This is a genomic window from Herbiconiux liangxiaofengii (assembly GCF_041927335.1).
Lineage (GTDB): Bacteria > Actinomycetota > Actinomycetes > Actinomycetales > Microbacteriaceae > Herbiconiux > Herbiconiux liangxiaofengii.
In genome coordinates, this window is sequence record NZ_JBHFHD010000006.1 from 1 (window position 1) to 56156 (window position 56156).

The 56156-nt window shown below is 70.0% G+C and carries 52 protein-coding genes and 3 tRNA genes (1 of these 55 running past the window's edge); 29 read left to right on the forward strand and 26 right to left on the reverse strand.

The window, feature by feature from the left end:
• Positions 1–68: 68 nt before the first annotated feature.
• Together ACEXOR_RS03740 and ACEXOR_RS03745 are read right to left on the reverse strand one after the other, a co-directional pair.
• Positions 69–1361, reverse strand: coding sequence for a DUF4032 domain-containing protein (locus ACEXOR_RS03740; RefSeq protein WP_374848051.1), 1293 nt, complete (start codon positions 1359–1361; stop codon positions 69–71).
• Positions 1362–1365: 4 nt separating this feature from the next.
• Positions 1366–2466 carry an ABC transporter ATP-binding protein gene (locus ACEXOR_RS03745; protein WP_374848052.1) on the reverse strand — a complete coding sequence of 367 codons (1101 nt, stop codon included), beginning with the start codon at positions 2464–2466 and terminating at the stop codon, positions 1366–1368.
• Between the two features lie 242 nt (positions 2467–2708).
• On the opposite strand from ACEXOR_RS03745, the gene ACEXOR_RS03750 reads away from it, so the two are divergent.
• The 3 genes from ACEXOR_RS03750 to ACEXOR_RS03760 all read left to right on the forward strand — a co-directional run bounded on the left by ACEXOR_RS03750 (position 2709) and on the right by ACEXOR_RS03760 (position 3998).
• Positions 2709–3617, forward strand: coding sequence for a DsbA family protein (locus ACEXOR_RS03750; RefSeq protein ID WP_374848053.1), 909 nt, complete (start codon positions 2709–2711; stop codon positions 3615–3617).
• Positions 3618–3687: 70 nt separating this feature from the next.
• Positions 3688–3763 (forward strand) — tRNA-Thr (locus ACEXOR_RS03755).
• 58 nt (positions 3764–3821) lie between these two features.
• Positions 3822–3998, forward strand: a complete 177-nt coding sequence (locus ACEXOR_RS03760; protein ID WP_374848054.1) for a multidrug transporter — start codon at positions 3822–3824, stop codon at positions 3996–3998.
• Between the two features lie 20 nt (positions 3999–4018).
• Here the strand turns inward: ACEXOR_RS03760 and ACEXOR_RS03765 are convergent, their stop codons facing one another.
• The 3 genes from ACEXOR_RS03765 to msrB all read right to left on the reverse strand — a co-directional run bounded on the left by ACEXOR_RS03765 (position 4019) and on the right by msrB (position 6305).
• A complete protein-coding gene (locus ACEXOR_RS03765; protein ID WP_374848429.1) occupies positions 4019–5221 on the reverse strand; it encodes an MFS transporter in 1203 nt (400 codons plus the stop codon).
• A 128-nt stretch (positions 5222–5349) separates the two neighbouring features.
• Positions 5350–5901 (reverse strand): nitroreductase family protein, encoded by a 552-nt coding sequence (locus ACEXOR_RS03770; protein WP_374848055.1) that lies wholly within the window; start codon positions 5899–5901, stop codon positions 5350–5352.
• A 2-nt stretch (positions 5902–5903) separates the two neighbouring features.
• The gene (gene msrB, locus ACEXOR_RS03775) at positions 5904–6305 is read right to left on the reverse strand and encodes a peptide-methionine (R)-S-oxide reductase MsrB (protein WP_374848056.1); all 402 of its coding nucleotides are present in this window, start codon (positions 6303–6305) and stop codon (positions 5904–5906) included.
• A 170-nt stretch (positions 6306–6475) separates the two neighbouring features.
• Here msrB and ACEXOR_RS03780 point away from each other — a divergent pair, with 170 nt between their 5' ends.
• The 5 genes from ACEXOR_RS03780 (at position 6476) to groL (ending at position 10592) form a co-directional block, all read left to right on the forward strand.
• Entirely contained in the window at positions 6476–6727 is a 252-nt protein-coding gene (locus tag ACEXOR_RS03780) for a DUF3263 domain-containing protein (protein ID WP_374848057.1), read from the forward strand.
• 17 nt (positions 6728–6744) lie between these two features.
• Positions 6745–7350 carry a LytR C-terminal domain-containing protein gene (locus tag ACEXOR_RS03785; protein ID WP_374848058.1) on the forward strand — a complete coding sequence of 202 codons (606 nt, stop codon included), beginning with the start codon at positions 6745–6747 and terminating at the stop codon, positions 7348–7350.
• A gap of 193 nt (positions 7351–7543) precedes the next feature.
• Positions 7544–7747, forward strand: a complete 204-nt coding sequence (locus ACEXOR_RS03790; RefSeq protein WP_374848059.1) for a cold-shock protein — start codon at positions 7544–7546, stop codon at positions 7745–7747.
• A 31-nt stretch (positions 7748–7778) separates the two neighbouring features.
• Positions 7779–8831 carry a DUF3048 domain-containing protein gene (locus ACEXOR_RS03795; RefSeq protein WP_374848060.1) on the forward strand — a complete coding sequence of 351 codons (1053 nt, stop codon included), beginning with the start codon at positions 7779–7781 and terminating at the stop codon, positions 8829–8831.
• Positions 8832–8972: 141 nt separating this feature from the next.
• Positions 8973–10592, forward strand: coding sequence for a chaperonin GroEL (groL, locus tag ACEXOR_RS03800; protein ID WP_374848061.1), 1620 nt, complete (start codon positions 8973–8975; stop codon positions 10590–10592).
• Positions 10593–10772: 180 nt separating this feature from the next.
• On the opposite strand, the gene ACEXOR_RS03805 is transcribed toward groL, so the two are convergent.
• The 5 genes from ACEXOR_RS03805 to ACEXOR_RS03825 form a co-directional block, all read right to left on the reverse strand.
• Positions 10773–12524 (reverse strand): HAMP domain-containing sensor histidine kinase, encoded by a 1752-nt coding sequence (locus tag ACEXOR_RS03805; RefSeq protein WP_374848062.1) that lies wholly within the window; start codon positions 12522–12524, stop codon positions 10773–10775.
• Positions 12525–12537: 13 nt separating this feature from the next.
• On the reverse strand, positions 12538–13227 hold the full coding sequence (locus ACEXOR_RS03810) for a response regulator transcription factor (protein ID WP_066040896.1): 690 nt from the start codon (positions 13225–13227) through the stop codon (positions 12538–12540).
• A gap of 90 nt (positions 13228–13317) precedes the next feature.
• Positions 13318–14952: a DNA repair helicase XPB gene (locus ACEXOR_RS03815; RefSeq protein ID WP_374848063.1), complete on the reverse strand. Its 1635-nt coding sequence runs from the start codon at positions 14950–14952 to the stop codon at positions 13318–13320.
• 48 nt (positions 14953–15000) lie between these two features.
• Positions 15001–16872 (reverse strand): helicase-associated domain-containing protein, encoded by a 1872-nt coding sequence (locus ACEXOR_RS03820; RefSeq protein ID WP_374848064.1) that lies wholly within the window; start codon positions 16870–16872, stop codon positions 15001–15003.
• Positions 16869–17132 (reverse strand): hypothetical protein, encoded by a 264-nt coding sequence (locus ACEXOR_RS03825; RefSeq protein WP_374848065.1) that lies wholly within the window; start codon positions 17130–17132, stop codon positions 16869–16871. Before ACEXOR_RS03825 ends, ACEXOR_RS03820 begins: the two co-directional genes overlap by 4 nt.
• 76 nt (positions 17133–17208) lie before the next feature.
• Here ACEXOR_RS03825 and ACEXOR_RS03830 point away from each other — a divergent pair, with 76 nt between their 5' ends.
• Together ACEXOR_RS03830 and ACEXOR_RS03835 are read left to right on the forward strand one after the other, a co-directional pair.
• Positions 17209–17589, forward strand: a complete 381-nt coding sequence (locus ACEXOR_RS03830; RefSeq protein WP_374848066.1) for a cold-shock protein — start codon at positions 17209–17211, stop codon at positions 17587–17589.
• The gene (locus tag ACEXOR_RS03835) at positions 17589–18479 is read left to right on the forward strand and encodes a DUF3027 domain-containing protein (protein ID WP_374848067.1); all 891 of its coding nucleotides are present in this window, start codon (positions 17589–17591) and stop codon (positions 18477–18479) included. Before ACEXOR_RS03830 ends, ACEXOR_RS03835 begins: the two co-directional genes overlap by 1 nt.
• A gap of 116 nt (positions 18480–18595) precedes the next feature.
• On the opposite strand, the gene serC is transcribed toward ACEXOR_RS03835, so the two are convergent.
• Positions 18596–19714, reverse strand: a complete 1119-nt coding sequence (gene serC, locus ACEXOR_RS03840; RefSeq protein WP_374848068.1) for a phosphoserine transaminase — start codon at positions 19712–19714, stop codon at positions 18596–18598.
• 97 nt (positions 19715–19811) lie between these two features.
• Between serC and ACEXOR_RS03845 the strand changes: the two genes are divergently transcribed.
• The 3 genes from ACEXOR_RS03845 (at position 19812) to ACEXOR_RS03855 (ending at position 22586) form a co-directional block, all read left to right on the forward strand.
• A complete protein-coding gene (locus tag ACEXOR_RS03845; protein WP_374848069.1) occupies positions 19812–20504 on the forward strand; it encodes an iron-dependent transcriptional repressor DtxR in 693 nt (230 codons plus the stop codon).
• Positions 20505–20731: 227 nt separating this feature from the next.
• The gene (locus ACEXOR_RS03850) at positions 20732–21742 is read left to right on the forward strand and encodes a C40 family peptidase (RefSeq protein ID WP_374848070.1); all 1011 of its coding nucleotides are present in this window, start codon (positions 20732–20734) and stop codon (positions 21740–21742) included.
• Between the two features lie 349 nt (positions 21743–22091).
• Complete coding sequence (locus ACEXOR_RS03855; RefSeq protein ID WP_374848071.1) at positions 22092–22586, forward strand: HNH endonuclease; 495 nt, start codon at positions 22092–22094, stop codon at positions 22584–22586.
• 48 nt (positions 22587–22634) lie between these two features.
• Here the strand turns inward: ACEXOR_RS03855 and ACEXOR_RS03860 are convergent, their stop codons facing one another.
• The gene (locus ACEXOR_RS03860; protein ID WP_374848072.1) at positions 22635–23612 is read right to left on the reverse strand and encodes a zinc-binding dehydrogenase; all 978 of its coding nucleotides are present in this window, start codon (positions 23610–23612) and stop codon (positions 22635–22637) included.
• An 89-nt stretch (positions 23613–23701) separates the two neighbouring features.
• Positions 23702–24286, reverse strand: coding sequence for a TetR/AcrR family transcriptional regulator (locus ACEXOR_RS03865; RefSeq protein ID WP_374848073.1), 585 nt, complete (start codon positions 24284–24286; stop codon positions 23702–23704).
• Positions 24287–24370: 84 nt separating this feature from the next.
• Between ACEXOR_RS03865 and ACEXOR_RS03870 the strand changes: the two genes are divergently transcribed.
• Positions 24371–24445: transfer RNA gene (locus tag ACEXOR_RS03870), tRNA-Arg, on the forward strand.
• Positions 24446–24576: 131 nt separating this feature from the next.
• Here the strand turns inward: ACEXOR_RS03870 and ACEXOR_RS03875 are convergent.
• Together ACEXOR_RS03875 and ACEXOR_RS03880 are read right to left on the reverse strand one after the other, a co-directional pair.
• Positions 24577–25902: an HNH endonuclease signature motif containing protein gene (locus ACEXOR_RS03875; RefSeq protein WP_374848074.1), complete on the reverse strand. Its 1326-nt coding sequence runs from the start codon at positions 25900–25902 to the stop codon at positions 24577–24579.
• Positions 25903–26515: 613 nt separating this feature from the next.
• Positions 26516–27328, reverse strand: coding sequence for a dienelactone hydrolase family protein (locus ACEXOR_RS03880; protein WP_374848075.1), 813 nt, complete (start codon positions 27326–27328; stop codon positions 26516–26518).
• 85 nt (positions 27329–27413) lie between these two features.
• On the opposite strand from ACEXOR_RS03880, the gene ACEXOR_RS03885 reads away from it, so the two are divergent.
• From ACEXOR_RS03885 to ACEXOR_RS03895, 3 genes are all read left to right on the forward strand, one after another.
• Complete coding sequence (locus tag ACEXOR_RS03885; protein ID WP_374848076.1) at positions 27414–28694, forward strand: hypothetical protein; 1281 nt, start codon at positions 27414–27416, stop codon at positions 28692–28694.
• 21 nt (positions 28695–28715) lie between these two features.
• A complete protein-coding gene (locus ACEXOR_RS03890; protein ID WP_374848077.1) occupies positions 28716–29000 on the forward strand; it encodes a GNAT family N-acetyltransferase in 285 nt (94 codons plus the stop codon).
• A 182-nt stretch (positions 29001–29182) separates the two neighbouring features.
• Positions 29183–30475: a GNAT family N-acetyltransferase gene (locus ACEXOR_RS03895; protein ID WP_374848078.1), complete on the forward strand. Its 1293-nt coding sequence runs from the start codon at positions 29183–29185 to the stop codon at positions 30473–30475.
• A gap of 48 nt (positions 30476–30523) precedes the next feature.
• Here the strand turns inward: ACEXOR_RS03895 and ACEXOR_RS03900 are convergent, their stop codons facing one another.
• Positions 30524–31141: a TetR/AcrR family transcriptional regulator gene (locus ACEXOR_RS03900; RefSeq protein WP_374848079.1), complete on the reverse strand. Its 618-nt coding sequence runs from the start codon at positions 31139–31141 to the stop codon at positions 30524–30526.
• A 55-nt stretch (positions 31142–31196) separates the two neighbouring features.
• Between ACEXOR_RS03900 and ACEXOR_RS03905 the strand changes: the two genes are divergently transcribed.
• Positions 31197–31940 carry a VIT1/CCC1 transporter family protein gene (locus ACEXOR_RS03905; RefSeq protein ID WP_374848080.1) on the forward strand — a complete coding sequence of 248 codons (744 nt, stop codon included), beginning with the start codon at positions 31197–31199 and terminating at the stop codon, positions 31938–31940.
• A gap of 27 nt (positions 31941–31967) precedes the next feature.
• On the opposite strand, the gene ACEXOR_RS03910 is transcribed toward ACEXOR_RS03905, so the two are convergent.
• A complete protein-coding gene (locus ACEXOR_RS03910; protein ID WP_374848081.1) occupies positions 31968–33071 on the reverse strand; it encodes an LLM class flavin-dependent oxidoreductase in 1104 nt (367 codons plus the stop codon).
• Between the two features lie 124 nt (positions 33072–33195).
• Between ACEXOR_RS03910 and ACEXOR_RS03915 the strand changes: the two genes are divergently transcribed.
• From ACEXOR_RS03915 to ACEXOR_RS03925, 3 genes are all read left to right on the forward strand, one after another.
• Positions 33196–36981 carry an AAA family ATPase gene (locus tag ACEXOR_RS03915; protein ID WP_374848082.1) on the forward strand — a complete coding sequence of 1262 codons (3786 nt, stop codon included), beginning with the start codon at positions 33196–33198 and terminating at the stop codon, positions 36979–36981.
• Between the two features lie 2 nt (positions 36982–36983).
• Positions 36984–37241, forward strand: a complete 258-nt coding sequence (locus ACEXOR_RS03920) for a hypothetical protein (protein ID WP_374848083.1) — start codon at positions 36984–36986, stop codon at positions 37239–37241.
• Between the two features lie 73 nt (positions 37242–37314).
• A complete protein-coding gene (locus ACEXOR_RS03925; protein WP_374848084.1) occupies positions 37315–38172 on the forward strand; it encodes a hypothetical protein in 858 nt (285 codons plus the stop codon).
• Between the two features lie 18 nt (positions 38173–38190).
• Here the strand turns inward: ACEXOR_RS03925 and mscL are convergent, their stop codons facing one another.
• Genes mscL through ACEXOR_RS03945 form a run of 4 tightly spaced genes read right to left on the reverse strand, consistent with a single transcriptional unit; the run spans position 38191 to position 41208 of the window.
• The gene (gene mscL / locus ACEXOR_RS03930; RefSeq protein WP_374848085.1) at positions 38191–38649 is read right to left on the reverse strand and encodes a large conductance mechanosensitive channel protein MscL; all 459 of its coding nucleotides are present in this window, start codon (positions 38647–38649) and stop codon (positions 38191–38193) included.
• 10 nt (positions 38650–38659) lie between these two features.
• Positions 38660–39001 (reverse strand): FmdB family zinc ribbon protein, encoded by a 342-nt coding sequence (locus tag ACEXOR_RS03935; protein ID WP_374848086.1) that lies wholly within the window; start codon positions 38999–39001, stop codon positions 38660–38662.
• Between the two features lie 59 nt (positions 39002–39060).
• Positions 39061–39645: a 5-formyltetrahydrofolate cyclo-ligase gene (locus ACEXOR_RS03940; RefSeq protein WP_374848087.1), complete on the reverse strand. Its 585-nt coding sequence runs from the start codon at positions 39643–39645 to the stop codon at positions 39061–39063.
• 9 nt (positions 39646–39654) lie between these two features.
• A complete protein-coding gene (locus ACEXOR_RS03945; protein WP_374848088.1) occupies positions 39655–41208 on the reverse strand; it encodes an MFS transporter in 1554 nt (517 codons plus the stop codon).
• A gap of 84 nt (positions 41209–41292) precedes the next feature.
• Between ACEXOR_RS03945 and ACEXOR_RS03950 the strand changes: the two genes are divergently transcribed.
• From ACEXOR_RS03950 to ACEXOR_RS03980, 7 genes are all read left to right on the forward strand, one after another.
• A complete protein-coding gene (locus ACEXOR_RS03950) occupies positions 41293–41841 on the forward strand; it encodes a TetR/AcrR family transcriptional regulator (protein ID WP_374848089.1) in 549 nt (182 codons plus the stop codon).
• Between the two features lie 58 nt (positions 41842–41899).
• Positions 41900–42790 carry a UTP--glucose-1-phosphate uridylyltransferase GalU gene (galU, locus tag ACEXOR_RS03955; RefSeq protein WP_374848090.1) on the forward strand — a complete coding sequence of 297 codons (891 nt, stop codon included), beginning with the start codon at positions 41900–41902 and terminating at the stop codon, positions 42788–42790.
• Between the two features lie 30 nt (positions 42791–42820).
• Positions 42821–43474, forward strand: coding sequence for a GNAT family N-acetyltransferase (locus ACEXOR_RS03960; RefSeq protein ID WP_374848091.1), 654 nt, complete (start codon positions 42821–42823; stop codon positions 43472–43474).
• A 63-nt stretch (positions 43475–43537) separates the two neighbouring features.
• The gene (locus ACEXOR_RS03965) at positions 43538–44551 is read left to right on the forward strand and encodes a hypothetical protein (protein ID WP_374848092.1); all 1014 of its coding nucleotides are present in this window, start codon (positions 43538–43540) and stop codon (positions 44549–44551) included.
• An 82-nt stretch (positions 44552–44633) separates the two neighbouring features.
• On the forward strand, positions 44634–45956 hold the full coding sequence (locus tag ACEXOR_RS03970) for an acyltransferase family protein (RefSeq protein ID WP_374848093.1): 1323 nt from the start codon (positions 44634–44636) through the stop codon (positions 45954–45956).
• Positions 45957–45985: 29 nt separating this feature from the next.
• Positions 45986–46061, forward strand: a tRNA-Ala gene (locus ACEXOR_RS03975).
• Between the two features lie 135 nt (positions 46062–46196).
• A complete protein-coding gene (locus ACEXOR_RS03980; protein ID WP_374848094.1) occupies positions 46197–49169 on the forward strand; it encodes a lamin tail domain-containing protein in 2973 nt (990 codons plus the stop codon).
• Between the two features lie 76 nt (positions 49170–49245).
• Here ACEXOR_RS03980 and ACEXOR_RS03985 read toward each other — a convergent pair whose 3' ends face one another.
• The gene (locus ACEXOR_RS03985) at positions 49246–50730 is read right to left on the reverse strand and encodes an MFS transporter (protein WP_374848095.1); all 1485 of its coding nucleotides are present in this window, start codon (positions 50728–50730) and stop codon (positions 49246–49248) included.
• 193 nt (positions 50731–50923) lie between these two features.
• Here ACEXOR_RS03985 and ACEXOR_RS03990 point away from each other — a divergent pair, with 193 nt between their 5' ends.
• Entirely contained in the window at positions 50924–53302 is a 2379-nt protein-coding gene (locus ACEXOR_RS03990; RefSeq protein WP_374848096.1) for a cell wall-binding repeat-containing protein, read from the forward strand.
• 10 nt (positions 53303–53312) lie between these two features.
• Here ACEXOR_RS03990 and ACEXOR_RS03995 read toward each other — a convergent pair whose 3' ends face one another.
• The 4 genes in view from ACEXOR_RS03995 to ACEXOR_RS04010 are tightly spaced (at most 60 nt apart) and all read right to left on the reverse strand, a layout consistent with a single transcriptional unit that may run on beyond the window.
• Positions 53313–54191, reverse strand: coding sequence for an Fpg/Nei family DNA glycosylase (locus tag ACEXOR_RS03995; RefSeq protein ID WP_374848097.1), 879 nt, complete (start codon positions 54189–54191; stop codon positions 53313–53315).
• A gap of 60 nt (positions 54192–54251) precedes the next feature.
• On the reverse strand, positions 54252–54731 hold the full coding sequence (locus ACEXOR_RS04000; protein ID WP_374848098.1) for a MarR family winged helix-turn-helix transcriptional regulator: 480 nt from the start codon (positions 54729–54731) through the stop codon (positions 54252–54254).
• A 4-nt stretch (positions 54732–54735) separates the two neighbouring features.
• Entirely contained in the window at positions 54736–55689 is a 954-nt protein-coding gene (locus ACEXOR_RS04005) for a ferredoxin family protein (RefSeq protein ID WP_374848099.1), read from the reverse strand.
• Positions 55686–56156, reverse strand: the 3' portion of a protein-coding gene (locus tag ACEXOR_RS04010; RefSeq protein WP_374848100.1) for a cupin domain-containing protein. 822 nt of this gene lie beyond the right edge of the window; 471 of the gene's 1293 nt are visible here — the last part of the coding sequence; the start codon falls outside the window, past its right edge; it ends in the stop codon at positions 55686–55688. The genes ACEXOR_RS04005 and ACEXOR_RS04010 overlap by 4 nt, the downstream gene beginning before the upstream one ends.

Here is a 56156-nt window from a genome sequence, read left to right on the forward strand (position 1 = left end):
CCCCCCCCCCCCCCCCCCCCCCCCCCCCCCCCCCCCCCCCCCCCCCCCCCCCCAACTCGGGGGAGCTGTCAGACCTTGAGGCGCCAGTCCTCGTCGTCGGCCGGGGCATCCTGAACCGGGATGGCGAGCGTGATGGTGCCCGTGGGGGGCTCGATCACGGTCGCTTCGTCGCGGCGGTGGCGCAGGATGTCGTCGATGTACGACGACAGCGCCTCGGCCAGCGGCACGTCGCGGTTCTGCGCCTGGCTCATGTACCAGCGGTGCTCGAGCAACTGGTGGAAGATCTCCGCCGGCTCGAGCTTGCCCTTGAGATCGCGCGGGATGGCACGGATGACGGGTTCGAACACCTTCGCGAGCCACTCGTGCGAGAGCATCTCCTCGTCGTAGGTCTTGCGGCCGTACTTGGCGGTGTACGAGTCGAGGTCGTTGAGCAGACGGCGGGCCTGGTTCTCCTGGGCGTCGAGCCCGGTGAGCCGGAGCAGGCGGCGCTGGTGGTGCCCCGCATCCACCACCTTGGGCTGGATGCGCACCGTGGTGCCGCCCTCGGTGGTCTTGATGGCGAGTTCCTCGATGTCGAAGCCGAGGTCGTTCAGCCGGTCGACCCGCTCGTTGATGCGCCAGCGCTCGGAGGAGCTGAACGACTCGGAGCCGGTGAGCTCCTTCCAGAGCGAGCGGTAGGCCGCCACGATGCCGTTCGACACCCGGATGGGGTCGAGCTCCTCGTCGATGCGGCCGCCGGCCTCCAGGTCCATCAGCTCGCCCGCGATGTTCACGCGGGCGATCTCCAGGTCGTTCTCGCGCTGCCCGTTCGACAGGCCGCCCTCATAGAGCTGACCGGTCTCCGCATCCACCAGGTAGGCGGCGAACGCGCCCGCATCGCGGCGGAACAGCGTGTTCGAGAGCGACACGTCGCCCCAGAAGAAGCCGATCACGTGCAGGCGCACGAGCAGCACGGCCAGGGCGTCGACCAGACGCGTGGCCGTGTCGGGCCGCAGCTGCTGCGAGAACAGCGCCCGGTAGGGCAGCGAGAACTTCAGGTGCCGGGTGACGAGCGCCGAGTTGAGCACGTCGCCGTCGTCGGTGTGGCGGTTGGTGATGACCGCCAGCGGGTCGACGCAGGGCACGTCGAGACGCTGCAGAGTGCGCAGCATGTCGTACTCGCGCTTGGCCATCTCATCCGTCGTCTCCTTGATGGCGATGACGTGACCGGAGAGGTGGGCGAAGCGCACGAGGTGACGCGAGATGCCCTTGGGGAGGGCCGCGATGTACTCGTCGGCCCATTCGTCGAGAGGCTGCTGCCACGGTAGATCCAGGAGACCCGGATCTACCGTGGCAGAGGTGATGGAGAGGGAGCCGGCCAAGAGGTTAGCTGACCACGGCCTTGTTGCCGAGGCGCTCGCCCGACTCGAGGTCGAACAGGTGCACGTGGCCGGGAGCGGCCGTGAGGTACACCTTGTCGCCGGCGTAGGGGTGCGAGCGGCCGTCGACGCGGGTGACGATGTCGGTGCGCTTGCCGTCGATCTCGGAGTGGCCGTAGAGGTAGCCGTCGGCGCCGAGCTCCTCGATCAGGTCGACCGTGACCTCGAGGCCCTCGCCCGGGGTGGAGGAGAGCACGATGTCTTCGGGGCGCACGCCGATGGTGGCGCTGGTGCCCGACGAGCTCGCGAGGGTCTCACGGTCGACCGGCACGATGGAGGTGCCGAACTTGATGCCCGAGTCGGTGAGGTCGGCGTGGAAGAGGTTCATGGCCGGCGAGCCGATGAAGCCCGCGACGAACACGTTGTTGGGCTTCTCGTACAGGTCGCGCGGGGTGCCGACCTGCTGCAGCAGGCCGTCTTTCAGCACGGCGATGCGGTCGCCCATCGTGAGCGCCTCGGTCTGGTCGTGCGTGACGTAGACCGTGGTGACGCCGAGGCGGCGCTGGAGCGAGGCGATCTGGGTGCGGGTCTGCACGCGCAGCTTGGCGTCGAGGTTCGACAGCGGCTCGTCCATCAGGAACACCTGGGGCTGACGGACGATCGCGCGGCCCATCGCGACGCGCTGACGCTGACCACCGGAGAGCGCCTTGGGCTTGCGGCTCAGGTAGGGCTCGAGGTCGAGCAGCTTGGCGGCCTCGAGCACGCGGGCGGCCCGCTCGTCTTTGCCCACGCCGGCGATCTTGAGCGCGAAGCCCATGTTCTCGGCCACGGTCATGTGCGGGTAGAGCGCGTAGTTCTGGAAGACCATCGCGATGTCGCGGTCTTTCGGCGGGATGTCGGTGACGTCGCGGTCGCCGATCAGGATGCGGCCCTCGTTGACCTCTTCGAGACCGGCGAGCATGCGCAGCGAGGTGGACTTTCCGCAGCCGGAGGGGCCGACGAGCACCAGGAACTCGCCGTCGGCGACCTCGAGGTCGAGCTTGTCGACCGAGGCGCGCGTGGAGCCCGGGTAGATGCGGGTGGCTTTGTCGAACGTGACGGATGCCATGGTCGTCTTCTCCTTCACCGGCAGGTACGTGCCGGACGATCCGTTGTGATGGATGGAACTCGAACCCTCGTCGATGGGGGTCCACCCATCATTATCGCACGGCGCCCGCATACAGCCGCCGCCTGGCGATCTTTCAGACTGGGTTCCTACTATCCTTGTGAAGTCGTCGCCCTGAGGGGCTCGACGGCGCCCGTACACCGGCAGACCTCTGTACGTCACCCAGCACACGGAGCACACCACCCATGACCCTCGGCGAATCCGGCGATTCTCGCCAGTCGAAGAACCAGCGTCGCGAAGCGGCCCGCGAGAAGGCGAAGCTGCTGCGCGAAGAGCAGCGCAAGAAAGAGGTGCGCAACCGCGTCGTCCTCATCTCCTCGCTCAGCGTCGTCGTGATCGCGATCATCGTGGGTGTGGCCCTGGTGATCGTGTCGACCATCAAGCCCGCCGGCCCCGGCCCGGCCAACATGGCCAGCGACGGCATCCAGATCTCCACCGGCTTCGTGGCCGAGACCACTCCGGCGCTCGCCGCCGGCGAAGACCCGGTGCCGAGCACCACCGACCCGGCCTCCGGCGTCGTCGACATCCGCGTGTACCTCGACTACATGTGCCCGTACTGCGGCCAGTTCGAGGCCACGAACAACACCCAGCTGGGGGAGTGGGTGCAGTCGGGAGCCGCCACCGTCGAGATCCACCCGCTCTCCATCCTCGACCGCTCGTCGCTCGGCACCAAGTACTCCACCCGTGCGGCCAACGCGGCGGCCTGCGTGGCGAACTACTCGCCCGACCAGTACTGGCAGTACAACTCGCTGCTGTTCCAGAACCAGCCCACCGAGAACACCGAGGGCCTCGACGACGCGACGCTGAAAGACCTGGCGAGCCAGGCCGGCGTCACGGCGCAGTCCGACATCGAGTCGTGCATCGACGACACCCAGTTCCGCGGATGGGTGGCGGATGCGACCTCCCGTGCTCTCGCAGGCCCCCTCCCCGACACCGACGAGGCGAAGGTCACCGGCACCCCGACCGTGCTGGTGAACGGCGAGAAGTACACCGGTTCGCTCACCGACCCGGATGCGTTCAGCGCGTTCGTGGTGCAGGTCTCGGGCGAGGCGTACTCCACCGCCACCCCGACCCCCACGCCCGCTGCCGGCTGAGCCGGAGTCACGCCTCGAGGCCGCCCCGATCCGGGGCGGCCTTCTGGCTACAATGGGGTGGTTCCACCCAGCCGGCCTGGCGCAATTGGTAGCGCACCGCTCTTGTAAAGCGGGGGTTACGGGTTCGAGTCCCGTGGCCGGCCCCACTTCGACGTGTGGTTCTTCAGGCGTGCGGGCATCCGGTGGGCGGGGTTGACTGAGGGCATGCAGGAACGTTCAGATGCCGAGAAGCGGCACGACCAGCTCACCAGCGCCCCCGGTTCGACGGAGGCCGACGCGGCGCCGCGCATCGAGGTGTCCACCACCGACGAGGGCCACAAGCGCATCGACGTGCGCGACGACGCCGAGTTCCGGCCGGGAGCCGACCCCGACCTGCTCTGAGGCCGGCCCGTCTCGCCCCGTCAGCGCTGTGCGCGTGAGCGGTCGACCGCGAACGACACCAGCAGCACCACGAGGCCGAGGGCCGCGAGGCCCACGCCCACGAACGCCGGTGCGGTGTACCCGAGCCCCGCGGCGATCACGACGCCGCCGAGGAACGCCCCCAGCGTGTTGCCGATGTTGAGCGACGAGTGGTTCAGCGCGGCCGCGATCGACTGGGCGTTGTGCGAGACATCCATCAGCCGGGTCTGAATGGCCGGAGAGCACGACCCGGCGAACGCGCCGACGAAGAAGATCGACACGATGATGCCCACCGGGCTGCCGGAGAACAGCGCGAAGGCGAGCACCGACACGCCCGTGCCCACGAGGCCGATCACGAGCGAGCGTTTCACCGAGCGGTCGGTGAGCCACCCGGCCATGGCGTTGCCGATGGTCATGCCGATGCCGAACGACACGAGCACCCAGGGCACGAAGCCCTCCTCGCGGTGCGTGACGTCGGTCACCACCGGCGCGACGTAGGTGTACACGGCGAAGACGCCGCCGAACCCCACCGAGCCCACCAGCAGCGTCAACCAGACCTGCAGACGCGTGAAGGCGCTGAGCTCGTTGCGCATGGTGGCCGAAGGGTCGCCCGGCCGGAACGGCACCGTGAGCGCGATGGCCACCAACGTGACGGCGAAGATCACGCCCACCAGCAGATAGGCGCTGCGCCATCCGAAGTTCTGGCCGAGGAACGTGCCGAACGGCACGCCCACCACGTTCGCGATGGTGAGCCCCGACAGCACGAACGCCACGCCGCGGGCGCGCTTCTCGGGGCCCACCAGCGATGCCGCCACGAGCGAGGCGATGCCGAAGTAGGCGCCGTGCGGAAGGGCGCTCACGAAGCGGGCGGCGAGCACGAGCCCGAACGACGGCAGCACGGCCGAAAGCAGGTTGCCCACCACGAACACGGCCACGAGAACGAGCAGCAGGCGTTTGCGGGGCCAGCGCGCGGCCGCCGCGGCGATGGTGGGAGCGCCCACCACCACACCCAGGGCGTAGGCCGACACGAGCAGCCCGGCGTTCGCGTTCGCCCCCGCCGAGTCGACCGCGTACTGCTGAGGCAGCAGGTCGGCCGCGATGTTGGGCAGCAACCCCATGGTGACGAATTCGGTCACCCCGATGCCGAAGCCGCCGAGGGCGAGGGCGATGATGGCCAGCCACCGACGAACCGCGGGCACCTCGATGAGCTCCGGCCCGGCGCCGGAGTCACGTACGGAGGTGTGGGAGTCGTCGTCGACTGGAGTGCGGTCCAGTTCAGTCACAGTGCCTCAAGCGTAGGCCGACTCGGGCCGGCCGGCGCGGCCCCCGGCGGTCAGAGCGCCGAGAGGTGCTCCGCGACCCGGATGCGGCTCTTCGCGCGCGCCTTGCGACCGCGCTCCGGCAGGCCTCCCACATAGAGCCAGCCGAGCAGCTCCTCGTGCTTGCCGAGATCGTGGGCCTTGCGCACCGCCTTCGTGCGCGTGAGCTCACCGGTGCGCCAGAATACGCCCCAACCCTCGTCGTCGAGCACGAGCGAGAGCCCGTGGGCCACGCCGGAGGCCACGGCCTCTTGCTCCCACTCGGGAACCTTGTGCTTCTTGCGGAACGACACCACCACCGCGAGCACCAGCGGGGCGCGGTGCGCTCTCGCCACGTACTTGCCCGCGTGCTCGCCCTTCACCCCGTCGGCCTTGGCGAGGCCACGCCCCAGCCGGTCGCGCGCGTCGCCGCGGATCTCGATCACGCGCCACGGCCGCAGTCCGCTGTGATCGGCGAGCTGGCCGGCCGCCTCGACGGCCGCAGCCACCTGGGCGGGCGTGGGCGCCGCATCCGTCACCTTCGACGACGAGCGCCGAGCCAGCATCGCCTCCCGTACCCCGGCCACGTCTACTCCGCCGCGTCGAAGGTGAGGGAGACGGAGTTCATGCAGTACCGGTCGCCGGTGGGCGTCTGCGGAGCATCGTCGAAGAGGTGGCCGAGGTGTGAGCCGCAGCGGGCGCAGCGCACCTCGGTGCGCAGCATGCCGAGCGAGCGGTCTTCGATGAGCTCCACCGCCGTGGAGTCGGAGGCGTCGTAGAAGCTCGGCCAGCCGCAGTGCGAATCGAACTTCGTGGTGCTGCGGAAGAGCTCGGCCGAGCAGGCCTTGCAGCGGTAGACGCCCTCGCGGTCCTCCTCGAGCAGCTCACCCGTCCACGGGCGCTCGGTGGCGGCCTGTCGCAGCACCGCGAACTCCTCGGGCGAGAGCTCGCTCTGCCACTCGTCGTCGGACTTGTAAACCTCGTAGCTCATGCTGCTCCTGGGATGCGTCGGGTCGTCGTGATCGCGAACGATCATTCCAGGAGAGTCTGACAGCCGCCCCGGGCGCGGCGGTCGGCGTTCGCTCTCGGGGTGTGCCGTTCGGCTATCGCCAAGGCGGCCGGCAATAGGATGACGGCACATTCGACAGGAGAGGACACCGAATGGAGCTCACCGAGCGCGACATCCGCATCCTCGGCTTCGAACGCAGCTGGTGGCGTCACGCCGGCGCGAAGGAACAGGCCATCCGCAAGACCTTCGGCCTCTCCTCGGCCCGCTACTATCAACTTCTCGGTGCGCTGATCGACTCCCCAGCCGCTCTCGCCCACGATCCGATGCTCATCAAGAGGCTTCAGCGGGTGCGCGATGCGCGCCTGGCCGCGCGTTCGGCGCGGTTGCTGTCGCGCGACGACTAGAAACCCACGCCGCTCCCATGCCACGTTTTCCCGAGGACAGCTTCGACCGTCTGCCCGCCGACTCCGGTCGCGTGGGCGCGCACCGCGGCCCCGTGCCGCGAGGCCGTGGCTGGCGGGTGCTCGCCTGGGCCGCGCTGGCCACCGCCCTGCTCGTGGCCGCCGGTGTGATCTACCTCGCGGTGATCGACGACCGCAACCAGTTCACGGATGTCGCGGGCGGCAGTTCCGCCACGGCGGTTCCCACCGACACCGCCACCGAGGCTCCGGCCGTCACTCCGGTCACCGACGGAACCAAGTCGGTCACCATCCTGAACGGCACCGACAACGTCGGTCTCGCCACCCGCGTCGGAGACGCCGCGGCGGCGGCCGGCTGGAACATCGGTTCCCGCGCCAACGCCACCTCCACCGACTTCCCCACCACCACGGTCTACTACGCCGACGCGGCGAACGAGGCCGCGGCCCTGGGGCTCGCGCAGCTGCTCGGCGGGGTGCCCACGGAGCTCAACGCGTCCTACCCCGGCGCCGACCTCACCGCCGTGCTCGGCACCGACTACGCCGGCCCCGGCCTCACCGAGTCGGCCCCCGTGGAGGAGACCCCGGTCGACGAGGCCCCGGTCGAGTAGCCGAGCCCTCCTGCGGGCCGTCCGCCGCGCATCCGGCGCCCATTATTTCGCGCGTGTTTCCGCTGTGTTGAGTTGCGGTCACGATCTGTTGAATTCGCGCCCTAGGCCGGTTTCGACGGTTCGCCGTTCATTAGTATCTGGAATCAGCCGCGGCGAACACGTCGCGACTGAAACACAGCACTTGGGAGTAACAATGGCGAACGGAACCGTGAAGTGGTTCAACGCTGAAAAGGGCTACGGCTTCATCACCGTCGACGACGGCGGGCAAGACGTGTTCGTGCACTACTCGGCGATCGACATGGCGGGTTACAAGGTCCTCGAAGAGGGCCAGGCGGTCGTGTTCGAGGTCGGTACCGGGTCGAAGGGTCCGCAGGCCGAGTCCGTGCGCCTCGCGTAGTCGAACCGGCACCCCTCGCTATCCTGAGCGGGTGCAGAGATCACGACGGCGTGCCGCGCGCGCCGCCTCAGGAACGCTGTTGCTGGCGTGCGCGCTCGCCCTCACCGGGTGCTCGCTGGTCGGCGGTGATCCCGGGCCGGTCGAGACATCGGCCGCTGCCACGGTCGTCCCCGTCGAGGAGCCTGCCACGGCTCCGTTGCGCGGCACCCCCGTCGCGGCCGGCACGACATCCGGCCCGTCGCTGGCCGCGAAGATCGACAACCACGAAGACGCCCGACCGCAGCTCGGTCTCGAGCGTGCCGACATCGTGTTCGAGGAGCTCGTCGAGGGCGGGCTCACGCGCTACGTGGCGGTGTGGCAGTCGGATGTGCCCGACCTGATCGGCCCCGTGCGGTCGATCCGGCCGATGGATCCCGACATCATCTCGCCCCTCGGCGGCATCGTGGCGTACTCCGGGGGCCAGGAGCAGTTCGTCGAGATGATGCGCGACACCCCGGTGTTCAACGCGGTGCACGGCGACGACGGCACCGACGACACCTTCTTCCGTGCCGACGACCGCGAGAGCCCGCACGACGTGATGGCGCGGGCGGCGGAGCTCGTGGCCGAGCATCGCGGGCTCGAGGCGCCGACCCAGCAGTTCGACTACTCCACCGGTGCAGCCGACTCGACAGCCGGCGTCGCCGGCACTCCCACCAGCTCTCTCGACCTGGTCTTCTCGGATGCGCGGTACCCCTCGTGGAGCTGGGACGAGACGGCCGGAGCCTTCCTGCGCTCGCAGGAGGGCTCGCCCGACCTCGACGCCCAGCAGGCACAGCTCGCGGCCACCAACGTCGTGACCCTGCGGGTGGACGAGGTCTACGACTACGACGCGGAGGTTCCCCGGGCCGTGCTCGTCGCCTCGGGCGAGGCCTGGGTGTCGACGGGCGGCCGCACGGTGCACGCCACGTGGTCGAAGGATGCCGCGGCCTCGCCGATCCGGCTGGCCGACGATCAGGGCGCGGCGGTGCTGCTCGCACCAGGAGCCACTTGGGTGGAGCTCGTGCCGCTCTCGGGCGACGTCACCGTGGTCGCGCCCTCCGCCTGAGTCCGGCATCCGTTCGCTCGCAGCCGGTGCCGCCTCACTTGCACTCGGCCACCGCGAGTGCCAATATTGATTTAGCACTCAGCAACATCGAGTGCTAACACCTGAATCTTTGATGACGTCCAGGGAGGACGAGAAACACACATGGCAAAGATCATTGCTTTCGATGAAGAGGCCCGCCGCGGCCTTGAGCGTGGACTGAACACGCTCGCCGACGCCGTCAAGGTGACGCTTGGCCCGCGCGGCCGCAACGTCGTCCTCGAGAAGAAGTGGGGCGCCCCCACGATCACCAACGACGGCGTGTCCATCGCCAAGGAGATCGAGCTCGACGACCCGTACGAGAAGATCGGTGCCGAGCTCGTCAAGGAGGTCGCCAAGAAGACCGACGACGTCGCGGGTGACGGAACCACCACCGCGACCGTTCTCGCTCAGGCGCTCGTCAAGGAGGGCCTCCGCAACGTGGCCGCCGGTGCCGACCCCATCAGCCTCAAGAAGGGCATCGAGAAGGCCGTCGCCGCCGTCTCCGCCGAGCTGATCAAGAACGCCAAAGAGATCGAGACCAAGGAAGAGATCGCTGCGACCGCTTCCATCTCGGCCGCCGACCCCGAGATCGGCGCGATCATCGCCGAGGCCATCGACAAGGTGGGCAAGGAAGGCGTCGTCACCGTCGAGGAGTCGAACACCTTCGGCACCGAGCTCGAGCTCACCGAGGGCATGCGCTTCGACAAGGGCTACCTGTCGGCCTACTTCGTGACCGACCCCGAGCGCCAGGAAGCGGTCTTCGAAGACCCCTACATCCTGATCGTGAACTCGAAGGTCTCGAACATCAAAGACCTGCTGCCGATCGTCGACAAGGTCATCCAGACCGGCAAGCAGCTCCTCATCATCGCGGAGGACGTCGACGGCGAGGCCCTGGCCACGCTCGTCGTGAACAAGATCCGCGGCATCTTCAAGTCGGTCGCCGTCAAGGCTCCCGGCTTCGGAGATCGTCGTAAGGCTCAGCTGCAGGACATCGCGATCCTCACCGGTGGCCAGGTCATCTCCGAGGAGGTCGGTCTCAAGCTCGAGAACGTCACCCTCGACCTGCTCGGTCAGGCCCGCAAGGTCGTCATCACCAAGGATGAGACCACCATCGTCGAGGGTGCCGGCGATGCCGACGCCATCGCCGGTCGCGTGGCGCAGATCCGTGCCGAGATCGAGAACACCGACAGCGACTACGACCGTGAGAAGCTCCAGGAGCGTCTCGCCAAGCTCGCCGGCGGTGTCGCGGTCATCAAGGCCGGTGCCGCCACCGAGGTGGAGCTGAAGGAGCGCAAGCACCGCATCGAAGACGCCGTGCGCAACGCGAAGGCCGCCGTCGAAGAGGGCATCGTCGCCGGTGGTGGCGTCGCCCTCATCCAGGCCGGCAAGACCGCGTTCGCGAACCTCGATCTCGTCGGTGACGAGGCGACGGGTGCGAACATCGTCAAGGTCGCCATCGAGGCGCCCCTGAAGCAGATCGCCTTCAACGCCGGCATGGAGCCGGGTGTCGTCGCCGCCAAGGTGCGCGACCTCGACTACGGCTGGGGCCTGAACGCCGCCACCGGTGAGTACGTCGACCTTCTGGCCGCCGGCATCATCGACCCGGCCAAGGTCACCCGCTCGGCGCTGCAGAACGCCGCGTCGATCGCCGGTCTGTTCCTCACCACCGAGGTCGTCGTGGCCGAGAAGCCCGAGAAGAACCCGGCTCCGGCCGGCGACCCCACGGGTGGCATGGACTTCTAGTCCGCACGCTGTACCAACGCCAAGGGCGGTCCCTCCGGGGGCCGCCCTTCGGCGTTCGCACCCGTTCGTTCGGGGGCCGGCGCCCCGAACGACGGAGTTTCGCGAGAACGACGGAGCAGGCATCCGTCGTTGCCCGGCATCAGGGGAGAAGTCCGTCGCTCCCGGCGGGGGAGGGGCGGGTCAGGCTGAGGTGGGGGTGGGCATGAGGGGGAGGGTGACGCGGAAGGTGGCGCCGCCGCCCGGGGTCTCCAGGGCCTCCACGTGGCCGTGGTGCGCCGCAACGATCGACGACACGATGGCCAGCCCCAGGCCGCTGCCGCCGGTCTCGCGCGTACGCGAGGAGTCGGCGCGGTAGAAGCGCTGGAAGATCTTCTCCCGGATCTGCGGCGGGATTCCTGCTCCGTGGTCGACGATGTCGACGGTCGCGACACCGGCCGCCTCGTCGACCTGCACCACGAGCTCGATCGGGCTGTCGCCGTCGGTGAATCTCAGAGCGTTGCCGATGAGGTTCGCGATGACCTGGCGGATCTTGTTCTCCTCGGCCAGCACGAGCGCACGCGGCGGCGTCAGCAACTCGATCTCGCCGGTGAAGCCGCTCCCGGGAGGTGCCGGGGCGAGGGATGCGCCGACCTCGCCTTCTGCGCCCGTCGGCCCCTTGGGCCGGCGGCGCAGGCGCGCCATCGCCGCGTTCGCGAACGTCACAGGGCGGGTCGACGTGGACACCGAGCGCTTGGGCTTCGCGCCGTCCTGAACGTCGATGGCGCCGGTGGCCGGTACCCCGCCGTCGGGCGCGGCGCCGTCGCCGGGCACCGCCCCTTCGAGCACCGGGGCGAAGGGCACCTCGGAGGCGCCCTGCGGCGTGAGCACCGAGACCTCGCGCCCCGGGCTGGCGGCCCGGGCATCCGACGCCGCATCGAGCGTGAGGGGAACGAGGTCGACGGGCGCCAGCTGCAGCGGGCGCGTCTCGTCGAGCCGGGCGAGCTCGAGCAGGTCTTCGACCAGCGTGCCCATCCGGATGGCCTCTTTCTCGATGCGCTCCATCGCCTGGGCCACGTCGTCGGGGGTCTGCAGCGCACCCATGCGGTACAGCTCGGCATAGCCGCGCACCGACACGAGCGGGGTGCGGAGCTCGTGCGAGGCGTCGCCCACGAAACGGCGCATCTGATCGATGGTGCGCGCGCGGTCGGCGAAGGCACTGTCGATGCGGGAGAGCATGGTGTTGAGCGACCGGTTGAGCCGGCCCACCTCGGTCTCGGGGGTGGCGTCGGACATGCGGCGGCTGAAGTCCCCGCCGTCGGCGATGGCGGCCGCCGTGCGCTCGACCTCGCGCAGCGGTCCGAACGTGGAGGTGACCAGCAACCTCGTGAGCATGGCCCCGAGGATGACCACACCGATGCCGAACGCCAGGAAGATGGAGAGGTAGGTGGCCGTGGTCTTCTCGGTCTCCACCAGCGACTTCGCGATCACGACCGTGCCGAAGCCGTCGCCCCCGAAGAGGTAGACCGTGGTGGCCACGGCATGCCACTCGGCGCCGTGGTCGATCGAGTCGACCGTGAACACCTTTCCGCCGAGCTCGTTCGCCGTCTCGAGGTCGACCGTGGCGGCCGGCATGGTGTCGGGGTCGGCGTCGCTCCAGTTGCTGACGATGCGGTTTCCGTCGGCATCCAGCAGAGCCACGAAGTAGTCGGTCGGTGCCGAGGTGATGTCCTGGATGTTGAACTCGTTCGTCGACGCGTCAGGCCCGAGGAACGGCGACGGATCCTTGCTCGCCTGATCGAGCTGCGAGTCGACCTGCTGCAGCAGGTACGTGCGCAGCACCACCATCGTGCCCACGCCCGAGACCACGAGCCCGAAGGTCAGCATCAGAACGGTGACGCCGGTGATCTTCGTGCGCAGGGAGATCGAATTCCACTGCCTCAGGATGGCGTGCATGTCGAGGGAAAGGCTACGCCTTGCTCACCTTCAGCATGTACCCGAAGCCGCGCTTGGTCTGGATGAGCGACTCCTCGGTGTGGGCGTCGAGCTTGCGGCGCAGGTAGGAGATGTAGCTCTCCACGATGCCGGCGTCGCCGTTGAAGTCGTACTCCCACACGTGGTCGAGGATCTGCGCCTTCGACAGCACGCGGTTGGGGTTGAGCATGAGGTAGCGCAGCAGCTTGAACTCGGTGGGGGAGAGCTCGATCGCTGTGTCGCCCACGAAGACCTCGTGCGTGTCCTGGTCCATGGTGAGCTCGCCGGCGCGGATGATGGCGTCTTCGTCGGCCTGCATGGTGCGACGGAGGATGGCCTTGATGCGCGCCACGATCTCGTCGAGGCTGAAGGGCTTCGTGACGTAGTCGTCGCCGCCGACGGTGAGGCCGGTGATCTTGTCCTCGGTGTCGTCTTTCGCGGTGAGGAAGAGGATGGGGGCCGTGTAGCCCGCCGCCCGCAGTCGCTTGGTGACGCCGAAGCCGTTCATGTCGGGCAGCATCACGTCGAGGATGATGAGGTCGGGCTCTTCTTCGAGCACCGCCGAGATGGTCTGCGCACCGTTGCTCACCGCACGCACGGCGAAGCCGGCGAAGCGGAGGCTCGTGGTGAGCAGGTCGCGGATGTTGGGTTCGTCGTCGACGATCAGGATGCGAGGACCGGTCATGCGGACTATTCTCTGCGGGTTCGCTGGGTGCAACCTGGGAGCTGGCGGCACGGTCTCGATCAGGTCGCTACGCGGCCCCAGCGTCGCTCGCTACGCGGCCACCGCGTCGACGATGGAGTACGCGTACCCCTGCTCGGCGAGGAACCGCTGGCGGTTCTGCGCGAACTCCTGATCGACCGTGTCACGGGCCACCAGCGTGTAGAAGCTGGCGGTGAGGCCCGACTCCTTCGGCCGCAGCAGCCGACCGAGACGCTGGGCCTCCTCCTGTCGTGAGCCGAACGAACCGGAGACCTGGATGGCCACGCTCGCCTCGGGCAGGTCGATGGAGAAGTTCGCCACCTTCGACACCACGAGGATCTTCTCCTCGCCGTCGCGGAAGGCCTGGAACAGCCGCTCGCGCTCGGGCACCGGGGTCGCCCCGGTGATCTGCGGCGCGCCGAGCGACTCGGAGAGCTGCTCGAGCTGATCGAGGTACTGACCGATCACCAGGATGCGCTCACCCCGGTGACGCTCGATCAGACGGCGCGTGGCATCGAGCTTGGCGGGGGCGGTCGCCGCCATCCGGTAGCGCTCGTCGTCGGCTGCCGCGGCGTACGCCATGCGCTCCTCGAACGGGAGGTCGACCCGCACCTCGAAGCACTCGGCGGGGGAGATGTAGCCCTGGGCCTCGATCTCCTTCCACGGGGCGTCGAAGCGCTTGGGGCCGATGAGGCTGAACACGTCGGACTCGCGGCCGTCCTCCCGCACCAGCGTGGCCGTGAGGCCGAGGCGCCGGCGGGCCTGCAGGTCGGCGGTGAGCTTGAACACCGGCGCCGGCAGCAGGTGCACCTCGTCGTACACCACAAGGCCCCAGTCGAGGGCGTCGAGCAGTTCGAGGTGCGCGTACGCGCCGCCGCGCTTGGCGGTGAGGATCTGGTAGGTGGCGATGGTGACGGGCTTCACCTCTTTGACCTGGCCCGAGTACTCGCCGATCTCGTCTTCGGTGAGGCTGGTGCGCTTCAGCAGCTCGGCCCGCCACTGGCGCGCCGAGACCGTGTTGGTGACGAGGATGAGCGTGTTCGTCTTCACGGCGGCCATCGCGCCCGCGCCCACGAGCGTCTTGCCGGCGCCGCACGGCAGCACCACCACGCCCGAGCCGTGCTCGGCGAAGTTCGCCACCGCCTGCTGCTGGTAGTCGCGCAGGTGCCAGGTCGACTCGTCGAGCTCGATCGCGTGCGGGGTGCCGGGGGTGAATCCCGCGAGATCGTCGGCGGGCCAGCCGAGCTTGATCAACTCCTGCTTGAGCTGCCCGCGGGCCCACTGCTCGATGCTCCAGGTGCCGTCGTCGTTCTTGACGGTGAGCAGCGGGGCCACCTTCTTGGCGCGGGTGATCTCGGTCAGCACCGCCGCATCCGTCGATCGCAGGGTGAGCTCGCCCTCTGGCCGCCGCTCGATCACGAGCTTGCCGTAGCGGCCGATGGTCTCGACGATCTCCATGGTCACCGACTGCGGCACCGCGAACTTCGAATAGCTCTCGAGCGTCGCCAGGATCTCGTCGGCCGAGTGGCCGGCGGCACGCGCGTTCCAGAGCCCCAGCCGGGTGATGCGGTAGGTGTGGATGTGCTCGGGCGCACGCTCGAGTTCGGCGAACACCGCGAGTTCGTGGCGGGCCGATTCGGCGTCGGGATGCGCCACTTCGAGCAGTACGGTGCGGTCGCTTTGAACGATGAGAGGGCCGTCGGGCATAACCGTTGAGTCTACGTGGGCAGGGGCGGAGTCGGTCGCGCCCGCCTGTCAGAGAGCCGAGAGGTCGACGATGTTCGCCACGGGCACCGTGCGTTCCACGCCCGCCCGCTCGTCGGAGACCCGGAGCCGGCCGTTCGCGAGGCTCAGCGGAACCACGTCGAGCCGGGTGGTTCCGCCGTCGGGCATGCGCACCTCGATCGACACGGGCGTGCGGGCGCGAACGGCGCGGTCGAGGCGGCGGGCCGTCCAGGCGCGGGCGTCGGCGTCGGCCGCGTCGGCGGCGTCGGTGGCCGCGGTGTCCGCGGCAGTGGCCGGTCCCTCGGCGGTGGGCTCATCGCCGGGGGCGGTGGTGCGGCCGGCAGGAGCGCCCCCGGCCGAGCGGCGGGCGGCGTCGCGCAGCCGCAGCACGAGGTCGGTCACGGCGGGGGTGGTGGCGGATGCCGGGCGCTCCGCGGGTGGTGCGGCCAGCACGCGGGCCCGCCTCATCACGAGCTCGGCCCCCGAGGCGTCCTCGGCGAGAACGGGGTAGCGGGCGTCGAGCAGCAGCCAGTACGCGGCAGCGGGGGCAGCCCGGGTGGTGAGCGTCGCCGCACCGGCGGGACGGAGGGCCAGCGCCGAGAGCGCCTGGTCGGCGGCCAGGGCGGCGAGCACCCCTGCGTCGTCGCTCGACACCATGGTGCGAGTGCCGTCGTCGAAGACGCGGTCGTACTCGGCCCGCTCGCGCACCCGCACCAGGCCGTGGCGGCGGGCGCCCTCACCGAGCAGGTAGTCGACCGCCTGCGGGATGCCGGTGAGTGAGAGCTGCTCGAGGAAGGCGCGCAGTGACTGCTCGGTCTCGCCCGAGGAGAGCGCACGATCGATGGTCTGCTGCGAGACGCGGTAGGCCGAGGCGACGCCGTGGTTCTCGAGGTCGGCCAGGAGCCGGAGGCGTGCGTCGAGGGCGGGGGAGAGGGGGCCGGGTGCGATCAGCGACAGGTCGTGCTGCAGATAGACGCGGTCGACCTCAGGGGGCAGCTCGGTGTCGAGCGCCTCGGCGCCCGTGGCCAGGAAGAGGGCCCGGCCGAATGCCGTGAGGCGACCCGCAGCCCACACGCCGAGCAGCTCGCCGCGCTCGGCGGCCTCGATCAGGCTCGTGTGCAGTGACTCGTCGGCCGCGGGATAGGCGTCGACGAGCGCCGCGGCGTCGGTGCGCCGGACGGCGCGGAGATGGGCGGGCAACGGGGAGTCGAGGGCATCGAGCCAGGCCTCGGCGAGGGCGAGCCACCGCCCGCCGGGGGAGAGGGCGCTCCAGGCGTCGGCGGCCTCGGTCGAGAGCAACTCCTCGCCGTCGACGGCGACGAGCCCGGCGGCCTCGGCGACCTGCACGAGCGGGCCCACCGAGGAGGTGGGAACCGAGAGGGCGGGTGCGAGTCGCTTCTCCTCGGCCACCGTGACTCCACCTCGGGCCCGCACCCTGGCGGGTGCGAGTCGCAGCTGCTGCACGAGTTCGGCCACGGCCGAGATGGCGGTGAAAGCGCGCTCGCGGGCCGTGCCGACGAGGGAGTCGGGCAGCTCCGCGGCCCGGCGATCGTCGTCAGCGGGCCGGGCGTCGGCCACCGGATGCTCGGCGAGCACCGCGCGGGCGGTGTCGGCCACCGAGACGGGCACCGTGGGGGTGCCGGCCGCATCCGGGATCAGCAGGGCGAGCTCGAGGAGCTCGGCCCCCGCCTCGGGTGCTGAGCCGTCGGCGAGCTGCTCGAGAGCGCCGCGCGGGAGGGTTCGGAGGGCCTGCCTGACAGACGCCGGCTCGAGCAGTGCCTCGGCGAGGTCGAAGAAGTCACGCAGTTCGCGGGGCGCGGCTTGACGCGCCACCAGCAGGGTGGTCAGCGCGTCGTCGTCGAGGCGGCCGAGCCGACGGACGAGGGGGAGCGGATCGCTCATCGACTCCCGCGGGCATCCTGCCGGCGGCGGCGGATGCTGATGATCAACAGCACGAAGATGAGCAGGAACCCGATGGGCAGCCCGAAGTACGGCACGAAGTAGATGATCTGCCAGACCTGCTGGTCGTAGTCGAGCGTGTGCGTGGCCAGACCGATCAGGATGGCGATGAACGCCAGCACCGACAGGCCGATGACCGCCGCGATCATGAACGTCAGCGAACGCTGCACTCGGCTCGGCGGGGTGTTCTCGGCATCACTCACAGTCCGAGGATACCGGCACCGGTAGGCTGGTAGTCGGTTCGAGCGGTATTCGAGCCCGTTTACACGAGGAGATGCAATGCCCACCGGCAAGGTCAAGTTCTACGACGACGAGAAGGGCTTCGGCTTCATCAGCACCGATGACGGCCAAGAGGTGTTCCTGCACGCGTCGGCGCTTCCGGCCGGCACCTCCGTGAAGGCAGGCGCCAAGCTCGAGTTCGGCATCGCCGACGGCAAGCGGGGCGCCCAGGCACTCTCGGTGCGGGTGATCGAGGCTCCGCCGAGCCTGGTGAAGATGTCGCGGAAGCCCGCGGATGACATGGCCGTGATCGTCGAAGACCTGGTGAAGGTGCTCGACTCCATCGGCGGAAACCTCAAGCGGGGCCGCTACCCCGACAACGCCCACAGCCGCAAGATCGCGGCCCTGCTGCGCAAGGTCGCCGACGAGCTGGACGCGTGATGCCTGAGGATCGGGCGGCGGATGCGTCGGCCGTCGAGGTCGTCGGCGTGCCCACGTCGGGTGACGCTGTGGAGATCGACTTCGACGTCGTCGAGGTGCCGGAGGGTGAGGCGGCAGCGGCAGTCGACGCGGCGAACGTGGAGCTCGTCGAGGTGACGGATGTCGTCGCCTCGGCCGAGGCTGCGAAGCCCGAGCCCGTGGTCGACGAGGTGCTGCTGGCCGCGGCGGGTGTCGCCCGGGCGGCGCTGAAGGAGATCACTCCCGGGTCGAGCATCGGCGAGGTGATCGGGCACCGGGCCGAAGAGGATCACGTGCTGAGCCTGCACTTCGCCTCGAAGCTGCGCGGCTACCCGGGCTGGCACTGGACCGTGACGATGGCCCGCATCGACGATTCCGCCGAGCCTTCGGTGCTCGAGATCGAGATGCTCCCGGGTGAGGGCGCGTTGATCGCGCCCGACTGGGTGCCGTGGTCGGAGCGCCTCGCCGAGTACCAGTTGGCGCAGGAGCTGGCCGCGGCGCAGGCCGCCGGCGAGCTGGTCTCGGAGGACGACGACCTCGATGACGACGACTCCGACGACGATGACGAGTCGGACGACGACGATGACCTCGACGACGATTCGGATGACGACTCCGACCTCGACGACGATGACGACTCCGACGAGGATCTCGACCTCGACGACGACGTCGCCGACATCGACGAGCACATCTCCGACGACGCCGACCTCGAGTCGGCCGCAGCCCTCGACACCGCCACCTTCGACGCCGACACCTCTGACACCGACGCATCCGACGATGACGATGACGATGACGATGACGACGACGGCTACGAAGACGACGACGAAGACCCCGACGACCCCCACGCCGAAGGCCCCGCCCGCCGCCGCTGGTGACCCGCCACCCGCGCGACTCGTCCCGAATCGCGCGGAAAACCCCCGTTTCGCGCCCGAATGGGACGAGTCGCGGGGGTGCCGAGCGTTCACCCGACCGGGGAGCCCGGGAGGGTGGGTCAGGAGGCGAGCGACTCCACCACGTACTCGATCGAGGCGATGAGCTGCTTCACGTCGGACGGCTCGATGGCCACGAACGTCGCCACGCGCAGCTGGTTGCGGCCGAGCTTGCGGTAGGGCTCGGTGTCGACGATGCCGTTCTGACGCAGCACCTTCGCGACCGCTGCGGCATCCACGTCGTCGTCGAAGTCGATGGTGACGACCACCTGTGAGCGGTGCGACGGCTCGGCCACGAACGGCCGGGCGTACGAGACGCCCTCGGCCCACTCGTACAGCGCCGACGACGACTCGGTGGTGCGGGCCGAGGCCCAGGCCAGGCCGCCGTTGCCGTTGATCCACGACACCTGGTCGTCGAGCATCACGAGGGTCGCGATGGCAGGCGTGTTCAGGGTCTGGTTCAGGCGCGAGTTGTCGACCGCGTTCTTCAGGCTCAAGAACTCGGGGATGTAGCGACCGGATGACGCGACCGTCTCGACCCGCTCGAGTGCCGCCGGCGACATGAGGGCGAACCAGAGCCCGCCATCCGAGGCGAAGTTCTTCTGCGGAGCGAAGTAGTAGACGTCGGCCTCGGCGGCGTCGAAGTCGATTCCGCCCGCCGCGCTCGTGGCGTCGACCACGGTGAGGGCTCCGGCATCGCCGTGCACGCGCTTCACCGGCGCCATCACGCCCGTCGAAGTCTCGTTGTGCGGCCAGGCGTACACGTCCACGCCCTCCAGCACCTCGATCTCGCCCCGGGAGCCGGCTTCCGACTTCACCACGTGGGGCGTCTCGAGCCACGGCGCACCGGCCGCGGCCGCGAACTTGGAGCCGAACTCACCGAACGACAGGTTCTCGGCGCGCTTCTGGATGAGCCCGAACGACGCCGCATCCCAGAACGCGGTCGAGCCGCCGTTGCCGAGCACGACCTCGTACCCCTCGGGCAGCGAGAACAGCGACGAGAGACCGTCGCGCACCGAGCCGACGAGGTTCTTCACGGGCGCCTGCCGGTGGCTCGTGCCCAGCAGGGAGGCGCCTCGCGTCACGAGGTCTTCGAGCTGGCCGGGCCGCACCTTCGACGGGCCGCAGCCGAAGCGTCCGTCAACGGGCAGTCGGTCGGTGGGAATCTGGATCTCGGCCATGCAGACCATAGTATCGACGCGGGTGACCGCCTCGATGCCGTGGCGGAACAGTAGGCTGGGTTAGGTACGCCTCACACGTGCGCAGGGAGAAAATCACTTGGCAGATCTCATCGACACCACCGAGATGTATCTCCGCACCATCCTCGAACTCGAGGAGGAGAACATCAATCCGCTGCGCGCCCGCATCTCGGAGCGCCTCGGTCACTCGGGCCCTACCGTGTCGCAGACCGTCGGGCGCATGGAGCGGGACGGCCTGGTGGTGGTGTCGCTCGACCGTCATCTCGAGCTCACCGAGCTCGGCCGCAAGAAGGCCATCTCGGTGATGCGTAAGCACCGCCTGGCCGAGCGCCTGCTGAGCGACGTGATCGGTCTCGAGTGGGAGCTGGTGCACGACGAGGCCTGCCGCTGGGAGCACGTGATGAGCGAGCAGGTCGAACTGCGCATCCTGGACATGCTCGACCACCCGACCGAGTCCCCGTACGGCAACCCGATTCCCGGGCTCGACCAGTTCGGCGAAGAGGCGTCGATCCCCTTCACCAAGGGCGTCGTGAACATCGTCACGCTGGTGCACGGAGCCGTGGGCCCGCAGACGAAGATCATCCGGCGCCTCGGCGAACCGGCTCAGGTCGACCCCGAGCTTCTGCTGCAGCTCAAGCAGGCGGGCGTGGTTCCGGGGAACAGCGCCGCGTTCACGTCGGCGGGTTCCTACGTTCTGGTCGAGGTTGAAGGTTTCGCCGAGGGGATCGAACTGCCCAATGAGGTCGCAAGCCACATATTCGTTGGCATCTGAGCCCCTCCCCGCCGCATCGGCGTTACCAAAATGTTAAAAAGGGCCTTTCTGAAGTGACAAAGCCCGAACCCTCCCGTATCGTCTTACGAGTCCGCCGACTCCCGAATAGTGGCGGACACGGGCCAAGACACCTCGCACTCCCGTCTCTTGGTCGCTGACGGCACACGGAACTCGGTGTGGACGGGAGCAGCTTTCTTTGGCTGCGTGAGGTGCCGGAGGACTAGATCTTGGCCCCACTTGGTGATTCGCTCGCATCAGAGCAGAACCCCGAAAGACTGAACAGCTCTTCCACCCCCTCCGCTCCGCTGACCCGGCGTGAGTTGCGCCGGGCGGAGGAAGCTGCGGCAGCGAAGACGCCGGCCGCACAGGCCGCTTCCGCGGCCGACGCTCCCTCGAAGGAGCTCGTGCTCGCCGTGGCCGCTCCGTCGGCCGAGGCGAAGGCCGCGGTGACGGCGCTCGAGGTCAAGGCGCCCGCCGCCCTGGCCACGCGCCTGCCGGCCGTTCGCCGCCCCCGCATCTCGCGCCCCACGAAGAAGAACGCCGTGCGCGCCGTGGTGATGACCTTCGCCGCCGCGCTCGTGGCCACCATGGCCCTGCCCGCCTACGCCTTCGGCGGTGGCGGCAGCTTCGACGCCGGTGTCGCCACCGACGGCGAGCTGTCGGGCAACCAGACCCTGGTGGTGCCGGATGCCTCGGCCGCACTGGCCGTGAGCCGCGACAACTACACCGCACCCACCCCCGAAGACCTGCAGGCCAGCCGGGATCGCGCGGCTGCCGCCGTGGCCGCCACCGAAGCCGCCGCGGCTCGCGAGGCCGCCGCAGCATCGGCTGCCGCATCCGCCGACACCGAGACCAGCGCCGCGAACAGCCCGTTCACCGTCAACCCGCCGTCGGGCGCCTATAGCGGTGCCGCTGTGGTGGCGTACGCCGAGCAGTTCGTGGGCAAGGTTCCCTACGGCAGCGGAGCGAGCCCCGACACCAGCTTCGGCTGCGACGGACTCACCCAGTACGTGTTCGGCCAGTTCGGCATCTACCTGCCGCGTGTGGTGAGCAACCAGGCCGCCATGGGCATCCCGATCTCACCCGCCGATGCTCAGGCCGGCGACCTCATCATCTGGCCCATCGGCCACGTGGGCATCTACGACGGTGCCGGTGGATCGATCGACTCGCCCGACTGGGGCCGCTACGTGGAGCACCGTCCGCTCTGGGGCAGCTACTACTTCGTGCGGATCGTCTAACCCTCCCGCGTCGCCGACGAACGTGTAAACACTTCGTTACCGGCAGCCGAATCGGCGTATCACCTGTAGGTGGTGCGCCGATTCTGTCGTAATCTGGGGCTCTGTTCGCCACACACACCAGGAGAGCCAGATGACGCAGGGCAGGAGCATCCCCACCACGGATCGCCTCGTGCTCCGCGTGCGCCGGCACACGAGTGGGCTGAGTCAGAGCCAGATATCGAGCTCTGTGAGTAAGGCGCTGTCATTGTGACGGCGCCTTTTTTGTTGCCCACCCGTCTTCTCGGTTCGTCGTCGAACGGATGCAGGTCGGACACCTGGAAGCCGTCCAGGTGTGTTCGAAAGGGAGAGCATGCGAACACTGGTACTCAACGCAGGATTTGAACCGCTCGGAGTCGTGTCGTTCAAACGGGCCCTGGTGCTCGTGATGAACGACAAGGCGCGGGTGCTGGCGAGCGACGCCGAGCATCCGGTGCTCGGCATCCATGAGGAGTTCGACCGACCCGCGGTCATCCTGCTCACCCGCTACGTGCGGGTTCCCACCAACCGGATGATGCCGGTGTCGAGGCGGGGCGTGCTTCGCCGTGACGGGCAGCGCTGCGGCTACTGCGGCGCATCCGCCACCACCATCGACCACGTGCACCCGCGCTCGCGCGGAGGCAAGGACACCTGGGAGAACCTGGTGGCGTGCTGCCTGCGTTGCAACAACATCAAGGGTGATCGCACACCGGCCGAGATGGGCTGGTCGTTGCGGGTCTCGCCCCGGATGCCGCATCAGGCGGGTTGGACCATCAAGGGTGCGGAGCGCACCGAACCCGAGTGGGACCCGTTCCTGATCGCGGCGTGAGTGCCGTGCGGGCCCCGGATCTCTCCCGCGCCCGCACGGCGACGTCGATCAGAAGCTGAGCAGGATCTTCCCGGCGCGACCGGGAACCGCGCTCGCGGCGGCGGCGGCGCGCGCCTCGTCGATCGGGAACACGGCCTCCACGGGCAGGTCGACCTCGCCCGAGCTGATGCGCTGGATGAGTTCGCCGAACAGGGCACCACGCTTGGCGGCATCCATGTCCTGGCTCACGCGGCTGCCCCAGAAGCCCTTCACCGTGGCCTGCTTGAAGATGAGGTCGCCCGAGGAGAGCTCGAGCGCTCCCGAGGCCATGGCGCCGAACGACACGAGGGTGCCGCCGTCGCCGAGCAGCGACAGCAAGTCGCCGGCAGCCGGACCGCCCACGGAGTCGACGGCGGCGCGGGGGCTCGCGCCGTCGAGTACGGCGGCGACGCGCTCGCGCCAGCCGTCGTCGTCGGTGGCCACGATGTCGTGGATGCCGAGGGCGGCCAGCTCGTCGACACCGGCGGCGCGGCGCACGAGGCCGAGCACCTTCACGCCCCGGGCGGCGGCGAACTGGGCGACGAGCTTGCCCACGGCGCCGTTGGCCGTGTTCTGCACGATCCATTCGCCGGGCTGAACGTCGAGGAAGTCGAGAAGGCTGAGGGCACTGAACGGCATCGAGATGAGCTGCGCGGCGGTCTCGTCGCTCACCGAGTCGGGCACCGGCACGAGTCCGGCGGCCTTCGCCACGAAGTACTCGGCCCACACGCCGAAGGTGCCGCCGGTGGCGACCCGCTGGCCCACGGTGAGACCGCTGACGCCGTCGCCGAGCGCGTCGACGATGCCCACAGCCTCGGTGCCGGCTGCGGCGGGGAGCTCGGGCTTGAAGCCGTAGGTGCCACGGATCGTCCAGAGGTCATGGTTGTGGATGGGGGAGAGCACGGTGCGCACGCGCACCTCGCCGGGGCCGGGGGTGGGCAGGGGGAGCTCGACGACGTCGAGCACCTCGGTGGCGTCGGCGAACGTGGAGTGGGTGAGTGCGCGCATGGTGCGGCTCCTTCGGGTGGGGATCGGATGGATGGACGTTGGCGGTTGTGTCGGCGGGGGCGTGGGCGCCGCCCGGCCTGCTGGTCTGCTCAGTCGAGCAGCACGGCGGTCGTGCGCAGCGCGGAGTCGAACGGCGAGCCGTCGCGGGCCAGTCGATCCAGCAGCGCGGCTCCGAGCCAGAGCTCGTAGAGCGACTCGGCGAGCTCGCGGGCGGGTCGGCCGCTCGTGACCGACCCCTCGGCCTGGCCGACGGCGACGACGGATGCGAGCAGGTCGACGAGACGGCCGACACCGCCGGCGAGTGACAGCCGCATGGGCTCCGAGAAGTCGGACACCTCGGCGGCGAGCTTCACCACGAGGCACCGGTCGGCGGAGGCGCTGCCCACGCGACCGGCCCAGGCCTCGGCCAGGAGCGTCAGCCGCTCGTGGGCCGTTCCCGGCCGCTCGAGCAGTGCGCCCACCGCTTCGAGGTAGGTCTCGACGTAGCGGTCGAGCACCGCGACGCCGAACCCCTCCTTCGAAGCGAAGTAGTGGTAGAACGAGCCCTTCGGGACGCCGCAGGTGGAGAGGATCTCCTGCAGGCCGACGCCGGTGAAGCCCTTGGCGAGGATGAGCTCCTCGCCGGCGGCGAGGATGGCATCGCGCGTGAGCTCGGCCTTGGCGGTGAGGGTCATGGTTATGATCCTAGAACAAAATAGACCGGTCGTCTAGCAAAGCCTCCCCGCTTCCCGGGTCGGCCCGCTAAACTGAGCGGGTCAGCCTCTGTAGCTCAATGGAAGAGCAGTTCCGTCCTAAGGAAAGGGTTGGGGGTTCGAGTCCCTCCAGGGGCACCAGCTATTTGTTCATGGCTCCGATTTGCGCGCTGAGATCGTCTTCTTTGTGCCTGCGATCAGCACCTGAGGCGCTCATGATCTCGCCGCTGCGTGTTCTGCGAGCGGTTACGACTGTGGCTCCATTCGCCTGCTCAGAAGGGCGGGGTGTCGGGCAGGGGTCGGACGGATCCCGGGATGCGCGCGGCAGCGGGTGTCGCGGTGGGTGTTGCGTGTCGCGTGGGTGGGTGTTCGGGTGGCGTGGTGGTGTGGCGGGCGCCCGAGGGTGAGGTCCAGTGCAACGCTCGGCCTTCCCCGCCGGTGACTTGCCAGTCGGTTTGGTGTTTCAGCGTGTGATGCCTTCGACATAGTGCGGCGAGGTTGTCCAAACTGGTGTGACCACCGTTGGCCCAATCGACGGTGTGGTCCAGGTCGCATCGGGCGGCGTCTCGGGTGCAGCCCGGGAACCGGCAGGTCTGGTCATCCATGATCACCGCCGCACGAAGGTCGGCCGGGACTTTGTAGCGTTCTCGGCCGACGGTGAACCGGGTGCCGGTGGCCGGGTCGGTCAGGATCCGCAGAACCGACGGCGCCCCCGCGACCAGGCGGCGGGCCGTGTCGGTATCGATCGGCCCATAACCCGCCAACTCCCCAGCCTCCGCGCCGTGACCCAGCAGCGTCATCACGGGGACGGTGACGGCGATGTTCGCCGTGATCCCCCGGGCTCGGGTGGCGGTTTCGCCGTCCCGATCCAGGAGGAGGTCGGTGAGGCTGTCGGCGCGGAGCTGCGCGTGAGTGCGGGCTTCGTCGGGTGCCCGCAACCCGCGGGCGAGCTGATCGAGAGTGTCGTCGATCGCGAGTGCTGACACGGCGGGCAGGTGACACACCAGCGTGGCCATCCCGTCGAGTTCCTTCTCCACCCACACGCCCCGCTCGTCCCGGGCCTCGTGGTGGCGGGTATCGATCGAGTCCGGGTGCATCCGCTCCCGCACGTTCCGGGCATGCGTGGACAACTGGGTCGGCGTCTGGGACTCCGCGTTCACGAGCGCGATCGTTTCGAACTCGGCGCGAGCGCCTTCGGGGAGGGTGCGGGCCTGCCGCACCACCGCCTGCGCGTGCCGATACGTGATCTCACCCCGCTCGAGGGCCTCCAAGGTCAGCGGCAGGAAGTCGCACAGCATCTCCGCGTCATCGATCCGCTGCCCAGCAGTGCGTTCCGGAATGCGCAACGTGGTTGCGATCTCCGCGACCAACGACCGACGCGCATGCTGCAACGACCCACCCGGCAACCCGGCGACCCAGTTCGCCTTCCGCGCCGCCGCCGCCAACCGAACCACCGCCCGCGCATCCAACATCGCCTGCTCGCGTTGGATCACTGCCACCTCGTCCGCATCCGCTCCGATGCCGCGCAGCATCGACTCCCGAGTCCCACCAGCGGTGGGATCGGACGGAACGGGGTTGAAAGCAACAGACTGGTTCATGAGCGTGCCTCAATTGTATCGCGGCGGCACCCGAGAATCAATCAAAACACCAGATCAACCCACGATTCTCCGTCGTTACCGCGCTACCACAACCGGCCGACATCCGCCCGACCCAGCCACGGTCATCGAGGGCAAGCGCGAAGCGCGCGGCAGCACCCCACACCCGGAACACAAAGCTCCCGAGACCCGACCGGGACTGCCGCGCGCGCCGCGCTTGCCCGAGATGGATGTGGTTGCCTTTTCGAGAGATTCACCGACGGATGAGTGAGCTCGCACTGACGCGTCATCGTCGTCTGTTGGGCCGGCGAGCGACAGCAGGCCGACGACCGCAGACCACAGACCACATCTGAGCCTGTGAACGGCCCAGCATCGCGGAGGAGACGGCCACGGTGACGAGAAGAACAGCGGCCAGCACGACCCGTGAAGACCAGGCCGAGCAGCCGGGCTGGCTGCGCCGAGAGCCGGGCCCGGGGATGAGGTGCCTGCACGGTCGTACGTCACCCAGCGTTCCGCTGGCGAACTCGAAGTGCTGCGGCATGGAGGCCGGCGCTCCGCTCACAGTGGCGTTCTGGGCGACCGCCGCATCAGGGCGTGGGTTCGGGTCGGCCGCGCGTCAGGCCTTCGCCGCGAGCCGCTCGCGCAGGAACGCGACCACCCGCTCCCGCGCCGCCAGCGCCGGATGCCCCGGCGTCTCCCGCACCTCGCTGGTGAGCACCGAGTGCGCGCGGCGCGAGAAGCCGCCGGCGTTGCCGGGGGAGGAGTCGAGCTCGATCACCTCGAAGGCGTCTCCGAGGCGTCGCGCGAGGGTCTCGAAGCGCGGGCGCGGCGAGTTGGGGTCCTCCGAGAACCGCAGACCCAGTGCGCAGAAGCCGGCGCCGGTCGCTCGCGCCGCAACCACGTCGAGCTCCGACGACGAGAGGCCCGGGTCGGCCTGCCGCGCCTTCCCGAGGGGGAAGGGCGCCGCCGGCTGGCTGACGACGGATGCGAGCACCGAGTCGTCGACCGCGGTCGCCAGTGCGAAACCCGCGGTGAAGCACATCCCGATCACGCCCACCCCGGCGCCGGGCGTGCGGGCGTTCAGGTCGGCGGCGACCGCCCGGAAGAACGTCGTGATCGGACGCTCCAAATTCAGCGCGAAAGCCCCGAACTCGGCGCTGACGCAGATGCGCGCGACCGTGCGCAGCGTGTACCCGGGCGTTCCCTCCTTCTCCGGCACGCCGAACGGCGAGGGCGCGACGACCGTGAACCCCTCGTCGACCAGATGCTCGGCGAGGCCCAGCACCTCCGGCGTGATGCCGGGCAGCTCCGGGATGAGCACGACCCCGGGGCCTGACCCCTTCTCGTAGCAGTCGTAGGTGCGGGTGCCATCGGAGAACGGGGCGCGCACCCAGCCCTCGAGGGTGGACGTGGGGGCGGCGCCGGTCATGCCGCCATTATCCGCCGAACGGATGCCCGGAGTCGCGATGGTGAGACGGCTCAGCGGCGACATCCGGGTCTGCCATAATCCGCAGGTGACGTTGTTCGAACCGGGGGGACCGGAACAGCCGAGGCCCCGACACGGGCAGCCGACGCCCGACGCGGCGGCGAGTGCCGCCGACGAGGGGGCCGCCGACAGATCCCGTGCGCCGCAGTACGGCGAGCGGCTCGCGGAGGGCAGCTCCGAGCACGCCGCGTGGGAGCGCCTCGTGCAGGAGAACAGCCCGTGGGTGCGCGACCTGGCGGCCCAGCGCCGCCGTCGGCGCGGAGCCGTGCTCTCGATCGTGTTCTTCGCGATGCTGCTCGCCGGTGGCGTGGCCTTCCACCTCACCGGGGCGTTCGGCTCCCTCGGGCAGCGGGGTGCCGCCCTCGACGCGCCCTATCAGCCGAGCCTCGCCGTGAGTGCCATCGCCACCGGCCTGCAGCTCACCGACGAGGGCCAGCAGATCTTCTACGCCGCCCGGCCCGAGGTGCTCGACGCCACCCTGTTCCTCGCCGTCTGCGGCGACCCGGATGCGCCGGCTGACGGCTCAGAAGACCCGATCGGCTGCTACTCCTCGCCCCCGGAGAGGATCGCGATCTTCCACCCCGAAGACGCCCGGCTCGACTCGCAGATGACGACCACGGCCGCCCACGAACTGCTGCACGCCGTGTGGGCACGCCTCACCGACGACGAGCAGGGCACGCTGCGCCCGCTGCTCGAAGCGCAGTATTCGCGCATCCCGGCCGACGACCCCGTGCAGGAGCAGATCACCGGCTCGGTCGGCGACGACCGGTTCAACCGTGCCACCGAGCTGTTCGCCTACCTCGGCAGCCAGAACACCGGCGCCGGCCCTCTCGACCCCGAGCTCGAGGCCTTCTATGCGCGGTACTTCACGGCGCGGCAGACCATTGCCGACCTCGACTCCACCCTGCAGTCGACCCTGACGAACGGATGGGCGGCCTACGAGACGCACGCCACCGAGCTGAGTGCCCTCACGCAGGCGAACGCGCAGGAACGGGCGCAGCTCGACGCCGACACGGCTCAGCTCGCCACCGATCGGGAGATGCTGGCCGGTCAGGTGACCGACTACGAGGCGCGGCCGGCCGACGAGCAGTCGCGGCTCTACCGCGTGGGCGACGACGGCGAGTTCGCCGAACCCTGGGGAGATTACCTCGCGGGGCTGCAGGTCGAGCTCGACGGGCGGGCCACGTCGTACGCCGATCGCGAGGCGGCGCTCACCGGGTCGATCGCCCAGGAGGATCAGCTGGAGGCGGCGCTCGACACCGAGTACGCCGGCCTGGTGCAGCTCGACGAGGCCGGCCTGCCGCGCTGAACGCGGGCGTAGGGTGAAGGAATGGCACGCGAATTCCAGCACGACACCGAGGCCAACCGCTACGTGATGCGGGTCGACGGCGACCTCGTGAGTGCAGTCGACTACGTGGTCGGCGGCGAGCAGATCTCGTTCACCCACACCTTCACCGACCCGAAGCAGCGCGGTCACGGCTACGCCGGCGAGATCGTGGCGTTCGCCGTCGACGACGTGGAGGAGAACACCTCGTACCGGGTGGTGCCCATGTGCTGGTACGTGGGCAAGTGGTTCGACGAGCATCCGGAGCGCGCCGGGCTGCTCAGCCGCTGATTGGCGTCGCCCTCCGCGGGTTGCTAGGCTCTGTGGTGGGGAGGGCTTCGGCCCTCTCCACCATTCGTTAACCGGCAGTTCGGCAGTCGGTGGCGTTGCTCAGCCTTCGGTGCACGGTGGCCGACAGCGAGCGGCGAACGGCCCCCGCTCGCAGAGTCGGAGGGAGCCAATAGCCTTGAGCCATGGGTTCCATCGATGACTACGACCTCCGCACCTTCCCCGCAGCACTCGACGCCGCCGGCGCCGCCGACCCGGCCACCGCCGCGTGGATCGACGCCGAGAACCGGGGCTTCCACGACCCGCGCATGAGCGCGAAGGTGCTCGCCCGCTCCGCCGAGCGCCTGGCCGCCGACGGCCGCCGCCTCACCGGCGCCTACGCGCCGACGGCTCCGGCCGGTGCCCTCGGGGCCGACACCCCCGTGGCCACGTTCGCCTGGTTCCCGGGCACCCTCAACGTCGGCGGGCCCGAGCTCCTGCCGGTGCACCTCGTCTCCAACGTCACCGTGCGCCCCACGCACCGCCGCCGCGGACTGCTCAGGGGCATGATGACCGCCGATCTGAAGCAGGCGGTCGACGACGGCTACGCCGTGGCCGCCCTCACCGCGTCGGAGGCCGGCATCTACCGCCGGTTCGGCTTCGGCGAGGCCACCTGGGTGCGCCACGTGGTGGTCACCACCGACGCGCGGTTCCGGATGATCGAGGAGCCGAGCGGGCGGTGCGAGCTCATCGAGGCCGCCGAGCTGCGCACCCTGGGGCCGGAGGTGTTCGCACGGTTCCACGCCGCGCATCCGGGGTCGATCGATCGGCACGCCAAGTACTGGGACAGGGTGAGCGGTGCCGACGACGACAAGGGCGAGCCCGACCCCGCGGTCTACGCGGCCGCGCACTACGACGACAGCGGAACGGTCGACGGCTACGTGTCGTACAAGTTCAAGGGCTGGGAGACGGAACCGCACGCGCTCGAGATCATCGACCTCGTGGCGGCTGACGACGCGGCCTATCTGGGACTGTGGGACTTTCTCGCATCCGTCGACCTGGTGACGCGGGTGGAGTGGGAGTTCGCCCCCGTCGACGATCCGCTGCCCTGGGCCATCACCGATTCGCGCCTGGTTCGCACCGGCTTCGTGGAGGACTGGGTGTGGCTGCGGGTGCTCGACGTGAAGAGCGCATTCGAGGCCCGGGGCTACCTGGCCGACGGCCGGGTGGTGCTGCAGGTGACGGATGCGCTCGGCTACGCCGCAGGCACGTTCGAGCTGCGGGTGACGTCGGGCCGGGCCGAGGTGCGCCGCGACGACTCGGCCGAGGCCGATGCAGTGCTGGATGCGGCGGCGCTGGGGGCGTTGTACCTGGGTGGAGCCGATCCGCGGGTGCTGGCGGCGGCGGGTCGGCTCCGGCCGCTCACGCCCGGAGCGGTGCAGCGGGTGCGCGCGCTGCTGCAGCCCGTGGCGCCGCTCTACGGAATCTCGCACTTCTGACGCAGGTCGGTCGCTCACCCGGCCGGGATGACGCTGCGGAAATGCTGGTCAGAGGCCGGCGGCGGCACGGGCCTGGGCGATGAACACGGGGCGCACGATCTCGGCACCGTCGAGGTAGGCGCCCACCAGGGCCGCGTCGCGGAGCAGCACCAGGGCTCCGGCGGCAGCCCCGGAATCGGCCGGTACGGTGCCGGCCGCCGCGAGCGCATCGCCGAGCGTGCTGCGGAACCAGACGCGGTGCCGCGTGACGATCTCGCGGATCGGGCTGTGCGCATCCGGGTACTCGACGGCCGCGTTGATGAACGGGCAGCCACGGTCGTGGTGACGCACGATGTCGTCGGCGATCGCCTCGATCAGGAGTTCGAGGAAGGCGCGCGGCTCCGGCTCGTCGGCATGGGGAGGGGTGGCCGCCTGCCGGGTGGCTTTCACCTGGGCGCGTACCGTCTCGTCCTCGCGCGTGAGGTAAGCCGCGACGAGGGCCTCCTTGCCCGGAAAATAGCGGTACATCGTGGCGCGCGTCACCTGCGCCTCGGTGAGCACCCGGTCGAGGCCCACTCGGTGGATGCCCTCACGGTAGAACAGCTCGGAGGCGACGCGCAGCAGTCGCTCGCGGGCTGCCGACACCCGGGCGGTCGAGGCCCGGGAGGCGACGACGGATTCGGGCATCCCCGCAGTCTACGGGAACGCTCGTTCTACCCCGGCTGCTGTGCTTTCATGAGTCATGACCTCAGCCATCACCCCCGGCGGGCACCCGGCCGAGCCGCACGCCGACGGCACGGCGGCCCGGCTGAACTGGCTGCGTGCCGGGGTTCTCGGGGCCAACGACGGCATCGTCTCGGTGGCGGCCGTCGTGATCGGGGTGGCGGCGGCCCTGCCGCCCGACGGCGGCGCCGGACTCGGCCCCGTCGCGACAGCCGGGGCGGCTGCCCTGGTGGGCGGTGCCATCTCGATGGCGCTCGGCGAGTACGTGTCGGTGAGCAGCCAGTCCGACAGTCAGCGCTCGCTCATCGCGAAAGAGCGCCAGGAGCTCGCCGAGATGCCCGAGGCCGAGCTCGAAGAGCTGGCGGGCCTCTACCGGGCCCGGGGCCTGAGCCCCGAGACCGCGGCGGCCGTGGCCAGGGAGCTCACGGCCCACGACGCGCTCGCCGCCCACCTCCAGGCCGAACTGAACATCGACCAGGACGACCTGCCGAGCCCGTGGCAGGCCGCAGGGGCCTCGGCGATCGCCTTCACGATCGGTGCGCTGCTGCCGTTCCTGGCCATCCTGCTGCTGCCGGCCGAGGTGCGCATCCCGCTCACGGTCACCGTGGTGCTCGTCGCCTTGGCCCTCACCGGGGCGACGAGCGCGTGGATCGGGCGCGCCCGGGTGCTGCGCGCCACGCTCCGGGTGGTGATCGGCGGAGCGCTCGCCCTCGCGGCGACCTTCGCGGTGGGCACCCTGCTCGGCACCTCGGGCGTCGTGTAGCCGTCACCGCCACACGGGCTGGCGGCCTCAGCCCACGGGCTGGAGCGAGAGCTCCGGGAACCGGCTGGCGATGAGCTCGAGGGTCTCGATGCGCGCGGGCGACTCGCGCGGCCCGTCGGACTCGAGCGCACCGCCGACCGGCGACACCATCACCTCGTCGACGCCGTGGCGCTCCGAGAGGGCACGGATGCGGCCCTCCACCTGCTCCGGCGTTCCGATCAGCCACACCCGGGACTGGTCGGACACCGACTGCTCCTCCAGGGGGCTGAGCACCGTGGCCGCGGCCTCCTCCACCGTGAGCTGTGGCAGCAGGGCTCCGCCGGTGCGCAGCCGCGCCATGGTGATCAGCTGGGGGAGTGCTCGCCGGTAGGCCTCGTCGGCGGTGGCCGCCACGGAGGTGTTCACCGTGAGCAGGGTCTTCGGGGCCGCCAGCGCCTCGGACGGCTGGAAGGTGTCGCGGTAGATCGCCAGTGCACGCTCGATGCCGGGCTGGCCGAAGTGGTTCGCGAACACGAACGCCGTGCCGAGCTTCGCCGCCAGGGTGGCGCTGTAGTCGCTCGACCCCAGCAGCCACAGGTCGGGGGCGGTGCGGATGCGCGGGGTCGCCTTCAGCTCGTACGACCGGCCCCTGATGTCCAGTCCCACCGAGGGCTGGTCGTCGCCGAACTCCTGGCCGCCGGCGCGATCGGAACCGAGCAGCGCCGCCACCGTCTCGACGTCGGTGGGGAACGAGGCTGCGGGGTCGGCATCCGTCGTCGACCGCTGACCGCGCAGCATGTAGGCCGTGACCGGGTCGGAGCCCGGAGCACGCCCGAGCCCCAGGTCGATGCGCCCGGGGTGCATGGCCTCGAGCAGGGCGAACTGCTCGGCGATGGTGAGCGGGGCGTGGTTGGGCAGCATGACGCCGCCCGAGCCGAGCCGGATGCGCTCGGTGGCCGCCGCGAAGTGCGCGATCAGCGTGGCCGGCGAGGTCGACGCCACCGAGAGCATGTTGTGGTGCTCCGCCACCCAGTAGCGGGTGAAGCCGAGCCGTTCGGCCGCGCGCACGAGCTCGAGGCTCGCGGCGACGGCGTCTCCCGTCGTCTGGCGGGAGCGGACGGGGATGAGATCGAGTACCGAGAGCGCAGTCATATCGATCTGTTCAGCGGGTCCTGCGGGGAGAATATTCCGCATTGAGGGCCCTTCTGCCCCGGAACTTCGCGAAACTCGCCCGCAATTGCGGCCTGTTCGGCGAGGTCGCACGTACTGTGGCGGTGTGTGGCGTGCCGATAAGAAACGAGAAGCAGACGATCCGACGTCTGCCCCCGACTCCGTCGAGTCGGCCTGGGGCCGCGCCGGGCAGTCCACTGCCGGTGGCCCGATCGGACAGGTGTTCACGACCGAGAGCCTCGTCGAACCCGCTCGGGATCAGTGGCGCGCGGAGATCGGAGCTCTCGGTGGCGAGTCGCCGCTGATCGCCTTCGACGACTCCCCGCGGTCGCGAATCGAGCTCAGCACCACGCATCCGGGTGGTCTGGCGCAGTTCATCACGGGTAACTCGACGCTGCTGTCGAGCCTCATCCGCGACGAGCTGGCCCTCCGCAACGCCCGGATCGCGGCGGGTGCCATCACCGACAAGGGGGTCGAGCTGCGCTCCGTGCGCGGGATCGACTCCGTGCACCTGGCCATCGGCCTGGCCGAGTGGCGGGCGCCGAACGCCGACGGTTCCGAGGCGGAGGCCAAGCAGTTCCGCGCTCCGGTGCTGCTGCGCCCGATCTCGGTGCGCCGCTACGGTCGTGATTTCGAGCTCAAGCTCCGCGGTACGCCGTTCGTGAACCCCGTGCTCGCGCGGGCCCTGCAGGAGCAGTTCCACATCACGATCGACGGCGAGAGCCTCGTCGCGCTGGCCCAGTCCAGCGGCGTCTTCAAGCCGCAGCCCGTGATCGACCGGCTGCGCAGCCTCACCTCCCACCTGCCCTGGTTCGCGGTGCAGCCGCGCCTCGTGGTGTCGTCGTTCGCGGATGTCTCGAGTGCGATGCTGGCCGACAGTGGCGACCTCGCGCATCCGGTGCTCGACGCCCTGGCCGGCAACTTCAGCTCACGGCGCGCCGTGCAGGAGGGCTACCACCCCGTGGAGCCTTCGCCGCAGGACCACCGGGCCCCCGGCACCGACACCCTGCTGCTGGACGCCGACAGCGAGCAGGAGAACGTGATCGCCCAGATCTCGGGCGGAAACTCCATCGTGGTGAAGACGCTGCCGGGTACCGGCGGCACCCAGACCATCGTGAACGCCATCGGCGCCCTCGTGTCGCAGAACAAGCGGGTGCTCGTGGTGAGCCCGCGCCGGCTGAGCCTCAGCGGCATCAGCCGCCGGCTCAGCGACGTGGGGCTGCCCGGCATCGCGGTGTCGCCGCGCACGCTGCGTCGCGACCTGATCCAGTCGATCGGGCGCAACGAGAAGGCGTCGCAGCCCAAGGTGGCCGACATCGACGAGGCCCTCGTGCGCCTGCGCGGTGTGCTGCTGGACTACCGCTCCTCGATGTCGCGGGTCGACCCCACACTCAAGGTCTCCGTGCTCGACGCCCTGCGCGAGCTCGCCCGGCTGGCCCTGCTGCCCAACCCGCCCTCCACCACGGCCCGGCTCGACCGGGCGGCCCTCGAGTCGCTCGCCACCGGGCGTGCCAAGGCGGCCAAGACGCTCAGCCGCGCCGCCGAGCTCGGCCAGTTCCGCTACGGGCCCGACGACTCGCCCTGGTACGGCGCGCAGTTCACGTCGAGCGACGACGCGCACAAGGCGCACCAGCTCGCCAAGCGACTCGACCGCTCCGACCTGCCGCGACTGCTCACCGGCGCCTACGACCTCATCGGTCAGACCCGCATGCGCCCGTTCACCTCGCTGAACGAGCTCGGCACCTACCTGCGACTGCTCGCCGACCTGCGCGAGACGCTCGACAAGTTCCTGCCGGTGGTGTTCGACCGCTCGCTCACCGACCTCATCGCCGCCACCTCGCCGCGCCGGGATGCGCCGCAGATGTCGTCGACATCCCGTCGCCGGCTCAAGGCCCTCGCCCGCGAATACGTGCGCCCCGGTGTGCACATCGGCGACATCAACGAGGCGCTCCGCCGCATCCAGCAGCAGCGCACGCTCTGGTACCGCTACGCCGCCGCGGGCATCCCGCCGGAGATCCCCGTGGGCATCAACGACGTGCAGGTCGCCTTCCAGCGCGTCACCGAAGACCTCGCGCAGCTCGATCTGCCGCTCGGCCGCGTGGGCACCGCCCAGCACCTCGCCGCCCTGCCGATCGACCAGCTGATCGGCATGGTGGAGGGCCTGGCCGCCGACTCCGAGGTTCTCGCGAACCTGCAGGAGCGCACCGCCCTGCTCGACTCGCTGCACGAGCACTCGCTCGACCCGCTGCTCGTCGACCTGTCGAACCGCCACGTTCCCGAAGCGGCCGTGCCCGACGAGCTCGAGCTCGCCTGGTGGCAGTCGGTGCTGGAGCTCATGCTCTCGGCCGACCGCGCGCTGCTCGGTGCGAACACGGGGGTGCTCGACCGGCTCGAGGGCGACTTCCGGCTGGTCGACGAAGCGCACGCCTCGATGAACGGGCAGCTGCTCGCCTGGCAGCTGGCGGAGACCTGGAGCGTCGGCATCGTCGACCACCCGATGGAGGCCACCGCCCTCAAAGACCTGCTGCGCACCGACAAGGTGACCTCGGCGAACCTGCACCAGGCCGCGCCGCACCTCGGCAAGGCGCTCGCCCCGGTGTGGCTCGCCTCGCCGTACGAGGTGCCGCAGATCACCGACGCCATCACCTTCGACACCGTGGTGCTGGTCGACGCCGGCGCCACCACGCTGGCCGAGAACGTCGGCGCGATCCGTCGAGGCCGCCAGGTGGTGGCGTTCGGCGACCCGGTGACGCAGACGCCTTCGCACTTCGAGGTGGCCATCCGGCCCATCGACGACCTGCGCACGCGCACGGCCGTCGACGCCGAGATCGTGGAGGAGTTGCACGCCGACTCGGCGCTCGCGCGCCTGGCCGACCTGGTGCCCACCCTCTCTCTCACCCGCAGCTACCGTGCCGGCGGCGAAGACCTCGCCGAACTGGTGAACCACCGCTTCTACGGCGGCAAGATCGACTCGCTGCCCTGGGCCGGCACCTTCCTCGGTCACGGCAGCCTGGCGCTGCACTACGTCGAGGGTCGCGGCGGCATGCCCGACTCCGAGACGGGTGCCGTCGAGAGCGTCGACGCCGAGGTCGACGAGGTGGTGGGCCTCGTGCTCGACCACGCCATCAACTACCCGCGCGAGTCGCTGATGGTCATCACGGCCTCGCCCCGGCACGCGGTGCGCGTGCAGCAGGCCGTGCTGGCGGCGTTCGCCAAGCGCAGCGACCTGGCCGACTTCATCCTGAAGGAGCGTGCCGAGCCGTTCATGGTGGCCACGCTCGAGCAGTCGGTGGCGCAGAGCCGCGATCGGGTGATCTTCTCGGTGGGCTACGGCAAGACGGCGCACGGCCGCGTGCTCACGAACTTCGGCGGGCTCGCTCGTCCCGGTGGCGAGCGACTGCTTGCGGTCGGTATGACGAGGGCCCGTCGATCCATGGACATCGTCAGCTGCTTCATGCCCTCCGACATCGACGAGGACCGCATGAACTTCGGGGTCGTGGCGCTGCGCCAGATCCTGCAGGAGGCCGAGTCGGGCCCCACGCCCGACACGTTCTCGAGCCCCGGCGACGCCCTGCTCATCGACCTCGCCCGGCGCCTCGGCGCCCGAGGCCTCGAGGTGGCGTTCGAGCACCGTGGCAAGCTCACGCTCGTGGCGTCGCACGACGGCCGGGCCATCGCGATCGAGACGGATGCGGTGGTTCACTCCACCTCGCTCCGCGAGTCGCTGCGGCTTCGTCCCGACATGCTGCGCCGTCTGGGCTGGCACTACCTGCGGGTGCACTCGTTCGAGCTGTTCACCAACCCGGAGGCCGTGGCCGCCCGGATCGCCTCGGTGATCGGCGTGCGCGAGCTCGCCCTCGTCGAGACGTCGCCGATCACGGTGCGCGTCTGACCGTGGGTCGTCACGCGGCCGGTGGGCCGCCGGATGCTCCCGGTGGCGGGACGCCGCCGGGCATCCGTCGCACCGGCCGGCGCCGCGTGTCGACCACGGCCGCGCCCGGCAGCGACCCCACCCCGCAGGCGCTGCCCGAGCGCGCCCCCGTGCGGGCGGCGGAGGACACCGACGAGTCCTGGGGCGACCGACCTGCAGCAGCGGGCTCCTCGGGCCCCAACGACGACCGCCTCAAACGAGACGTGCCGCCGCACTGGTAGCCCGCACCCCGCGACATTCCCGAGTCGGCATGAGCGGCATCCGATACTGAACCCACGAGGATCGGGGGATCGGATGACGGGGAGACCATCGACGCAGGCCAGGCGCGTCGGTGCGCGCCGCGCGGGACTCCTCGTGCTCGGTGCCGCCGTGACCGTGCTGTCGGCCGGGTGCTCACTGATCTTCGCCGAGCCCTCCGGAGACGACGTCGCGCGGGATGCCGTTGCTGCCGAAGCCACTCGGATCGCGACCGAGATCGACGACTCACGCCCGCGCAACGTGCTGGCATCCGACTTCGCCTACCGCTATTCGAGCCAGGGATCGGATGTCGCCGTCACCGGATCCGCCCGGATCGTGGCCGAGGCGCTGTCCTGGGACGGGATGACCCGGGACGAGGACGGTGCTCGCTTCGTGCTGCGTATCACCGCCCACGTCGAGGCCCAGAACGGAGCCTCGTTCGGAAGCGGCAACCACGAGGCCGGTGACGCCTCGGATTGTTACGCGTTCCGGGTGTTCGCCTTCTTCGAGTGGACTCCCACGACGGCCGATCGGGTCTCGTGTCCGGAGGCTCCCGCGACGCCGCCGCCGAGTCCGGCCCCCGTTCCGGCTCTTCCGGATGATGCCTACGAGAAACTCACGGCCGTGCTCACGGCCGCCGCCCCCGAGACTCTCGAATCGGCGCTGGCAGACGCCTTCCCCGACGACTCCGTGCCTCGCAATGATCTCAACGGGTCGCACCTCACCCGTGAATCACTGGCGAGGGGCCGCCTCCTGGCAGCCGCCGTGGGAATCTCGTCGACGACGGACTGCGTGATGGGTGTTCGACATGCGGACGGTACGGTGCGCGTGTGGCATCCCCAAGACGTGACCCTCGCTGCCGGGGAGGCGGGCTGTACCGTCGACGCCGCCCTGAATCCGGTGCAGACGCATTGACGAGTCGCGGGGGTGGGTTCAGTGCTTGGGGAGGTGGTCGGCGGCTGGGGGTTCGCCCGCCGCGATGGCGCGGTCGTTCGCCAGGAGGTCGCGGATCTGGATGAGCAGCTCGGTCTCGGTGGGCGGGAGCTCTTCCTTCTCCTCGGACAGGGACTCGGCCGGCGTCTTCTTGATGGCGAAGGCGGCCTTCTTGAGGTGGTTGATCGGCAGCACGAACACGAAGTAGACGATCGCCGCGACGATCAGGAACTGGATGATCGCGCCGAGCACGGCGCCGAACTTGATCTGCGCCTCGCCGATGGTGACGATGGCTGCGTTGTCGAGCGAATCGGCCTTGAACAGTGCGCCGATGATCGGGTTGAAGACGTTCGTGACGATGGAGCCGACCACCGCGGTGAAGGCGGCGCCGATGACCACGGCGACCGCGAGGTCGATGACGTTTCCGCGGAGGATGAACTCCTTGAATCCCTTGAACATGGGAACCAGTTTAGGAGGAGGCTCCCGTGGAGGACGACGACGAGGAGGCCGCGGCGGGCTTCGAGGAGCCGCCGGAGTCGGAGGAGGACGAGGATGACGACCCCGACGACTTCGAGTCCGACGACGACCCCGACGACGACGAACTCGACTTCGAGTCCGACCCGCCACCCGGCTTCGCCCGCGAATCGGTGCGGTAGAACCCGGAGCCGTTGAACGTCACGCCCACCGGGCTGAACACCTTGCGCAGCTTGCCGCCGCACACGTCGCAGACCGAGAGGGTGTCGTCGGTGAAGGCCTGCTGGATGTCGAACGCGTTGTCGCACTCGGTGCAGCGGTAGGAGTAGGTGGGCACGGAAGCCTCCGGGTGAAGCGAGCGGATGAACAGTGGTGCGGGCTGCCGGCCCGGCGGGTTCAGCGGGTGAAGCGGATGATGCGGGTGGGCGTGACCGCCCCGTCGACAGGGGCGTCGTGCACCTCGCGGGGCACCTCGTCGAGGATCTCGTCGTCGAACACGACCGCGAACACGGGCGGGCACTTCTCCATCGAGCCGAGCGTGCGGTCGAAGTACCCGCGGCCCCAGCCCATGCGGGTGCCCCGGGAGTCGACGGCCGAGGCCGGGATGACGATGAGGTCGGCGTCGTTCACCGCGATCGGGCCGAGGATGCCGCCGACCGGCTCCGGCAGGCCGTAGAGACCCTCGGTCTCGGTCTCGCCGTCGGCCTCCGCCCAGTCGAGCAGCCCGTCTTGGCGGGCGATCGGCAGCAGCACCCGTCGGCCGTCGGCCAGGGCCCAGTTGATGAAGGGCCGGGTGTTGGGTTCGAAGGAGGTGGACAGGTAGGCGGAGATGACCCGCGCATCCGTGTCGCTCGCGACCTTGATGAGGTTCTCGGTGAAGCCGGCCTCGGCGGCGTCGACCACGTGCGCGGGCCGGGTGCGCCGGCGTTCACGCAGCTCGGCGCGCAGGGCCCGCTTGTCGTTGCTCAGGTCGGTGGCCATTCCCTGATTCTAGTTCTGCCGCGAGGCACTCGGGACACTGCGCAGCGTGCGGTGCACGATGAGCCAGGCGGTGGCGATGAACACCAGCGCGATGGCCGAGGTGACCCAGACGCCGCTGTCGAACGCCGCCCTCGCCGAGGCCAGCAGCTGCGCCGAGGCATCGGCCGACAGGGCGCCCGACGACGCAGCGGCCACCGCACCGCCGAGGGTCTCGCCCGCACCCCGCGCCGCGTCGTCGCCGAGCCCGGAGGGCACCACGACGCCGGCCCGGTAGAACGCCGACAGCACGGCGCCGAGCACGGCGGTGCCGAGCACAACACCGAGTTCGTAGGCCGTCTCGGAGATGCCCGCGGCAGCCCCCGCCTTCTCCTCGGGTACCGACGCGAGGATGACGTCGTTCGAGATGGTCTCGGCGAACGAGACGCCGAACGACAGCACCACGAAGGCCGCCGCCACCACGAGTGCGGTGAGATCGTGGCGGAACAGGATGATCACCGCGAACCCCGCCGCGGTGCAGCTCAGCCCGGCGAGCACCACGCTGCGCGGAGCCAGGCGCCGCACCATCACAGCGGCCAGCATGCCGGCGACGATGCCCACCACGGTGGCGGGCAGCAACAGCAGCCCCGAGTCGAGCGGGGTGAGACCGAGCACGAGCTGCAGGTGCTGCGACGCGAAGAAGAGGAACCCGACGAGGCTGAACACGCTGAGGAAGTTCGCCAGGATCGACCCGGCGAAGGGTGCGTTGGCGAACAGCCGCAGGTCCAGCAGCGGGTTCGGGATGCGCTGCTGACGCCGCACGAACAGCACCCCGACCCCGATGCCCGCCACCACCGCGACGACGCCGATCGGGTTCAGCCCGTCGTGCGCGAGCTGCTTGATGCCGAACACGAAGGGGGTGAGCGCGGCCAGCGAGAGCGCGACGCTGAGCAGGTCGATCCGGCCGGGCGCCGGATCGCGCGACTCGGGGATGAACACGAAGCCGAGCGCGAGCAGGGGGATGAGCACCGGCACCGCGAGCAGGAACACCGAACCCCAGGCGAAGTGCTCGAGCAGCACGCCGCCCACGATCGGGCCGATGCTCGAACCCGCCGCGAAGCCGCCGGCCCAGATGGCGATCGCCATCGTGCGCTCGCGGGGGTCGGTGAAGATGTTGCGCAGCAGCGACAGGGTCGACGGCATCAGCATGGCGCCGAAGAAGGCCATCAGGGCGCGGGCGGCGATGAGCCACTCGGCGCTGGGCGCGAACGCGGCGGCGGCCGACACCAGGGCGAAGCCGGTGGCGCCGATCATCAGCAGCCGGCGCCGCCCCACCCGGTCGCCGACGGTGCCCATGGCCACGAGGAGCCCGGCGAGGATGAGCGGGTAGACGTCGACCACCCAGAGCAGCGTGGTGCTCGACGGGGCGAGGTCGCGGCTGATCGCGGGCAGGGCGAAGCTCAGCACCGTGTTGTCGATCGACACCAGCAGCACGGGCAGCATCAACAGCACCAGGGCGAGGTAGCGATGGCCGTAGCGGGGAGCTGCGGTGGTGGCCGACGGGGTGGGGGCGGTGCGGGACTGCATGGGATGTTCCGTGACGATCGAGTTTTACTGCACCACTCGGCACAGCAAAATTCACTATACCAACTGGTGTAGTAAACTTCCACCGTGGCCCAGCACCGAGACAGCGCGCGCGAGGCGATCCTCACCGCCTTCCAAGACCTCCTGGTTCAGACGCGGGGCAGCTCGGCCAGCCTCGACGACGTGGCCCGGCGGGCCGGTGTCACCAAGGGCGGGCTGCTCTACCATTTCGGTTCACGACGCATCCTGGAAGACGCCCTGGTCGACCGCCTCGAGGTGCTCTCGGCCGTCGACCTCGAGAAGATGCGAACCGCACCGGGCGGCGCCGCCGCGTACTACCTCCCGTTGCGCGACTACGTCGACAGCCCGCTCGACCGGGTGACGGTGGCGGTGGGGTTGCTCGCGCACGACAACGACCGCGCCCGCACGGCGATCGCCGAGCTGCGCGCGGCGAGCTACGCACTCCTCCTGGCCGACCTGGGCGATCCTCTGGTGGCGCGTGCCGCGATCCTGATCGCCGACGGCCTCTACTACGAGACGCTCACCACGGGTGCCATCCCCGACGACGAGGTCGACATGATCGCCTTCATCGAGCGCCTCAAAGCGACCGGCCCGCCCGCCGGCCCGCCCGTCTGACGGCTCCGGCGAGTCCGTCGTCAGCGTGACCCCGATGAACCTGGATATGCTTCGGAGCATGGGGACACCTTTGACGAAAGCAGTTATTCCGGCAGCCGGCCTCGGTACGCGCTTCCTTCCCGCCACCAAGGCGATGCCGAAGGAGATGCTCCCGGTGGTCGACAAGCCGGCCATCCAGTACGTGGTGGAGGAGGCCGTCAGCGCCGGTCTCAACGACGTGCTCGTGGTGACCGGGCGCAACAAGGCCGCCATCGAGAACCACTTCGACCGCGTGTACGAGCTCGAATCGACCCTGGAGCAGAAGGGCAAGGGCGAGATGCTGCGGGTCGTCAACGAGTCGACCGCCCTCGCCGAGATGCACTACGTGCGTCAGGGCGACCCGCTGGGCCTCGGCCACGCCGTTCTCCGCTCGCGCATGCACGTGGGCCACGAGCCCTTCGCCGTGCTGCTCGGCGACGACATCATCGACGCGCGCGACGCCCTGCTCAAGCGCATGCTCGAGGTGCAGGAGAGCCGCACCGCCACCGTGATCGCCCTGATGGAGGTCGACCCCTCGATGACGCACCTCTACGGTGTGGCCTCCGTGGAGCCCACCGACGAGGCCGACATCGTGAAGGTCGTCGACCTCGTCGAGAAGCCCGATGCCGGCACCGCGCCGTCGAACCTGGCCGTGATCGGCCGCTACGTGCTGCAGCCCGAGGTGTTCGGCATCCTCGAGAACACCGCTCCCGGCAAGGGCGGCGAGATCCAGCTGACGGATGCGCTGCTGACGCTCGCGAAGGACGACACGATCGCGGGCGGCGTCTACGGCGTGGTGTTCGACGGCCGTCGCTACGACACCGGCGACAAGCTCGACTACATCAAGGCCATCGTGCAGCTGGCCAGCGACCGCAGCGACCTCGGCCCAGACCTCCGGCCGTGGCTGCAGGAGTTCGTGTCCGGCCTCTGATCAGGCGCGCGCACGCGTAAAGTTCGACAGATGTTCGTTCCCACACTGACCGAGGGCGCCGTCACGCTCCGGCCGATCCGCGTGCGCGACGCCAAGGTGCTCGAGCGCGAACTGATCGAGAACCGGCCGTGGTTGCGCACGTGGGAGGCGACCAACCCGCAGGGCCCGATGTCGTTCGACACCCGCGCGAGCATCCGTTCGCTTCAGGCCAATGCGCGAGCCGGCCTCGGTCTGCCCTTCTTGATCGAGTACGAGGGCGAGGTGGCCGGGCAGCTGAACGTGTCGTCGATCAGCTACGGCTCGGTGGGCTCGGCGTCGATCGGCTACTGGGTGTCCGAGCGCTTCGCGGGCAAGAACATCACGCCCATCAGCACGGCGCTGGCGAGCGACTACTGCTTCTTCTCGGTGGGGCTCCACCGCATCGAGATCTGCATCCGCCCCGAGAACGCGCCGAGCCTGCGGGTGGTGGAGAAGCTCGGGTTCCGTTACGAGGGGCTCCGGCGCCGGTTCATCCACATCAACGGCGACTGGCGCGACCACTTCTGCTTCGCGCTCGTGCGCGAGGAACTGCCCGTCGGCGTGCTGCGCCGGTGGCAGGAGGGCCGGGTGCCCGCGGGCGACGGCTCGGTGCCGGAGAGCGACCGCGTCGCCGCCCGCACGCCTCTTCCGATCACGCGGAGCTGATTCCCACCCGACACGCGCCCCGCGTTCAGAGGCAGCGACGGCCCGCGCCCGTACCGTAGAGCCATGACGACGGACTGGCTCAGCGGAGGGTTCATCATCGCCCTCGCGGCGGTGCTGTGGCTCGCCTATCTGCTGCCGTCGTGGTTCCGCAGCCGTCAGTACCTCGCCACCGAGCGCAACGCGGTGCGACTGCAGCAGACGCTGCGCATCCTGGCCGAGACGGCCGAGGTGCCGCAGGAGGTGCGCATCGAGGCCAACGCCCGCAGCATCGCCGAGCAGGAGCGCATCCTGAAGCACCGTTCGGCTCAGCGCGAGCTGCACGCGGTTCCGGTCGCCGTGCGCACCGCCGACCGGCTGCGACGCTCGCGCGCCGTCACCTCGCTCGTGCTCGCCGTGTCGCTCTCGGTCGCGGTTCTCGGCGGCATGCAGGCGGTCTACACCGGCGCCTGGATCATCCTCATCGGCGGCGTGATCGCCACCGTCGCCAGCGTGGCCGTGCTCGTGCGGCTGGCCAAGGCCGGCCGCCGTCTGCGACTGCCCATCGCCTACGCCGACCTGGCCCTCGAATCACCGGACCTCGTCGACTTCGGCGACTCGTTCGAGCAGGGCTCGACGGATGCCGCCTCGTCGTTCGAGGAGACGGCGACGGATGCGGACGAGCGCACCGCAGGCGACATCGCGTCGGGCTGGGTGCCGGTGGCGGTACCCCGTCCGCTGTACCTCGCACGGGCGGCGGCCGCTCCGCTCGGGCTCGGTGACGCCGACGACGCGGCTGACGACGAGTACCTCGACACCTCCCGTACCGCCGAGCTCGCCGAGGCCACGGCGCGGGCCTCGCGGGAGCGTGCCGACCCCGGCCACCACGAGTCGCTGCGCCGGGCCGCGGCCCAGTCGGAGGCGGCACTGCGCGCGCGGCTCGACGCCGCCGGTGAGACCGTCACCGAGCTTCCGGTCGCTCCCGCAGCCCCGGTCGTCGCGGCGGTGCCGTCGCGGTTCTCGCGTATGGGCATCGTGGAGGGCGACACCGAGTCGCACCTCGACCTCGACGCGGTGCTCGCTCGCCGCCGCGCCGGCTGAGCGGCCGATCCGGGCGCGACTCACCACCGGAGCGGCGGCCGCATGCCGGTGCAGCGATGGGTGCGCCTCTTAGGATTGCGGCATGAGTGACGCCGGAGTTCGCGCCCCCTCGACGACATCGCAGTCCGCCTCGGGCGCTGCCTCGATCGATCTCTCCAAGCGCGACCTCACGCTCGACCTGGCGCGGGTGTTCTGTGTGCTGCTGGTGGTGCTGATCCACCTCCTCATGGTGGGTGTCGGCCCCGGGCCCGACGGCTCGATCGTGGTGTCGAGGCCGCTGGAGGAGCAGTGGTGGTTCGCGTTGGCCACCTGGGCGGGCCAGATCATGCCGCTGTTCTTCGTGGTGGGCGGGTTCGCGTCGATCACCGCGTGGCGGAGCCTCCGCCGACGCGGCGGAACCGCGGCGGGCTACGTGCGCAACCGCGTGCTGCGGCTCGCGCAGCCGGCGCTTCCGCTGTTCGTGTTCTACGTGGTGGCCATCGGGGGAGCACGTCTCTTCGGGGTCGATCCCGCGCTCGTCGACGTGGCCGTGGTGGGGGCGGCCTCGCCGCTGTGGTTCCTCGCGGCGTACACGCTCTGCCAGGCTCTCGTGCCGTTGATGGCCGGCTGGCACATCCGGGCCCCTCGGGCGACTCTGCTCGTTCTGCTTGCCGGGGCGGTGGCGGTGGATGCGCTGCGCTACAGCACGGGGATCGACGAGATCGGGCTGGTCAACCTCTTCTTCGTGTGGCTGCTGGTGCAGCAGATCGGCTTCTTCTACGCCGACGGCTGGTTCGCGGCCCGGCGCTGGTACACGCTGGTGGCCGTCGCGGCCGTCGCCTATGCCAGCCTGGTGCCGCTCACCACGTGGGGCCCGTACGCCGACGACATGCTCACCAACCTCAACCCGCCCACGCTGCCGCTGGTGGCGCTCGCGGTGGCGCAGGCGTGCATCCTGAGGTTGCTGCGGCCGGCACTCGCCCGCCTGATGAACACACACGCGGCGCGGGCCGTGGTGTTTCTCGTGGGCACCCGGCTGATGACGATCTATCTCTGGCACCTGCCGGTCATCCTGCTGGTGTCGGGGGCGCTGCTGCTCGTGCCCGGTGCCTCGCCGGAGCCGGCCAGCGCGGCGTGGTGGTGGACGCGACCGGTGATGTTCGTGCTCGTGCTGGCCGCGGTGTTCGGCCTGTCGTTCATCGTGGGGCGGTGGGAGGCGCCGCGCGAGGTGGGAGCCACGCCGCCCACCTCGGTGGTGGCGGTGGCGACGGTGCTGGCGTTCGTGCCGCCGTTCCTCGTGATGGAGTTCTTCATGGACCTGCCGACGGCGGTGATCGGCGTGGTGCTGCTGTCGGCCGCCATCCTGCTGCTCGGCCGGTGGCGATCGCCCGCGGCCGGTTCGCAATCGGCTGCGGTTTCGTCGTAGAATATCGGGGTTGTCGTTTCGACGTCAGCGGGGCTATGGCGCAGTTGGTAGCGCGTCTCGTTCGCAATGAGAAGGTCAGGGGTTCGAATCCCCTTAGCTCCACCACCACGAATCCCCGTCTCCCCGTGAGGCGGGGTTTCGTGCATCCGGGGTGAGCGCAGGGGCGACTCAGGTGGGGCGTTCAGGCGCTGGTAGTTCTCCGGTCACCTCCTGTTCGCTTGGCGTGACCACATTTAAAGGGTGCTGAACCCTGTATCGCGCCCGCTCGCCCTTCTCGCCGGATCCGGCCTCGTTCTCGCCGGACTGATCGCGGTGCCGGGCGCCGCGATGGCCGCCGAGACCGCCGACGCCGCCGCCTCACCGCAGGTGCGCATCACCGAGTGGGCGTACAACGGCTCGGAGTTCGTGGAGTTCACGAACCTGGATGCCGCATCCGTCGATCTGGCCGGCTGGTCGTTCTCCGACAGCGGCGCGAAGCCCGGCGACGTCGACCTGAGCGCCGCGGGCGTCGTGACGCCGGGGGAGTCGTTCATCCTGAGCCAGGCCTCCGCCGCCGACTTCCGCGCCGAGTGGGGCGTGCCCGAGACGGTGCCCGTGATCGGCGGCAACACGGTGAACCTCGGCCGCGCCGACGCCATCAACCTCTACGACGCGGCGGACACGCTCGTCGACACCCTGAGCTACGACGACCAGGCCGGCGCCGGCCCGCGCACCGACACCGCGAGCGCCTGGCCCTCGACCGAGGCGGTCATCGGCACGAACGACGCCGCGGGCTGGACCAAGTCGACCGCCGGTGACGCCGAGGGCAGCTGGACGTCGGAGAGCGGCATCATCGGCTCGCCCGGCGTGAGCCGCTTCGGCTCCGCCTTCGACTGGCTGCGCCTGAACGAGATCCAGACCGACGAGAACCCCGACTGGGTCGAGCTGATCAACACCAGCACGCAGCCGCTGGATGCCGCGGGCGCCGTGCTCACCGGCCGCCAGAACGGCGTCACCCTCACCGTGCCGGACGGCACCGTGGTCGCGCCCGGCGGCGTGGTGGTGGCCCAGTCGTCGACCTTCAAGCTCAAGAAGAGTGACCAGCTCACCCTGTCGGCCCCGGGCGGCACGAAGGTGCTCGACTCCTACGAGTGGGGCGACCTGCACCTCGACACCTACGGCCGCCTGCCCAACGGCACCGGTGAGTTCGTGCAGCAGGCGGCACCCTCCAAGGGCGAACTGAACCCCGACGTGGGCCCCGTCGACCCGGGCGAGGGCGACGACGCCTGGAAATCCGTCAAGCTCAACGAGGTCACCTCGGCGAACGACGACCCCACCCACGACGCTTACGAGCTCGTGAACACCGGCGACACGGATGTCGACGTGTCCGCTTGGAAGCAGGCCGACAGCACGAGCAACCCGGCCGCGCTCGCCGCCCCGAACGGCACCGTCGTGCCGGCCCACGGCTACCTCGTGCTGCTGTCGAACCAGGGCCTGAGCTCGGGCGGCGACTCGGTGAAGGTGTACCTCGCCGACGGCTCCACCATCGTCGACTCGGTCGGCTGGGGCGCGAACGACGCCCAGCCGGGTTCGTGGTCGCGCTGCGGCGACGCGACCGGTGCCTGGGCGCACACGGCCGCCTCCAGCTGGGGCGTCTCGAACGGCGAGGCCTGCGCCGGCCAGATCATCCCGCCGAGCAACCCCGACAACGGCGGCGGCGTGCCCTGCCAGACCGAGGGCGCCTCGGGCAGCGGCCCGGCCATCGCCGGCGGCATCGCCTGGCCGGGCAGCCAGGACTGGAAGGTCTCCGACAACGAGTGCCAGTTCGTCTCGTCGCTCTCGGGCCAGGACGTGTCGGGGCTCGACATCGACCCGAGCGCCCCCGGCGTGCTGTGGGCCGTGAAGAACAAGAGCCACCTCTACCGTCTCGTGAAGAGCGGCGACCTCTGGGTGCCCGACACCACGAACGGCTGGGCCGGCGGCAAGGACATCGTGTTCCCGAGCGGTGGCGGCCAGCCCGACTCCGAGGGCATCACCGTGGGCCCCGACGGGTTCCTCTACATCACCACCGAGCGCGACAACACTGCGAGCGGAGTGCCACTGGAGAGCGTGCTCCGGTACGACCCGAACGCCACCGGCGCCATCCTGCAGCCCACCACGCAGTGGGTGCTCACGGCCGACCTCGCCGACGCGATCAGCACCACGGGCAGCGCCGACTCGAACCTCGGCTTTGAGGGCATCACCTGGGTTCCGGACTCGTACCTCACCGCGAACGGCTTCGTCGACCAGAGCACCGGCGCCGCCTACGACCCGGCCGACTACGCCGGTCACGGCACGGGCCTGTTCTTCGCCGCGCTGGAGAAGAACGGTCACCTGTACGCCTACGCGCTGAACGACGACGGCTCCTTCCACCGCGTGGGTTCGATCGCCACCGGGCTGCCGATGATCCAGGAGACGCAGTGGGACCCGGATGCGCAGCGCATCTGGGCGGTCGCCGACAACTCCTCCGCCGGCTCCACGACGCTGCTGAAGATCGGCACCGACGGCGCCTTCGCCGTCGACCGCGTCTACAACCGGCCCACCGGCCTGCCCGACTACAACCTCGAGGGTTTCGCGATCGCACCGAACTCCACCTGCGAGAACGGGGTGAAAGAGGTCATCCGGGCCGACGACGGCAACAACGGCGGGCACTCGCTCTGGTCGGGCACCATCGCCTGCGACCTGCAGCTCGGACCGCAGGGCCCGAACCCGCCCGCCGAGACCACGCCGACCGTCACGGCCACGCCGTCGACGGTGCAGGCCGGCGGCACCACCACCATCCGGGGCACGGGGCTCGCCGCGGGCACCCAGTACCTGGTGGTACTGCACTCCGACCCGGTGACGCTCGGCTCCGCCGTGGCGGGCACCGACGGCACGCTGACGCTCGCGGGGGTCACCATCCCGGCGGATGCCGCAGCGGGCGCGCACACGATCACCCTGAGCACGGCGGCCGACCCGGGCACCGCGATCGCGAGCACCGCGTTCACGGTGACGGCGGCACCGGTGGCCGTGCCGACACCCGGCCCGACGCCCACGCCCGGCCCCTCGCCGGCGTCACCCACGGGGAACGGCTCGACGCCGGCCGGCCTCGCCTCCACGGGTGCCGAGCCGCTGCCGTGGGTGGCGGTCGGAACCCTCGGGCTGCTGCTCGGCGCCGGCCTCGTGCTGCTGCGCCGACGAGCAGCTCGGGCGTAAGCGCGACCCGGCGGCAGCCGGGCATCCGTCGCCCCCTCAAGCACTCGAGCGGAGGGCGACGGGTGCCGGATGCCGCTCAGCGCCCCTTGGTGGTTCGCTCGCCCTCGACCGTGGCCTTGCCGCCCGAGACGAGTGAGAGCGGGCTCGTGATGGTCTCGAGGGACTTGCGCTCGGAGTTGACGCCGAAGATGAAGGCGATGATGCCGCCGAGGATCATGATGACGCCGGCACCGATGTACCCGATGGTGATGGGGCCGCGGTCGGCGCCGTCGCCGATCAGGATGCCGAACAGCAGCGGGGCCACCGAACCGCAGATCTGCGCGATCGAGAAGAAGTACGAGATCACCTGCGAGCGGATCTCGAGCGGGAACAGCTCGCTCACCGTCAGGTAGGCCGAGGACGCGCCGGCGCTGGCGAAGAAGAACGCGACGCACCAGAAGATGGTCTGCGTGGTGGCGTTCAGCACATCGGCCTGGAAGAGGAACGCCGAGACCGTGAGCACGATGCCCGACACCCCGTAGGTGAGCAGGATCATCTTGCGGCGGCCCCAGGTGTCGAACAGGGGGCCGAGCACCAGCGGGCCGATGAGGTTGCCGATGGCGAACGGGAAGAAGAAGTACTGCACCGCGTCGTTGGCGACGCCGTAGAAGTTCTGCAGCGCCAGCGCGTAGGTGAAGAAGATGGCGTTGTAGAGGAACGACTGCGTGATCATCATCGTGAGGCCCACGAGCGTGCGGTTCGGGTAGTCGCGCACGAGCACCGAGGCGATGCGCCGGAACGGCACCCGTGCGATGGGTGTCACCTCCACCGCCTGGCTGTCGGGAACCGGATCGAGCTTCTTGCCGGTGGATTTCTCGACCCGGGCCTCGATGTCGTCGACGGTCTTCTCGGCGATCTCCTCCTTGCCGTGCGTCATCTGCCAGCGGGGGCTCTCAGGGATGTGGCGGCGCATGTAGATCATCACCAGGCCCACCACCGGGCCGATGAAGAACGCGAGCCGCCAGCCGATGTTCTCGCCGAAGTTGTCGGGGTTCAAGAAGAAGAGGTTGGCCACCGAGCCGAGCGCCGCCCCGCCCCAGTAGGTGCCGTTGATGGCGATGTCGACGCGGCCCCGGTAGTGGCTCGGGATGAGTTCGTCGATGGCGGAGTTGATGGCCGCGTACTCACCGCCGATGCCAAGGCCGGCGATGAAGCGCATCGCGAACAGGAACTCCATGTTCGGCGACAGGCCGGCCAGCGCGGAGCCGACGAGGTAGATGCCGAGGGTGATGATGAAGAGCTTCTTGCGGCCCCACTTGTCGGCGAGCCGGCCGAACACCAGGGCGCCCACCACCTGGCCGACGAGGTAGATGGTGCCGGCGAGGCCCACCTGCGCCGAGTCCATGCCGAGCGACTTCTGGAAACCGTTCGAGGCGATGATCTGGATCTCGAGGCCGTCGAGGATCCAGGAGACGCCGAGACCGAAGAGGATCATCCAATGGAACCGCGTCCACGGGAGCCGATCCAGCCGGGCCGGAACCAGGCTCCGAACCGACTTCTTCTCCCCGGTCGTCTCAGACATCGTTACCTCCCGCAGCTCGAACAGCGAAGTCGAACGTACGCCCGGTTCGGGAAATCGGCACGTGCCGATTCGGGGATCTTTTGAGGGCGACCGCATGCAGCCCCTCGCCTTGCACACCCGTGCCGTGAGAACATATCGTCAGCCGCTCGCGTCGAGCGAAACCAGGGGAACAAGCGGGCGGGGGCCTGTTCGAATGACAACCGCAGCTCGTCATCAGCGCTCACGTCTGGCGGCCGGAGCCGTCGCGACCTTCGTGGCAGTCTCCATCGTGGTGCTCGCGCCCGTCGCCCAGGGTATGGCCGTCGGGGCAGAACCTCGGTCGTCGACGGCCGAGTCCGTTCCGCAGCCAGCCGCAGCGGCCTGGGCACCGAGCGAGCACGACGTCGAGGTTGTGAGCCCGTACTACTTCCACTCCACCTCGGGTTCGCTCGACGGCCAGCCCGGGCTTCGAGCCGACACCCAGTCCGTGCGGTTGGTACTGCCTCCGGATGCGGCCCAGCAGGGCCTCGAAACGGTCGACTACCGCCTCCAGCCCGCGCCGCCCGAGGTCGCAACATCGGGCACCGTGCCGGTCGACGCGGCCACCGGGTCATTCACCGTTCCGGTAGCCGGCACCCTGACCGGGGCCAGCCTCACCCTCACGATCTCCGCCCGCGGTCCCGCGCCTGTCGGCGCTCCGACTCCACCGCCAGGGGCGGGAGTCGGCGTGGGCGAGGCGTTCACCGCCTCCGGGGCGTTCACGGTCTACACGGGCGGACCGCCGTCGGCCGAGTCCTTCACCCTGTCGATGCGATCGTTCACCGGGTCGGAGATCACGCGGTTCGCCACCGGACAGGCGGCGCTGGCTGCCGGGCCCGGTGACACGGTGGTCGTCACCGTTCCGAGCGACCTCACGACGGTCTCCGGTCTGCAGGCCGGCGTCCGTCCCGACCCCGGCGTCGATGGCTCGGGTTCCGGAGCGGCGGTCAGTCGCACCGGCGACCCGGCAGTCGCCGTGGTGACGGTGCCGTTGAACTACTACGACGCGAACGCGCCTGGCGCAGCCGCGTTGACGCTCGGCGGCTCTGTCGGCACCCAGCGGGTGGAATACGTGGTTCCGGTGGTGATGGGCAACGAGCCTCCGGCCACCACGGTCGAGATCGTACCCGACGGAACGGATTCGCCGACCGGCACCGTCGAGATCGTCGCCAGCCCTGTCGCCGCAGAGAACTACCGCGTCATCATCGGGCCCCGAAGCGGCGCGTCGGTGAGCGACAAGCGCTACTCGGTCTCGGCGGGCGGCTCGCTGTCCATCCCGTTCAGCGGTGTCGCCTACCCGAATCGACTGACCGTGTACGAGGTCGAGTCGACCGACGGGGACACCGAGACCTCCACGATGGTGGGGGAGTATCCGCCGCCCGGCCCTGCTGCGGCGAAGACCGTGCTCGACGCCAAGCGTCCGGAGCGCAGCATGCTCTATCTCGACAACCGGAACCAGTTCGGTGAGAACCGCTTCACCGGGGAGACACTCTCCCGGGTGTTCGACGTCACGGTCGACGGAACGCACACCGCCTACACGCTGAAGGGCGGAGCCACTCTCCGTGTCCCGCTGACGCAGGTCGCGGGAGGCTCGACCATCGTGGTCTCCGTCGCGGGTGTCACGATCCTCGATCAGGTGGTCCCGCCGTCGTCCATCCCGACTCCGGCGGCCCGGATCTCCGGGAGCGATCGCTACGAGGTGGCCGTGAACGTTTCGAAGCAGTCCCACCCGGACGGTGCGGACACCGTCTTCCTCGTCAGCGGCGAGAACTTCTCCGACGCCCTCTCCGCGGGCCCGCTCGCCACCCATTCGAACGCGCCACTCCTGCTGACCACCAAGACATCACTCCCCGGCGAGGTGCGCGACGAGCTCGCCCGTCTGGCGCCCACCTCGATCGTGGTGGTGGGGGGCCCGAACTCGGTCGCGAACGCCGTGATCACCGACCTCGAGCGCGACTACTCCGTGCGCCGAATCACCGGCGCCGACCGCTTCGCCCTGTCGCGAGCGGTGGCCACCGAATGGGCCGGTGATTCGCCGGCGACCGTGTACGTCGCAACCGGGTCGACCTTCCCCGATGCCCTTAGCGCAGGTGCCGCGGCGGGAGCGCAGGATGCTCCGGTGCTGCTGGTGAACGGCACGAGCACCGGACTGGACGACCCAACCGAGGCGCTCCTGCGATCGATCGCACCCGAGAGCATCTCGATCGCGGGTGGCCCGGTATCGGTGTCCCTCGCCATCGAGTCGGACTTGGCGTTCATCGCCCCGACCACACGCTTCGGCGGAGCCGACCGCTTCGCCGCCTCGGTCGCGATCAACGCCAGCGCCTTCGTGAGGAGTTCGCAGGCCTTTCTCGTGACCGGCTCGAACTATCCGGATGCACTGTCGGGTGGGGCATGGGCCGGGGCGCTCGAAGCTCCCCTCTACCTCTCGCAGAAGGACTGCGTGCCGCCGGCCGTCCTCGACCAGATGCGTCAGCAGGGAGTCAGTCGGGTGACCCTGATCGGCGGGCCGGCGTCGCTGAGCGCGGAGGTCGCGAACCTCAAGCCCTGTTGACCCGCTGCCGCTACTTGAGCAGGCGGGAGAGCACTCGGTCGGCCAGCGGCTTGCCACCGGTCTGGCAGGTGGGGCAGTACTGCAGGCTCGAGTCGGCGTAGGTGACCTGGCGGATGGTGTCGCCGCACACCGGGCAGGCCTGGCCGGTGCGGCCGTGCACGGCCAGGCCCGACTTCTTCTCGGCCTTCAGTTCCGAGGCCGCCAGGCCCTCCGCCCGCCGCACCGCGTCGCGCAGGGTCGATTGCAACGCGGTGTAGAGGGTGGCGACCTCGCCGTCGGTCATGGCCGCCGGCTTGAACGGCGACATCCGGGCGGTGTGCAGGATCTCGTCGGAATAGGCGTTGCCGATGCCCGCGATGGTGGCCTGGTTGCGCAGGACGCCCTTGATCTGGGCGCGGCCCGCGCGGCTCAGGATGCCCGTGAAGACCTCGAGCGTGAAGGCGTCGTCGAGGGGGTCGGGGCCCAGGCGCGCGATGCCAGGCACCTCGGCCGGGTCGCGCACGACGTACACGGCGAGGCTCTTCTTGGTGCCCGCCTCGGTGAGGTCGAAGCCGGTGCCGTCGTCGAGCACGAGCCGGGCCGCGAGCGCTCCCCGGCCGGGTTTGCCGCTCGGCGGCGGTGGCGGGCCGTCGCGCCAGCGCAGCCAGCCGGCGCGGGCGAGGTGGGTGACGAGGTGGAGCCGCGTGCCGTCGTCGGCCGCCAGCGTGAGGTCGAGGAACTTGCCGTGCCGCTCGACACGTTCGACGGTGGTACCGGAGAGCGCCGTGACGGGCGGGTCGAAGGTCTTCAGGGCCGCGAACGACACCAGCTCGACGTGATCGACACGTCGCCCCGCCAGCCGGCCGTTCAGGTCGACCGCGAGGGCATGGACTTCGGGCAGCTCCGGCACGCCATCAGTCTCCACCCGGCCGCCGACAACGGCGAGGGCATCCTTGAGCCCCCGGTCGGGTCAGGGGATGACGCGCAGCGTGTTCTCGGGGTCGAGCTTCTGCAGCAACCGCGCCATGATGGCGTCGAGCTGCCCCACCTCCTCGTCGGAGAGCAGGTCGATCACGTGCGACCGCACCGTTTCCACGTGACCGGGAGCCGCCTCGACGACCTTCTGCCAGCCCGCCTCGGTGAGGTGCGCGTTGGTGGCCCGCCGGTCGCCCGGGCACGGCGCGCGCTCGATGAAGCCGCGGCCCTCGAGTCGCGACGCCACGTGCGAGAGGCGGGGGAGCGTGGAGTTCGTGGTGGCCGCGAGAGCCGTCATCCGCAGCACGTGGTCGGGTGCTTCGCTGAGTTTGGCGAGCACGATGTACTCGAAGTGGGTGAGCGAGGCGTCGTGCTGCAGCTGCTGGTCGAGCACCGAGGGCAGCAGTTCGACCACCGCCTCCAACCGGATCCAGGCCCGCAGTTGCCGAGCGGTCAGCCAGCGTGCCTCATCCATGCTCTCAGTGTAAGTCGGTTGTCGGAACAACGAAGTCGGTCGAGAGCGACACCAGCCGCCATTGCCGCACACGCCCCGGACGCGTGGTGTCGCAGGTCGACAGGAGCGGCTCCGAGAGCTCCTCGGCCAGCTCCACGGCGATGCGCCCGGCCTCGCCGCCGTCGAGGTGGACGTGCCAGCGAGCGCTCTCGCCGTCGGCCCCGTTCCACTGCTCGTCGAGCGGGGAATAGGCGGCCAGGCGGTCGTCGCCCAGGGCCTCCCGCGCGAAGTGCTGCGCGGCCTGCACCGGATGCGTGAGCGAGCTCCGCCCACGGTAGAACTCCTCCACCACCCGGCCGTCGAGGTAGGCCGAGGCCACCCGCGCGGCATCGCCGTCGTCGACCCGCCCGTAATAGAGGCCGTGCGGGAAGAGCACCATCGTTCCGGCGAAGCGGTCGCCGCCGAGGTGCGAGCACTCCCAGGTCTCCTCGGGAAAGGCTTCGGCCAGGGCGGTGGCGGCCTGGCGCCCGCGAACCGCGCAGCAGCGGTCGTGGCGGGCGTGGGCGCACACCGCGAACAGGGGCCGGTCGGAGGCCGTGCCGGTCGATCCGTCGAGCGGCACCCGCAGCAGCTCCTCGGGCGTCGACACCGCACCCCACCGCACGGTCTCGTGCCCGGGCCGGGAGTCGACGAAGGCCCAGCGCCAGCTCGACTGCTCACCGACGCGCTCCGGATGGCGGCCCGTTCGCCGGATGGCGAGCGCACGCAGCCCGCCGCTCTCGATGCGCGTCACCAGCGCCCGCCCCAGCTCGGGATCGAACGGCGGGTCGAGCAGGGCCCGCGTGCCCCACCCGCTCGTCACCTCGATCAGGAACCACTGCAGCCCGCGCGACCCCGTGGCGAACAGCGGGTCGGCGCGCTCGCGCGACCGGTCGCTGCAGGGGGCCCACCCCGTGGCCGGCAGAGCGGTTGCCGTCACGCCGGAACCAGGATGCCCTCGCGCAGCAGGCGCCGCGCGACGACCACCGCGCTGGCGACGTCGAGGCCCGGCAGCTCAGCGAGCGACACCTCACCGCCCTGGTGCAACCGGTGCACGGCGGCCTCGGCCTCGGCCGGAAGCGACACGGTCTTCTGAGCGGTGCGGATGCGCACGGTCTCGCCATCGGTCGAGAGATCGACGGCGGCGTGCAGCGAGCCGCGCCAGCGCACGCGCGAACCCGCGTCGAGGGCCGAGATGAACTCGACGGTCGCCAACGGCGACACCGGCTCGGGGCGGGTGGCGGCGGCGAAGCGCGAGGCGAGGCTCTTCGAGACGGTGACGGCCGCATCCGGGGCGGATGACGCATCCGGAGTCGTCGCAACGGCTTCAGCACTCGCCATGTCGGCGAACGCCGATTGAAGGGCCGTCAGCGTCTCGTCGACGACGGAGCGCAGGGCCTCCGGGTC

Excerpts from the sequence above, each read along its gene's own strand:
- ACEXOR_RS03745 (WP_374848052.1), bottom strand. The coding sequence starts at position 2,466 with ATGGCATCCGTCACGTTCGACAAAGCCACCCGCATCTACCCGGGCTCC.
- ACEXOR_RS03750 (WP_374848053.1), top strand. The coding sequence starts at position 2,709 with ATGACCCTCGGCGAATCCGGCGATTCTCGCCAGTCGAAGAACCAGCGT.
- ACEXOR_RS03760 (WP_374848054.1), top strand. The coding sequence starts at position 3,822 with ATGCAGGAACGTTCAGATGCCGAGAAGCGGCACGACCAGCTCACCAGC.
- msrB (WP_374848056.1), bottom strand. The coding sequence starts at position 6,305 with ATGAGCTACGAGGTTTACAAGTCCGACGACGAGTGGCAGAGCGAGCTC.
- ACEXOR_RS03780 (WP_374848057.1), top strand. The coding sequence starts at position 6,476 with ATGGAGCTCACCGAGCGCGACATCCGCATCCTCGGCTTCGAACGCAGC.
- ACEXOR_RS03785 (WP_374848058.1), top strand. The coding sequence starts at position 6,745 with ATGCCACGTTTTCCCGAGGACAGCTTCGACCGTCTGCCCGCCGACTCC.
- ACEXOR_RS03790 (WP_374848059.1), top strand. The coding sequence starts at position 7,544 with ATGGCGAACGGAACCGTGAAGTGGTTCAACGCTGAAAAGGGCTACGGC.
- groL (WP_374848061.1), top strand. The coding sequence starts at position 8,973 with ATGGCAAAGATCATTGCTTTCGATGAAGAGGCCCGCCGCGGCCTTGAG.
- ACEXOR_RS03805 (WP_374848062.1), bottom strand. The coding sequence starts at position 12,524 with ATGCACGCCATCCTGAGGCAGTGGAATTCGATCTCCCTGCGCACGAAG.
- ACEXOR_RS03810 (WP_066040896.1), bottom strand. The coding sequence starts at position 13,227 with ATGACCGGTCCTCGCATCCTGATCGTCGACGACGAACCCAACATCCGC.
- ACEXOR_RS03815 (WP_374848063.1), bottom strand. The coding sequence starts at position 14,952 with ATGCCCGACGGCCCTCTCATCGTTCAAAGCGACCGCACCGTACTGCTC.
- ACEXOR_RS03820 (WP_374848064.1), bottom strand. The coding sequence starts at position 16,872 with ATGAGCGATCCGCTCCCCCTCGTCCGTCGGCTCGGCCGCCTCGACGAC.
- ACEXOR_RS03830 (WP_374848066.1), top strand. The coding sequence starts at position 17,209 with ATGCCCACCGGCAAGGTCAAGTTCTACGACGACGAGAAGGGCTTCGGC.
- ACEXOR_RS03835 (WP_374848067.1), top strand. The coding sequence starts at position 17,589 with ATGCCTGAGGATCGGGCGGCGGATGCGTCGGCCGTCGAGGTCGTCGGC.
- serC (WP_374848068.1), bottom strand. The coding sequence starts at position 19,714 with ATGGCCGAGATCCAGATTCCCACCGACCGACTGCCCGTTGACGGACGC.
- ACEXOR_RS03855 (WP_374848071.1), top strand. The coding sequence starts at position 22,092 with ATGCGAACACTGGTACTCAACGCAGGATTTGAACCGCTCGGAGTCGTG.
- ACEXOR_RS03860 (WP_374848072.1), bottom strand. The coding sequence starts at position 23,612 with ATGCGCGCACTCACCCACTCCACGTTCGCCGACGCCACCGAGGTGCTC.
- ACEXOR_RS03865 (WP_374848073.1), bottom strand. The coding sequence starts at position 24,286 with ATGACCCTCACCGCCAAGGCCGAGCTCACGCGCGATGCCATCCTCGCC.
- ACEXOR_RS03875 (WP_374848074.1), bottom strand. The coding sequence starts at position 25,902 with ATGAACCAGTCTGTTGCTTTCAACCCCGTTCCGTCCGATCCCACCGCT.
- ACEXOR_RS03880 (WP_374848075.1), bottom strand. The coding sequence starts at position 27,328 with ATGACCGGCGCCGCCCCCACGTCCACCCTCGAGGGCTGGGTGCGCGCC.
- ACEXOR_RS03890 (WP_374848077.1), top strand. The coding sequence starts at position 28,716 with ATGGCACGCGAATTCCAGCACGACACCGAGGCCAACCGCTACGTGATG.
- ACEXOR_RS03895 (WP_374848078.1), top strand. The coding sequence starts at position 29,183 with ATGGGTTCCATCGATGACTACGACCTCCGCACCTTCCCCGCAGCACTC.
- ACEXOR_RS03900 (WP_374848079.1), bottom strand. The coding sequence starts at position 31,141 with ATGCCCGAATCCGTCGTCGCCTCCCGGGCCTCGACCGCCCGGGTGTCG.
- ACEXOR_RS03905 (WP_374848080.1), top strand. The coding sequence starts at position 31,197 with ATGACCTCAGCCATCACCCCCGGCGGGCACCCGGCCGAGCCGCACGCC.
- ACEXOR_RS03910 (WP_374848081.1), bottom strand. The coding sequence starts at position 33,071 with ATGACTGCGCTCTCGGTACTCGATCTCATCCCCGTCCGCTCCCGCCAG.
- ACEXOR_RS03925 (WP_374848084.1), top strand. The coding sequence starts at position 37,315 with ATGACGGGGAGACCATCGACGCAGGCCAGGCGCGTCGGTGCGCGCCGC.
- mscL (WP_374848085.1), bottom strand. The coding sequence starts at position 38,649 with ATGTTCAAGGGATTCAAGGAGTTCATCCTCCGCGGAAACGTCATCGAC.
- ACEXOR_RS03940 (WP_374848087.1), bottom strand. The coding sequence starts at position 39,645 with ATGGCCACCGACCTGAGCAACGACAAGCGGGCCCTGCGCGCCGAGCTG.
- ACEXOR_RS03945 (WP_374848088.1), bottom strand. The coding sequence starts at position 41,208 with ATGCAGTCCCGCACCGCCCCCACCCCGTCGGCCACCACCGCAGCTCCC.
- galU (WP_374848090.1), top strand. The coding sequence starts at position 41,900 with ATGGGGACACCTTTGACGAAAGCAGTTATTCCGGCAGCCGGCCTCGGT.
- ACEXOR_RS03960 (WP_374848091.1), top strand. The coding sequence starts at position 42,821 with ATGTTCGTTCCCACACTGACCGAGGGCGCCGTCACGCTCCGGCCGATC.
- ACEXOR_RS03965 (WP_374848092.1), top strand. The coding sequence starts at position 43,538 with ATGACGACGGACTGGCTCAGCGGAGGGTTCATCATCGCCCTCGCGGCG.
- ACEXOR_RS03970 (WP_374848093.1), top strand. The coding sequence starts at position 44,634 with ATGAGTGACGCCGGAGTTCGCGCCCCCTCGACGACATCGCAGTCCGCC.
- ACEXOR_RS03985 (WP_374848095.1), bottom strand. The coding sequence starts at position 50,730 with ATGTCTGAGACGACCGGGGAGAAGAAGTCGGTTCGGAGCCTGGTTCCG.
- ACEXOR_RS03990 (WP_374848096.1), top strand. The coding sequence starts at position 50,924 with ATGACAACCGCAGCTCGTCATCAGCGCTCACGTCTGGCGGCCGGAGCC.
- ACEXOR_RS04000 (WP_374848098.1), bottom strand. The coding sequence starts at position 54,731 with ATGGATGAGGCACGCTGGCTGACCGCTCGGCAACTGCGGGCCTGGATC.